At 37.0% G+C, this 42802-nt stretch carries 30 protein-coding genes and 2 pseudogenes; 14 read left to right on the forward strand and 18 right to left on the reverse strand.

The window, feature by feature from the left end; genetic code table 11:
- Positions 1-64 precede the first annotated feature (64 nt).
- Positions 65-715: an ISAs1 family transposase gene (locus NEOC95_RS00025; protein WP_166157488.1), complete on the reverse strand. Its 651-nt coding sequence runs from the start codon at positions 713-715 to the stop codon at positions 65-67.
- 1061 nt (positions 716-1776) lie between these two features.
- Positions 1777-2391, reverse strand: a complete 615-nt coding sequence (locus NEOC95_RS00030) for a DedA family protein (RefSeq protein ID WP_166157485.1) — start codon at positions 2389-2391, stop codon at positions 1777-1779.
- 331 nt (positions 2392-2722) lie between these two features.
- On the opposite strand from NEOC95_RS00030, the gene NEOC95_RS00035 reads away from it, so the two are divergent.
- Both NEOC95_RS00035 and NEOC95_RS00040 read left to right on the forward strand, forming a co-directional pair.
- On the forward strand, positions 2723-3322 hold the full coding sequence (locus tag NEOC95_RS00035; RefSeq protein ID WP_166157482.1) for a LemA family protein: 600 nt from the start codon (positions 2723-2725) through the stop codon (positions 3320-3322).
- Positions 3323-3396: 74 nt separating this feature from the next.
- Positions 3397-4386, forward strand: coding sequence for a M48 family metallopeptidase (locus tag NEOC95_RS00040; RefSeq protein WP_207391828.1), 990 nt, complete (start codon positions 3397-3399; stop codon positions 4384-4386).
- 175 nt (positions 4387-4561) lie between these two features.
- On the opposite strand, the gene NEOC95_RS00045 is transcribed toward NEOC95_RS00040, so the two are convergent.
- Positions 4562-5059 (reverse strand): DoxX family protein, encoded by a 498-nt coding sequence (locus NEOC95_RS00045; protein ID WP_166157479.1) that lies wholly within the window; start codon positions 5057-5059, stop codon positions 4562-4564.
- Positions 5060-5519: 460 nt separating this feature from the next.
- On the opposite strand from NEOC95_RS00045, the gene NEOC95_RS00050 reads away from it, so the two are divergent.
- From NEOC95_RS00050 to NEOC95_RS00060, 3 genes are all read left to right on the forward strand, one after another.
- Entirely contained in the window at positions 5520-5711 is a 192-nt protein-coding gene (locus tag NEOC95_RS00050; RefSeq protein WP_166157476.1) for a hypothetical protein, read from the forward strand.
- Between the two features lie 9 nt (positions 5712-5720).
- A complete protein-coding gene (locus NEOC95_RS00055) occupies positions 5721-8255 on the forward strand; it encodes a hypothetical protein (RefSeq protein ID WP_213150884.1) in 2535 nt (844 codons plus the stop codon).
- Positions 8256-8467: 212 nt separating this feature from the next.
- On the forward strand, positions 8468-9412 hold the full coding sequence (locus NEOC95_RS00060) for a hypothetical protein (RefSeq protein ID WP_213150886.1): 945 nt from the start codon (positions 8468-8470) through the stop codon (positions 9410-9412).
- 91 nt (positions 9413-9503) lie between these two features.
- Here the strand turns inward: NEOC95_RS00060 and NEOC95_RS00065 are convergent, their stop codons facing one another.
- Together NEOC95_RS00065 and NEOC95_RS00070 are read right to left on the reverse strand one after the other, a co-directional pair.
- Entirely contained in the window at positions 9504-10028 is a 525-nt protein-coding gene (locus NEOC95_RS00065) for a DUF2937 family protein (RefSeq protein ID WP_166157467.1), read from the reverse strand.
- Positions 10028-10972 (reverse strand): cation diffusion facilitator family transporter, encoded by a 945-nt coding sequence (locus NEOC95_RS00070; RefSeq protein ID WP_166157464.1) that lies wholly within the window; start codon positions 10970-10972, stop codon positions 10028-10030. The genes NEOC95_RS00065 and NEOC95_RS00070 overlap by 1 nt, the downstream gene beginning before the upstream one ends.
- A 481-nt stretch (positions 10973-11453) precedes the next feature.
- On the opposite strand from NEOC95_RS00070, the gene NEOC95_RS00075 reads away from it, so the two are divergent.
- Positions 11454-15515 (forward strand): hypothetical protein, encoded by a 4062-nt coding sequence (locus tag NEOC95_RS00075; protein WP_213150888.1) that lies wholly within the window; start codon positions 11454-11456, stop codon positions 15513-15515.
- Between the two features lie 498 nt (positions 15516-16013).
- Here NEOC95_RS00075 and NEOC95_RS00080 read toward each other — a convergent pair whose 3' ends face one another.
- The 6 genes from NEOC95_RS00080 to NEOC95_RS00105 all read right to left on the reverse strand — a co-directional run bounded on the left by NEOC95_RS00080 (position 16014) and on the right by NEOC95_RS00105 (position 26302).
- Positions 16014-20363 carry a HEAT repeat domain-containing protein gene (locus tag NEOC95_RS00080; RefSeq protein WP_166157458.1) on the reverse strand — a complete coding sequence of 1450 codons (4350 nt, stop codon included), beginning with the start codon at positions 20361-20363 and terminating at the stop codon, positions 16014-16016.
- A gap of 62 nt (positions 20364-20425) precedes the next feature.
- The gene (locus NEOC95_RS00085) at positions 20426-22699 is read right to left on the reverse strand and encodes a hypothetical protein (protein WP_166157455.1); all 2274 of its coding nucleotides are present in this window, start codon (positions 22697-22699) and stop codon (positions 20426-20428) included.
- A 754-nt stretch (positions 22700-23453) separates the two neighbouring features.
- On the reverse strand, positions 23454-23804 hold the full coding sequence (locus NEOC95_RS00090) for an RNA recognition motif domain-containing protein (protein WP_166157452.1): 351 nt from the start codon (positions 23802-23804) through the stop codon (positions 23454-23456).
- A gap of 405 nt (positions 23805-24209) precedes the next feature.
- Complete coding sequence (locus NEOC95_RS00095; RefSeq protein WP_166157449.1) at positions 24210-24566, reverse strand: RNA recognition motif domain-containing protein; 357 nt, start codon at positions 24564-24566, stop codon at positions 24210-24212.
- A 386-nt stretch (positions 24567-24952) separates the two neighbouring features.
- Entirely contained in the window at positions 24953-25642 is a 690-nt protein-coding gene (locus tag NEOC95_RS00100; protein WP_166157446.1) for a hypothetical protein, read from the reverse strand.
- 15 nt (positions 25643-25657) lie between these two features.
- Entirely contained in the window at positions 25658-26302 is a 645-nt protein-coding gene (locus NEOC95_RS00105) for a DEAD/DEAH box helicase family protein (protein ID WP_213150890.1), read from the reverse strand.
- 306 nt (positions 26303-26608) lie between these two features.
- On the opposite strand from NEOC95_RS00105, the gene NEOC95_RS00110 reads away from it, so the two are divergent.
- Entirely contained in the window at positions 26609-28198 is a 1590-nt protein-coding gene (locus NEOC95_RS00110) for a peptide ABC transporter substrate-binding protein (RefSeq protein WP_213150892.1), read from the forward strand.
- A 140-nt stretch (positions 28199-28338) separates the two neighbouring features.
- Here NEOC95_RS00110 and NEOC95_RS00115 read toward each other — a convergent pair whose 3' ends face one another.
- From NEOC95_RS00115 to NEOC95_RS00135, 5 genes are all read right to left on the reverse strand, one after another.
- Positions 28339-29985, reverse strand: a complete 1647-nt coding sequence (locus tag NEOC95_RS00115) for a diphosphate--fructose-6-phosphate 1-phosphotransferase (RefSeq protein ID WP_166157437.1) — start codon at positions 29983-29985, stop codon at positions 28339-28341.
- A gap of 35 nt (positions 29986-30020) precedes the next feature.
- A complete protein-coding gene (locus tag NEOC95_RS00120) occupies positions 30021-30815 on the reverse strand; it encodes an alpha/beta hydrolase family protein (protein ID WP_166157433.1) in 795 nt (264 codons plus the stop codon).
- Positions 30816-31703: 888 nt separating this feature from the next.
- Entirely contained in the window at positions 31704-31880 is a 177-nt protein-coding gene (locus NEOC95_RS00125) for a hypothetical protein (RefSeq protein ID WP_166157430.1), read from the reverse strand.
- A 16-nt stretch (positions 31881-31896) separates the two neighbouring features.
- Positions 31897-33318, reverse strand: coding sequence for a lipase maturation factor family protein (locus tag NEOC95_RS00130; protein ID WP_213150894.1), 1422 nt, complete (start codon positions 33316-33318; stop codon positions 31897-31899).
- Between the two features lie 1385 nt (positions 33319-34703).
- On the reverse strand, positions 34704-34988 hold the full coding sequence (locus NEOC95_RS00135) for a DUF167 domain-containing protein (RefSeq protein WP_166157424.1): 285 nt from the start codon (positions 34986-34988) through the stop codon (positions 34704-34706).
- Between the two features lie 95 nt (positions 34989-35083).
- Here NEOC95_RS00135 and NEOC95_RS00140 point away from each other — a divergent pair, with 95 nt between their 5' ends.
- The 7 genes and pseudogenes from NEOC95_RS00140 to NEOC95_RS00170 form a co-directional block, all read left to right on the forward strand.
- On the forward strand, positions 35084-35611 hold the full coding sequence (locus NEOC95_RS00140; RefSeq protein WP_213150896.1) for an HdeD family acid-resistance protein: 528 nt from the start codon (positions 35084-35086) through the stop codon (positions 35609-35611).
- A 486-nt stretch (positions 35612-36097) separates the two neighbouring features.
- Entirely contained in the window at positions 36098-36952 is an 855-nt protein-coding gene (gene mutM, locus NEOC95_RS00145) for a DNA-formamidopyrimidine glycosylase (RefSeq protein WP_166157418.1), read from the forward strand.
- Positions 36933-37541 carry an HAD family hydrolase gene (locus NEOC95_RS00150; protein WP_213150897.1) on the forward strand — a complete coding sequence of 203 codons (609 nt, stop codon included), beginning with the start codon at positions 36933-36935 and terminating at the stop codon, positions 37539-37541. The genes mutM and NEOC95_RS00150 overlap by 20 nt, the downstream gene beginning before the upstream one ends.
- 201 nt (positions 37542-37742) lie before the next feature.
- Positions 37743-38282, forward strand: coding sequence for a carboxymuconolactone decarboxylase family protein (locus NEOC95_RS00155; RefSeq protein WP_166157412.1), 540 nt, complete (start codon positions 37743-37745; stop codon positions 38280-38282).
- A 631-nt stretch (positions 38283-38913) separates the two neighbouring features.
- Positions 38914-40101 (forward strand): glycine C-acetyltransferase, encoded by a 1188-nt coding sequence (locus NEOC95_RS00160; protein ID WP_213150899.1) that lies wholly within the window; start codon positions 38914-38916, stop codon positions 40099-40101.
- Positions 40102-40138: 37 nt separating this feature from the next.
- On the forward strand, positions 40139-41161 hold the full coding sequence (tdh, locus tag NEOC95_RS00165) for an L-threonine 3-dehydrogenase (protein ID WP_166157406.1): 1023 nt from the start codon (positions 40139-40141) through the stop codon (positions 41159-41161).
- Between the two features lie 444 nt (positions 41162-41605).
- Positions 41606-41956 (forward strand): annotated as a pseudogene (locus tag NEOC95_RS00170) (IS630 transposase-related protein); the annotation flags it as partial.
- 281 nt (positions 41957-42237) lie between these two features.
- Here NEOC95_RS00170 and NEOC95_RS00175 read toward each other — a convergent pair.
- Both NEOC95_RS00175 and NEOC95_RS00180 read right to left on the reverse strand, forming a co-directional pair.
- Positions 42238-42495: pseudogene (locus NEOC95_RS00175) on the reverse strand (IS630 transposase-related protein); the annotation flags it as partial.
- Positions 42496-42622: 127 nt separating this feature from the next.
- On the reverse strand, positions 42623-42802 hold a 180-nt coding region (locus tag NEOC95_RS00180; protein ID WP_213150903.1), incomplete at its 5' end, for a leucine-rich repeat domain-containing protein.

A 42802-nucleotide genomic window follows, 5' to 3' on the forward strand; every position in this document is an offset into this window, starting at 1 on the left:
TAGCTTACCATTAAAAGGAAATTTACATTTTTTCTTTTTAAAATTGATGCAATGATGGAGTTTTTTAGGGTAAATCATGTTGGACTATATAGTCAGCTCCTTTGTTCAAAACCTCATCAATAATATCCATATGGGCATACAATGCATCCATTGATACAATTGCTCCACTGACATCCATAGCCTCCAGCAAGGCGGGCACTGCTTGGGTTTCACTAGCTTTTTCAGCTACCTTCTCTTGAGCAATTACTAAGCGTCCTTCGGCAGCAAATATCTCGACAATATGCGCAATATTCTTATTATCTGAAACGCCTTTTAGCCGCTTTCCATCTATCACCAAGAGCTGATCTTTCATTTCTTGCGGTAAGCCTTGCAGCCAGCGATTAATCAATTCCTTAAATGCTTGTGGATGGACCCTAGCAAGAAACCACCAGAGGGTATCATAAGAGGGTGCAGCTACCTTTAATCCTATTAGATCAGCAAACCAGCTGGCTCTTATTTCTGCAAAATGAGCAATCTCAGCCACGGTATTACATCCTGCTAGATACCCAGAAAGTGTAATCAAAAACAAATACCATATAGGATAAATACATCGCTTGCTTATACGAGGATCTGGAAAATCTGCAAAGTTAGATCTTACGCTTTCTCTAAATCTCTCTAAATCAATCTCTTCTTGCAAATCAGCAAAATTTTTATCAGTGGTTTTTCTTCTGGCCATTGTTACCTCCTTCTTTTAAAAAGAAGATGATTCTAGATTTATATAGCATTTGTCAAATCTTTCTCATCAAAACGCCCTGAATAAGCAAACTGATTGTCCAGTGAGAGTATTCCATAAATGAGAGAAAAAATAATGAACTATATAAATATGAATTAAGGCAAGTTTTCAAAAAATGAAGCTTGCCCAGTTATAATTATGATCCTTAAATTTTTGTATCATTTACCTTTTTCTCACAATTATCTTGAGTTTTTACTGTATTACTTTTAGCTTTTTTCTTAGTATCCTTAATTTTATTTTTTACTTTTGCTTCATCCCATTTTTCTCTCCCCTTTTCTATAGCATCATTATATTTATCTTTAACCGCATTTTTAAATTTTTTATATTAGTATTTCCTTTGTTTAAAGCATTATTTAACTCCTTTCAAGGAATAGCACACAAACCGCTTGCTGATAGGCATGTAAAGCAAATAACACCTAAAGCTATAAGAATTAAATTTAGTTTTTTCATAAGGCCTCCCTTAATGCCTTTATTTCGAGATTGCATCCATAACTTTAAAATTATACGCTTTTAAAGCACTTCTTATACATCCGCGTACTTTATAAAATCCCTCGTACTAAGTAGAGAAGCATATTACAGAGGGTTGGCTATGCAGACTAAGTATTATAAAGGTATATTATTTACTGTTTGCCTGTAATTTAAGCCTGCAATCGAGCCCTTAAATATAACAAACTTTCAAAAACAGATCCAAACCATCTTAAAAGCACGCAGTTATTGTCAATGAAGGCATATCTTTTTAAAGGAGTCTAAATTTTAACAGCTATGGGGATGTTAATATAAACAGGCGAGAACAGCTGACAATAAGATATGAGCAGAAATTTAAAAGAGATTCTATACAAATAATTATTTAAAAAAATAGCCACACACTTTTTCTTGCCCCGTTACTTCCCAAATGTCGCTTCCAAAAGAAATTAAATTCTAAATAACAACAGCTTTTCAAAAAAAGTATGACAATTACTTTTAAGCAAAAGTTTGTATTCTACTGTAAATACAGAGCTAAAAAATCATTGGGTCACTGTTTTGCTCTTATCGTAACGCTTACTTAGCCATATAATTAGTAGAATAGATATTCCAGCTATAATCAATTCTAAGGGATGTTCATCTAAGAAGCAGAGAATACAAGACCAGTAGGGGCCGAAAAAATAACCAATCGCAAGAAAAACTGTAGCCCATAAAAAAGCCCCGCTATACGCAAAAAGAGCAAAGCTTGTATAAGTGAGTTCTGTCATCCCCGCGAGAACGCCAGTAAGATGCCTCACTCCCGGGATAAAATATCCAAATGTAAGAGTCCATTTCCCAAGATATTCATACCAATCATGTGCTTTCTTTAAGCGCGCTTCATTGATACCAATCCACTTACCATACTTTTTAATAATAAAATGACCTGCTGTTTTTCCTAACATATAGCTTAAGGTAATGCCACACATAGAACCTAGATACGCTGCCATAAGAGTAGGAATTGTATACAAATGCCCTTGATGAATCATAACCCCTGAGATAACCATAAGCGTTTCATCAGGAATCGGAAGAGCAACAATTCCAAGTGCTAGCAAGAAGAAAAGAGCCATGCTTCCATATTGTAATAACCATAGAGAAAAGGTATCGTTTAAATATTCCATAAGCTTGCAATGGTGGTGTGTATTGTGTATGGGATATCAGCTTAGCTAAAATTAACTTTTTTACCAAAGTGTAATGCTAAATAGACCTATAAAAAGCAAAATTAAGGCCTCCTGGGGAGAAAAACAAATTTTTTTCCTCTCTTTTTTATATATAAGTAGAAGCTTTAAAACTTAACTTTTAAGCTATCTTAAAGAGTGAAGAGACAATTATCTTGCTTTCTTTATTATAAGTAGCTTATGAATGTAAGCTAGTTACTGCTCTCTAAAAGAAGAAACAATTGCTACACTATAACATTTATTTTAAATAAAAATATTATAAAGGAGTAAACCTATGCTGATAACTATTGGTATTATTATCACGGTTCTTGCTGTTGTAGCGCTCTCGTTAATAGGAATTTATAATAGACTCATAGAAACGCGCAATCAGGTGAAAAATGCCTGGAGCCAAATCGATGTCCAACTACAGCGTCGCTATGATTTAATACCCAATTTAGTAGAGACAGTAAAAGGCTATATGGAATATGAAAAGTCGACCTTAGAAGCTGTTATCGAAGCCAGGAGCCAGGCAGCTGCAATAAGAGAACAAATAAAAAAAACTGGATTACCGTCCCACCAAGCCATCAAAGAATTAATGAGCACTGAGGCCAGCCTTAAAGCAGGTCTAGGAAACATTTATGCTTTGGCAGAAAATTATCCTCAACTTAAAGCTAGCAACACCATGCATAACCTACAAGAAGAACTGAGTACAACAGAAAATAAAGTTGCTTTTGCTAGGCAAGCTTATAACGATCAGGTATTAGCTTATAATAATATTCAGCAAAAGTTTCCCGCAGCTCTTATCGCTAAATCTTTAGGTCACCAGCCTGCTGAGCTATATGAAGCAGAGTCTGAAGAATCTAAAAAAGCTGTAAAGGTTTCTTTTTCTTCGTAGACAAGAAAAATTAAATTTACTTTAAGTTTGCCAATCTATGCTAAAAGCAAATAAAGGATGAGGATGTAGTTTTTATGGCTATAAACTTTTGGGAAGCTCAGAAAAAAGCGCGTTCAAAAACAAGACTATATTTAGGTCTTTTTTTAGCGCTCACGCTTTTAATTTCCGTATTAGTTGAATATATGATGCGCAATTTAGCTAAAGATAGTTATCATCCTCCCCTCCCTTTACTCGGTTTGGCCTTCTTAATTATCACTTGTGGTATCGCCTTGTTAGAATATAGCCATTATAAGTCACAGGGAGGCGCCTACGTAGCTCGCTCCTTAGGGGCTCGGCTTATAGATGGCCCCGCAAGTAATCTGAAAGAACAACAGCTGTTAAATATTGTGCAAGAAATAGCTCTAGCTTCTTCGTTGCCTGTCCCCCCTGTATACCTAGTGCCCACAGACGCTATCAATGCTTTTACAGCAGGCTTAACACCGGGAGATGCAGTCATCGCTGTTACCAAAGGATCACTAGATAAACTTAATCGAGAAGAACTACAAGGGGTCATTGCGCATGAATTTGGCCATATTTATAATGGTGATATAAAGATTAGCATGCGCCTTGCTGCTATGATAATGGGCTTCTTTTATGCTTTATATATTGGAATGCGAATCCTTCAATTTGCTTCTCACTCTAAAGAAAGAAGAAAAAAAAAAGAAAATAGTCCGGTAATTATTGCAGCCCTTATTATATTTTTGGCAGGAGCTTTAACCTGGATTATGGGCTCTATTTTAAAAGCAGCGGTAAGCCGTGAGCGTGAATATTTAGCAGATGCTTGTGCTGTACAATTTGCAAGGAATTCCGCGGGTATTATTCAAGCCCTTATAAAAATTGAAAAAGCAGCGGATGAAGATATGCCTTTAAAAGGAATGGCTTATTCTCACCTATATTTTAATGATAGAATCAGCTTGACCAATCTATTCTCTACTCATCCCCCTATAAGAAAAAGAATAGTGGCCCTTGAAGGAGGAGAATATATGCCTATAGAATGGCGCCAAGATAAAATTCTACAGCATTAAAATTTATAGAAGATAAACTTTATTAAAATGGCTTTTTTTAGAAGCTCCCCCGCTTATTAAGTAAATTCTTGCTTCTCTTGTTACTTGCGGGGCATCATTTAAAGCAGCCAAATGTTCCCTTAAACGTAGGGAAATTGGTATTCTTTAAATTTATCCCCTTTTTTCTAAACTTTCTCTACTTACAATTTTTTTCTATCAAATAATCTACTGAAGCTCTACCCGGGCCAAAAGCAAAAACAACCAGACTCGCACACAAATAAATAAATGCAAGCTGGGTAAGAAGCTGCTCAGGTGCACTATAAGCATTTAACAAAGCATCATAATGAGCAGTGTAAAGAGCAACAAGCATTACTATAGACAGAGCAAAAGCTGCTAATCTTGCTCCTAACCCTAATAATAGGCAAGCTCCTCCCACTAATTCAATTAGACTAGCAGCGTAAGCATTGAAGAGAGGATAAAAGATACCTAAGCTAGCAAAAGCCTCAGCAGTACCATAGATGTTTTGAAGTTTCCCTAGCCCAGACCAAAAAAATGACCAGCCAAAATATATACGTAGGGCTAGCAAAAATAACGACTGCGAAGTAGCCGCAGCTTTATTAAATTTTAAATAAAAATCTTTTAAAAATAAATTTTTCATCATTAACTCGCGGTAAAAGGTTATTTGTTTTGCCATGCATGGCGTCTTACTGTTTGCTCAAAATAGCTAACAAAATCTGTTGCTTATAACTACTCCAAAAAAATAATGATTTTACCGAATATCGAGATAAATTAAAGAAGATAATAGCATTTTTATTAACTTTTGTGCCCAGCCCTTAATTTCTTCTCACTTTAATCCTACTCCCCTATAGAAAAAGGAAGCCTACAAATTAAGAGGAGACTTTTATTTCTAAGGCTAGAAAAAATTTCTTTTTCATGCTTTTCTTCCCAAAGAAACTTTAAGTTGTATCTTCCCTCGCCTATAAGACTACTACATGCAACACCATTTTGCACTCTCTATCCTAGGAACTTTTGTCTATAACAGGGCGCATTTCTTAAGGGGAACTCCCTCTAAAATAATCTTTTTAGAAAAAAATTGAAGTAAATTTAAAAGCCTGCTTTATTAAGACAAATTAACAGTTAAAGGCAAAATTTTTATGCGTCCCTCCAAAATTATAGATCGAATCAGCCTTGCTATAGCGATAGCAGCGCTATTTTTTAGTTTTATTCTTTTCTATCGCGAGACATTCGAGGCAAAGCAAAGTTTTGCAGCAGCTATTATGTTAGCAGCGCTTGTTTGGTTATCCTATATCATGCTACGTTGTCTATTATTAGCCTTAAAAAAGTAGGTCTAAAAAATGTTAAAGTCATTCATTAGCTGCACTTTCCTCTTGTGCAATTCTTTATCCCTATTGGCAATAGAAACTTCATGCACCTTTGACATAGCGTCGAAAACATACTTAAACATTGAGCCCACTCAGCCTCAGCAACACTTAATAGTGCATAATTATAGCTTGAAAAACATTTCTTCGGAAGTTATCTCCGATCTATTTTTGTCCGTTAATATGGATAGAGAAGAACAAAAACAGATAGGAATACAACAGCTTGAAAAAAAAGAAAGTTTGTGGGGATGGTGGCAAAAGCACCAGTTAAAGATAGCAGAAAATGAAGCTTACTCTTCTTTATTGGGGTGCAGTATAAACTTGCCGTCTAGAAAGGTGCCCTCTAATACGCGTCATTTACAAGAATTTTACTTTGATAATCAATGGCATCTTATAGACCAAGAGCGCCAATTAGGCTATCTTGCCTTAGACAATCATACGCTTGCAGGTTATGAAGAGGTGGCAGATGACCCTTTTTTAGTACTAAGAACAAAAGCTTCGGATCTTGAAAGCTCGTTTGATTTCTCAACATCAAGTAGGAATTTTGCTCATTTAGATATCTTTCCTAAAGAATTTGATGGCTTTGAACCGCAAGATGTTAAGCCGAGCATGCAATGGACAAACAAGTCATCTACTTTATATCCCCAAGAAACGCTTACTTTTTATCCTAATGACTTTGTAGAACAAACTGTAATTTTAGCAGAACGTACTTTATCTTCTTCTATCGTGTATCTTACCTCTGCTTATCCTATCGTCCAGCTTATCAATCATACTCCTGAAGAGATTATACTTGAAAACCAGAAGAAAATTATAGCTCCTCAAAGTACATATGATTTTGAAGTCCCTATATGGACTGTAGAGATAAGAGCCAAGGACCCTACCGGAACCCTTACGCTTGTGGGGCAAAATTGCGAAAAACATCTATGGACTCTTGGATCAAATGTAGTGGACATAGGAACAAAGAAAGATGTGGGCACCACCTTGCTAACCGTCCGTTATGATTTAGAATTGAAGAAAAGTCCCAATGTTTGCATTGTCAACTCTAGCGCGCACTTTGATCATACCTCTCCTTACTTTGATTTATCTTCGCTTAGTAGCCCCACGGAAAAAATATGGTGGCAAATATCTACGGATGCCAATTTTGATTATCTTATTCCTAACTTTCAAGGCATAGAGGATTTTAAAAATAGAGTGATTGTTGATAAGCTAACTGAGACTTTTTTTAACTCCCACACAAACTACTATTTTCGTGTTAAAACTTTACAAGATAGCTGTTGGAGCGAATGGTCGACACCCTTTAAATTTACTGTGGATAAGCCTAAACCTATTGCTCATCCCCTGTTTAAAAAGACAGGTGAAAAAGAATATGAGATTAGTTGGGAACCCTCCGAATTTTCAGATACGCAATATCATATTTTTGCCTCCAATGCATTAGATTTCATCCCCTCTCTCTACACGCACCAGCAGTTTAATTGGCTGGATCATGATCAACAGTTATTTGATGAAGTCAATAATTGGATAATCTCTACATCCAAGTGTTCCATAAAAATTGGGTCCGATTATGCCTTTTATCGCATTATCGCCGAAAGAGAAGGACAATACTCTACACCTTCACCTCTTATTCGGGTGTATGATTATGAATTAACTATTCCCCGTACCGTACTTCAAATCCCAAGCTATTCATTACAAGAAGAAGCTAGAAGAATAGAGTTTCCGCCCCCCTATGTCCATCTAGCAGTGCCTTTTCATCCGCCTATTTTCAAAAGTGCAAATGCTCCTTCCCTCTATCCTAACTATTATGTCCAACCTTCTCATATAGAGCCAAGCATTTGGCTACATTTACAACCTTTTTTCTTACCTGAGAATCACCCAATTAAGCCTCGACTAGATCGTCTCTTTAGTAAGCGGGTGACTCAAAATAAAGAGACCTTGCAAAAGGCAGGATTCATGCAGCCCACTCCTATGCGTTTTAGTAAAACCATTGTAACAAGAAATAAGAATATTCCTGGTTTCATCTTTAAATTTTTTGGAGATGATCAAATGGAAATTAATGATTGGCAGCGTTGTTATGCCCGTGTCACAGGCGCTATTTCTATCCAAGAGGCGTTGAATCGGCACCATATTAATCACCTCTTTGTAGTTCCAACTAAATGGATATACCCTTTACCGGAGGCTCCCTATCCTTCAAAACAAACTAATCTACAAAGAAAAAATTTTATCGTTATAGAAAACGAAATTGATATTTACTCTGGAAAAGAAAATAATAAAATGTGGAAAAGTCCTATAATTAATCAACATACTCTTTCTTGGATTTATATCCTCCTTCAGGAGCTAGGACTTAATGACTCCCCTTATAATTTTAACATGCCTATCACTAAAGATAATAGAATTGCTTTTGTGGATACTGAACATCATCATAAATGGCCTGTACCTTTAAAAAAGCTTTGGCAGTTTTTGTCTCCCCCGAGGAGAGATTTTTGGAATCACTTATGTGAGGAAAAAAACTTATAAAAAGCTTTTTCTTCTGTATTTGCCTAAAAAATTTATGTTTTTAAAATTGTTAATTCTCTCAACTCCTCCTCAAATATCTATCTGTCTATCCTTCTGTCTTTTATGAAATAACGCGCAAAAATTACTTTCTCTTAAAAATATTTATCTGTAATAAATAAATTTATAGTCGCTATAAGAAATTTGTTTACATATTTTTTTACAAGGTTGATTTTATGAATCCTTTATCATCTCCGTGTTCAACGAGCTCATCTATCCAGCCTTCCACGCCAGAAGCTCATTCCTCCAATCTCTCACCTATTTCTTCTATTTCGGCCAGTGGACGCGATGCTATTAATCAAAAAATAATCAATTTGGTTAGAGAATTTAACGAATTAAATATGGAAAATAAAAGGTTAAATAAAAAATATTGTGATTTAGAACAGGAAAAAGAAAATTATAGATCAAAAAATGAAAAATTAGAGAATAAATATAAAACCCTTAAAATAGTAAATGATAAATATAAGACACAAAACGCCCAGTTAAGCCAAGAATGTACCACTATTAATACACTTTATCATTTGCTTTTATCCTCACCCGTTACAAATAGATTTAAAAAAGAGCATGAGACCTCCGGCGGAGACTTATTATTGCATTTTAGTAACAAAATTAGTACCTTATGCAATAGAATTGAACTAGAAGAAATTGGAAATAAAGAATTAAGCTTATCTAGCCAACAAGAAAAATTGAATATTTATATCAACACTTTCAACGAAATTAAAAAAGAGATCATCGAAAGCCTTCTTATGGACACCTTGATAGACATGAATACTAGAAACGAAAAAGAACCTATCCGCGATATAGATAGAAATGTATACATTGATAAATTTAACTTTATGTTAAAGAATTTTCGTAAAATGGGCAAACTTCTTCAAAGCTTAACGGTAAAGTTATATCCCCATGACCCCAGATTGCAAGCTTTAACGCGTTTTTATTATTGGGGCTCTGCTGAGCCTCAGGTCATCTACCTAGCTCCAGGCGATACTGAAAAAGAAATATTTGAAGCTTCAAGCTCTATTACTGAAAGGCCTATCCGTTGGAGCTTCCAAGAAGTTGATACGCCGGAAAATCTTATAAAAAAGAAAGAAAATAGCAACCACTCCTTTTCACAGCCTTTATAAGACAAAGACTTAAGTAAAAATACTTCTAGCAAATGCTTCCAAAAATAAAACCTGAATTGTTTTCGTTATCATCTAGCTTAGTAAATTACTTTTACACTGCTTTTTCCTCAGCTTTATAGTAATATCCCCATACGCCTTTGATAAGCTTGCTTAAAAGCCCATAAATAGCCACGCCCACAATCACTCCTATTCCTGCGTAGATAGCTCCTTCAGAGGTAAAGGAAATGCCTATTTTATAAGATTGCCATGTTAATTTGGCAATTTTCCAATCACCATACTCTATAAATAAAAAAGGCTTAAAATAGATAGAAGCTTGCTGCAATGCTTGAAAGCTGTCATTGAGTGTATAGTAACGTTCAAGCATATTATTCATTAAAGTACCTTGCAGCTGGAAATCCGCATCTGTGCTATTCAAGAATTTAGCAATATACTGCTGTAAAGATTTTCCTGTAACCGAAGCGGCGCTTTGCATTGCCTGCAGCTGAATTTTCAATTCTTCAACATGCCCTAATAAATTCTGTTGGTATTGTTGGATAAATAAAGGAAATTGAGAAAAAGCTAAAGCACCCATGACAGCAAACAATCGATCGATTAGACCTACTAAGCCCTTAAGCACTAATGATCCCCTGGATAATAAGGCTCTACATGGACGGTGACATCCCTGACCGCCGGCCAAGCTTTTTGAATCTCAGCACGCACATTTTGAGTAATTTGATGAGCTAACGTTACAGACATATGAGGATCGACTTCAATATCAATATTAATATGAGCATCCGGCCCATACTGTTGAATGCGTATTTTTTCTGTTTCTTTCACTCCTTTCACGCTTAAGGCAGCAAACCTTACCTTATCAAAATATTCTTTAGCAGGAATTTTATCAATGAGCTGATAAAGATTATTTTTTGCTGCATATACTCCTATACCTATCATAAAGCCTGCGATAGCTTGAGCTCCTAAATGATCAGTTAAAGCACTTAAAGCAGGATAATAACTTCCTAAAATTAAGGCCAGGGCTGCTATAGCACTCGTGATGCCATCCAAACGATAATGCAAGGCATCAGCGGCTAAAGCAGGACTGTTTTGCTTTTTAGCTGTATTTATCACCAATCGATAGCAAATTTCCAATAAAACAACAGCCAGGGCAGGAATTATCCATGCATGAGCTGTTACAGCCTGTAACTCGTTGTTATCTACAAAAAGGTGAAAAAACTGTTGAAAGAAGGCCAACAAGCCAATAAAGACTATGACTATGCCAATTTGCATTCCTACCAAAGGCTCGAAGCGCCCATGTCCAAAGGGATGGTTCTTATCTGGAGGTCGCTCAGCAAATTTTATAAAATAAATTAAAGAAATACTAAAAAAAACATCTACAAAACTTGAGATAGCATCAAGTGTTAAAGCAGAACTGCCAAAAGCCCATGCTCCCATGCTTTCAGCCCAGATAATAAGTAAACGTATATAAACCCCTCTTTTAGCAGAAAGGATAAGCTGACGATTACGCTCGCGACGAGCTATGGATACATAGGAAGGAAGTTTAACAGGATCAGGATAATGGCTCATAAACTTAAAATATAAAGAATGGAGGATAAACGATAAAGAATTATATTCCTTCTCTCTGCAATGGGATTATCAAAAGTACTTCTCGCCCCTAAAGGCGGATAAATTAGCTTACTAACGCTGATTATCGGATGAGATAATAGGCTAAAGCCTTTCAAATCATCTCCTAAGCTGTAAGCTAACTCATTAACTTTTGTTTTTCCGCGCAAGTCAATTGCATGGCAGGGCTTACTAGATTTGTAAGCATAGATTGCTCTTGGGCTGATTAGATTGTCAAGATAAAGCTTTTTATATTTACTTATTTAAGACTACTTCATCTGCTAACATGCCAGATAAATGAAGAGAGGGTATGCTGTTTATTTTTTATTTAGCCTAATTTCTGAAATGCTTTATTACAATTTACTCCCTTTACAGAAATAGTTTTAAGCGCTACTATAATATAAAGTAATATTTAATCGTAAGCCTTTAAAATGGAGCCATTTAAATGGTTAATCATGATTCCTCTCCCCCCTCTTTACTCCGAAAGAGCTTTACTATCATTTGGCGGACTTTAATCACGACTCTCTTAGCCGTTTTAATGGGTATAATTTTTTTACCCTCTATTCTTTCCACCAAGTGGGGGAATAAAGAGCTAGAAAGACTAATCAATTCCCAGATTGCAGGAAAAATAACTTTCCAACATTTAACGCTTAGCTGGTTTGGGGAGCAAACATTAACACATACTTTCCTTTTCAATAAGGAAGAGCAAAAAATTGGGTCATTAGATAGAGCTGTTGCAAAAACTCCTCTTTGGAAGCTACTTTATAATCAGGGAAAAAATGGAAATTTCGAGTTTAGTGGGCTTAATGCAGAAATTATTCAATATCCTGAAGGCCATACAAACATTCATTATGCCCTGCAAGCTAAGAATTCCCCTAACATATCCTTCAAGAAACAATCATCAGCAATTTCATTGAAAGACATGTCCCTATCTACTTCACTTGAAAAAGATAAAGATAATTATATTTATATAAGGGGACATACTGTTAGAGACCAGCAAGAGGGTTTTTTTAATCTCCAAACTTCAATAAATCATCAGAAAAACAGCTCTAAATTTGCTATTTCCCAGCCTTTCAATTCTCAGCCTATAGAAGCTATTCAATTGCACCTCGAGGCAAGAGACTTCCCCGTGGGTGTATTGGATGAAACAATAACCCTTTTAGATCCTCGCTATCGTGGCCTATTAACGGCCTTGTTAGGAGAAACATTAAACTTGCAACTTCACCAATCTAGCAATCCAGAGGGAATTGCTTTGAAGTTAGATATTAAATCACCTTGGGTGCAAGGCATGATAAGTGGCTTATTAAAAGATGATCGCATCCTTGTAAAAGAATCGGATTCTATTGAAATTAATTTACAGCCTCATTTTGTAAATCTTATTAACCAGTTCGTTTCTGAGCATCATAAATTTCAGCTCAAACACGCTACTAAAGGACATTTTAATCTAAATGCCATGGAATTGGTGGTTGCTTCTGGAAAAAAAAGTAAGAACTACATTGATGTTATCAATTCCTATATGCAAGCAAAGTTAGTAATCGATCAAGCTGATCTGTCGTTCTCACAACCAATAGGAAATATTTCTTTGAAAAAATTTAATCTGATGCTTGATGCATTAGATAAAAGCAGTAAAATCATCCTTAACATTAATAGCCAAATTCTAAGAAATCATTCTCTTACTCAGATGAATTTCAAGGGTCAGCTAAATAAGATTTTTAAGCCTAAAATTGCTAGCTTGTTAAAAAATGCAGAAATGTCATTGGATCTTAAAGGGCTTCCGCTTTTACTTGTGGAAGAGATGAGTAGTCATCGTCATTTACTTGTAGACACTTTAGGTCAGACTTTTGATGCGCAAATTAATTTTTCTTATAAAGACTTCCCTCTTCTTGCTCTTAAATTTACTTCTGACACCCTTGACATGGATACTATCTACTTAAACTTCTCACCTCATCTAACCTTAATGGAGCCTACCAGGATTAATTATCAACTTTCCTCTTCATTATTAAATAAATGGGGCCTTCATAAGTATTCTATAAAATCTCAAGGCTTGGTACCCATAGAAGTTATCCTAAAAAAAATAGAAATACCTACGCTTGATATTGAAGGATTGAGAAAAGCAACTCTTGCTGCTCAGATCAGTATCCCGCAAATTAATCTTATTAGCTTTAACAATGAAGGGCTGCTTGAAGTTACCCACGTTCAGGGAGAACTGGAAGGAAAGCTGTTAGGGAGAAGTAGAACAACTTTTACAGCTAAATTGGCTCCTGCCCCTAATAATCTGTCTTTAAAGCATTTGCTGGGTACGGAGGCTGATCTGCAATTAATTGCTGACATAGAAAATAAGCCTGCAGGAGTAATGATAGAAGAACTTAAAGCAGAAATTAACAGTTCTTTAGGGCAAGCCCAATTTAGCGGACGCTTAGAAAATTTTGAAAAACTTTTTCTTACTTCCCCTGCTACGATTAGCTACACCTTGACACCTAAGGCTCTAAAGGCTTTAAGCCTTAACACTACCTCCCTAAAGGAGCCTTCAAAAATTTATATAAGCATGGAGGTAGACAAAAAGGGCATCAACTTCCTGGACTTAACATCTTCAAATTTTAAAGGTTTTATCAAAATTGATCAGCTCAAACTGTCCGAAAATGCAGGCGCTCTTCACCATTTGTCCCTACCGTGGGAAGTTAAGGAGGTTGATAATAGCATTCACCTGCAAATCGAAGGTCTAACTAACTTATATGGTGCCCACGAGGAGGGCTCGATAAATGGCTTAATCCGCCTAAGTAACTGGGGAGAGGGAGGCCAATTAAATTTTTCTAAAATGCAGCTACAAAGCAAGCTTAAACTTGTTAACTTTCCTGTCATTCTTCTAGAAAAAATTAGTGGATATCAGGATTTGAGCATCCTTATAGGAAAATCGTTTAATATGGATGCTTTGATTGATCTCTCCAAATTTAATCAGCCAGAAGGCCATATGCAGTTAGCATGGAGTGGCAAAGGAACTAAAGGACAAGGAGATTTCAAAATTCAAGAGGGAATGATTATAGCTGAGAGCAGCTCCCCATGTACCGCTCAATTTACCTTAACTCCCGAGCGCTTTCAGATCATTCGGCAACGCATGCTAAATCCAAATAAAAGATCACCACACGTTATTTTAACCGATTCCTCCACAATTTTATTGGATATAAATTCCCTTGCCTTTCCCTTGCAGGCTAACGATCATCCTCATTGGTTAAACGCAAGTATCAATTCTCACATCTACGTGGATCATCTAAATATTGACGATAAAAGCACTCCTAGCCATGTCTGGATTAAAAACATTCAAGGAAAAGTTAAAAGCCAGCAGCTAGCCCAAAGCATTGCTTTTTCTTTGAAAGGAGAACATGGCGTGGTATCCGATCATTCCTCTCTTCCCTTTTCAGTCATGGGTCAAATGACTCATTTATTTACCCCCTCTGGTAAGTTAAACACGGATAATTTAACCATGTCGCTTAAGGCTCAATGTAAGCAGTTTCCTGTCAAAGCTTTAACTCAATTTGCAAGTGTAGGAAATCTTTTACCTCAACGCATTTCGGCCATTTTAGGCGATGAGGTAAACGCTGATGTACGTATCGAGATTGATCGTTTACATGGGCCCATCATTGCTAATTTAAATGGAAAAAGAGGAAGCATTGCTTTAGATGCAACCTTAAAAAAGGGTATTTTAACCCTTAACCAAGATTTTCACACCCAGGTAGCTCTCACCCCCGAATTAGGTAAATATATATTAGAAGATATTTTTCCTTTAACTAAAGGATTAATTGGGTCGGATAATCCTCTTAATATTAATATTAAGGCAGCAGGATTTAGCTTACCCATCAAAAACTTCGATATTAAAGCGGTTAAAGTAGGCTCTGCCTCTTTAGAACTTGGAAAAGTACGTTTTAAGAAAGAGGGGCAATTAGGTTCTATTCTAAGTCTGTTTAACACGACTAAAAGCGATAATATCTGCGTGTGGTTTACACCTTTATACATAAATATGCAGGCAGGGAAGATGCTGTTCCAGCGTATGGATATGTTAATTATGAATACATACCCTATCGCTACCTGGGGAAGTGTAAATCTGGATAAGCACCGCGTGGATATGACAATTGGCCTGACGGCTCAATCTTTAATTAACGGCTTTAACATCACCGGTTTGAAAGAAGATTACATGTTACACATCCCTTTTAAAGGCAAAATTAACCATGCTTCTATCGATACAAAAAGAGCAACAGCAAAGATTGCGGCTTTAGTAGCTGCTAATCGAGGACCTGAAGGAAGGTTAATTGGCACTGCGCTGCATATTGCTGCAGGTGGCTTAAAAGAGGAAAAAGCTCCTGCTCCTACGACTCATCCTCTTCCATGGACTACAGCAAATGGAACGCTGAGTTCGGACGAGACATTACCCCCTAATTCCAGTTCTTCTAGCCATCCTTTGCATAAGGTAGAAGAAAAAGCTTCGTCTTTGTTGCGTAATTTATTGCCCTTTTAGGTTAAAGTACCTTTAAAAAAATGTACGCAAAAATATTTATAATTTCTTTTCTCTCCCAAACCGTAATTCTTGACCACCTTTTAGAATAATAGAATTTTTGGTAAGGGGGCGCTAAGCATCTAAGAATGATTGTATGGCGTTCTCTCAAATTTATAAGGGGATATTTTAAAATTCCTCTTTTACTTTCTCAACGCCATCAATCTAATCATCGATAGATGTAATAGCTCAGACGTATAGATCTTACAAAAAGAGTCATCAATAAAATATTAAGTCCTTTTGGCATGCTAGATTTGCTATTGTAAAGCCATGAATGCAGATAACCCACATGCCCTACCATCTATTTCCGGTAAAGAGTTTAGTTCTTTTCCAGCTTCCATTCACATTTGACCTATCCAAAAACCTGTTAAACTAAACGTAAAAAATCCTGGCCATTATCCTTTCAAGGGCACTATATCCTCTAAAGTCTTTCTTGCCTGGCTTCAGCAGCCCTGTTTGATATTAGATTTGATTGGTAAGTCCTGAAGAGCCCTCAATTTGGCTGAGGCTATCTAATCGCCTCCGCCATATAGCAACTTCTGTGGGTAGCTTTTCTTTTAATTCTTCGTAGTTAAGCTTTATTGTTTGTTCGGAGGAATAAATTGTTCTTTTATCAGAAATTTGAAATTGCTGGCTCTTAACTGAAAAACTGCTCTCAGTAAAAAAACAAATTTTAGCAATTAAAGGAAATGCTTGAATGTTCATTTTCAATAAAGCATTTTTATCGATTTCTTTCAAAGCAGCGGCAGCAGACATTTTGGCATCTCGGTCGCCCTTCTCTAGAATTTGGATGAGATCATCTAGCACTCCTTTGGAGAGCTCGCCTCCCTGCTGTACCACTGTGCCTAGGGCACTGATAGCAAAACTTTTGGCACTGTAGTCGCCCTCTAGGAGAATTTGGAAGAGAGCATCTACAACCCTCTTAGTAAGCTTACATTCATACTTTGTCCCTGCTCCTAAGGTCCTGGCAATAAACATTTGCGCCTCAAAATCAACCTCCTGCTCTTGGAAAATTTGGATAAAAGAGTCTAGTGCTTTTTTAGGGAGCTTTCCTCTTCGCTGTGCCACTATTCCTAGGACGTGGGCAGCAGAACTTATGGCAGCAGAATCGCCTTTTTTAAGGATCAGGATGAGAGCATTTATCGCTTTTTTAGGAAGCTTGCTTCCTTGCCATGCCACTGCTCCTAAAACGTGGGCAGCAGAATTTATGGCGACAGAATCGTCCTCGTTGAGGATTCGGCTGAGAGCATCTAGTACTTCTTTCGGAAGCTCGCCTCCTTGATGTACCACTTTTTCTAGAACGTGGGCAGCAGAATTTATAGCGGCAGAATCGCCTTCTTTGAGAATTCGGCTGAGAGCATCTAGTGTTTCTTCAGCAAGCTCGCCTCCTTGGTGTGTCACTTTTCTTAGAGCTTCAACAGCAGACGTTTTAGTATATAAATCGCCTTTTGTGAGAATTTGGATGAGAGCATCTATCGCTTTTTTAGGAAGCTTGCCTCTTTGCTCTGCCACTACTCCTAGAACATAGGCAGCAGAACTTATGGCAGCAGAATCGCCTTGGTGAAAAATCAGGATAAGAGCATCTATAGCTTCTGCAGAAAGCTCGCCTCCATGCTCTACTACTTTTCTTAGTGCATCACTAGCCAACGTTTTAGCATATGAATCGCCTTTATGAAGAATTTGGATGAGAGCATCTATAGCTTCTGCAGAAAGCTCACCTTCATGCTTTACCACTTCTTTTAGAGCCCAGCAAGCAGACCTTTTGGCATCAGTATCGCCTTCTTTGAGGATTTGGCTGAGAGCACTCAGTAACTCCTTAGCAAGCTCGCCTTCTTGCTGCGCGACTTTTCTTAGAGCCCAACAAGCAGACATCTTGACAGCAGAGTCACCTTTTCTGAAAAGTTGAATGAGAGCACTTATCGCTTCTGTAGGAAGCTCGCCTCCATGCTCCACCACTTCCCTTAAAGCATTACTAGCAGACATTTTGGCATCACGCTCGCCATGCTTGAGAAGTTGGGTGAAAGCATTTATTGCTTCTCCAGGAAGCTCGCCTCCATGCTGTGCAATTTCTATTAGAGCCATATCAGCAAACAATTTATGATGTAAATCGCCTTCCTGGAGAATTTGGATGAGGGCATCTAGTGCTTTCTTGAGAAGCCCGCCTCCAAATTTTACATCTTTTCCTAGTCCTTCGATAGCAGACATTTTGGTATCACAATCGCCTTCTTTGAGAATTCGGCTGAGAGCATCTAGCGCTTTTTTAGAAAGCTCACCTTCATGCTGTGAAACTGCTCCTAGGACACCTGCAGCAGACCTTATGGCATCACGATCGTCTCCATGGAGAAGTTGGATGAAAACATTTATTGCTTCTTCATTAAGCTCACCTTTATGATTTACCGCTGCGCATAGAACATAGGTAGCGTAAACTTTGGCATCACGATCGTCTTCCTGGAGAAGTTGGGTGAGAGCTTTTACCGCTTCTCTAGGAAGCTTGCCTCCTTGCTCTACCTCATCTCTTAGAGTCTTAATAGCAGACATTTTTACATCATAATCGCGTTCTTGTAGAAGTTGGGTGAGAGCATCTAGTGCTTCTTCTGGAAGCCTATCTCCTTGCTGTGCCCCTGCTCTTAGAACATAGATAGCGGTATCTTTGGTATCACGATCGCCTTCTTGGAGATCTATGATGAGAGCATTTAGCGATCCCTTAGCAAGCTTGGCTCCTTCTTGTATCACTTCTCTTAAAGCCCTACTAGCAGATACTTTGGCAGCACGATCGCCCTCCTTAATAATTTGAATGAGAGCCTCTACTGCTTTCTTAGCAACCTCGCCTCCTTGTCCTGCCACTTTTTTTAAAAGATAGATAGCGTCTTTAGCACCATAATATTTAACGTGGTCCTTAACAACCCCAGCAATAAATCTCACTATTTCTGGAACTAACCTTTGTCCTGCCCTAATGAGGTTTTCCACGTTCGCTAGCGTATTTTCCGTGGCCTGTGGGTCGGATAATAATCTTTCGATAGTATAAGTTATTTTAGGATGAGTAAGAAGATTTTTATTTCTAAGCAACATTTCAAAGTTTAAGCCTGATAAGGAGAAATGTGTAATATAGTCTTTCACAAGCTCAACGAAGCCTTCGTATTGCCTTACCTGAGCAGGATTTTGGCACTCTTCAAAACAATTTGCAATTAAATTGAGCTCACTTCTGGCAGCTAGATCGCGAGGATCAGCAAAAAGATCATCAAAAAAAGATTGTAGCGGGTTTGAATCTAAATAACGTCGATTACGTGAAGTAGACAAAGAAAGATAGCCGGCAATCATGCGCATAACTAAATTATAACGAGGCTCAAACTTATAATTATGCACAAAATCCTGGCATGCTTGTCGATTTTCTCCTCGTAGATATTGATTGGCAACTTTTGAAGCGGTTAAAAATTCTTGAAAAGTTAAGTGAATAAAGTACCCTTTTTCTTCTGGAATGCGAAGCAGCCCACAATCTATAAGCTCGTTGGCTGTGATTTCTTTACCTCTAAAGTGATCAATTTCTTCCTCCTCCAAATAAAGGGTATTTGTTTTCATGGCAAAATTAGCCATTTCTTCAAAAGCTATGGCTATTTTGGCTACTTCTTGATTATAACGCAGGTTTTTCTCTGCAAGAATTTTCTCCTTGGTTTGATTGGATTTGCCTTGATCAATTCTCCTCAAAAGAAACCATTTATACATCCAATTAACAATCCGTTCGTAAATAGCCGTCATCGTAATGGATTGAGTAGAATCAAAAACCTCTGGATCTTCGTTAAAGAGGCAGCAAAGAAGAGTCAAGTTGATGGGAATTTGCGCAAGACTTAAGACCTGGGGAGAGCTTTGAAATAAGTGGTAAAGTTTTTGTTTTTTATCTTCTGATTGAACTTGTTTGAAAAATCTATCGATATAACGTTCGACCCCTTCTTTATCAAAGCCTAAAAGCTCTAGCTCACAAGAACGGTTAAAAGAGCAGCTTCCAGGTCTTGAGGTAATTAGAATATGGGGAAATAACTCTTTTAGCTCCTTAAAGGCTGTAGCCAGGCTTGTATTTCCTTGAGCTTCTGCAGAAAGCTCGTCATAACCATCTAAAACAAGAAGAGTTTTTTCTCGCAAAGTGGCATCGTTTATACAAGCCTCAATTGCTTTTGAATCAATTTTGCCTGCATATTCCCTAGCAATAAGATCAGCGGGAGTATACTCTTTATCAGCAGGATATTTCTTTAAAGTAAGGTTTCTTAAAGGAATCCAAAAAAGATAAGAAAAAACGCCTTGCCAAAGCTCTTCTTTTGCCCAGCGATAGGCAATATAGTGGCATAAAGTGCTCTTACCAATTCCTGCCGCGCCTTGAATGTAAATTCTTTTAGCGTTTTCTTTTTCAAGGCTTTTGTGCTCGAAAAGCTTTTCAATTTCAATATTCTCTTTAGACTCATAGATAGTTTCAGAAGTTGGGAGGCGTTCATCTTGTATTTGCTCGGAATGTTTATCAAGTGCTTGATCACGCACTCTTCTTTCTTTGCTTTCAATGATCCCTAAGCGCACATAAATTTCTTCTAAAGGAACTTTAAATTCCCACTCTTGCTCTGCTTTGATCCTAAAAATAGAAAGGGTCTTCTGAGAAAGGTAAAGGCTTTGAAGAGAGTTAATGAAAGTTTGTGGATTTAGGGGTACTTGAGACAAAGGCTGCAATGCATGGTATTGAATAGTAGAGCTAATAAGCAGCCTTGCATTCTGCTCTAAGTGGATTTGACTAGCGTTAGCCTGGACATTAAAATGTCCAGGCGTGGCTTGCAAAGCGTTAAGACTGTGCTCACAACCATCTAACCCATCAGCGGAGCGTGGTTCTGATGGGCTGCTTACTTTGGGTGGCTTCCAAACACCCCCTCGGCTAGCACTTGAGCCGTTTTGTCAGAAGGATTTGCCACCACTGCTGAGTAAGAACGAGCTTCTTGATTCACCTGGCTCACCCTTGCTTTTCCTCCTTCTGCACCCATTACTAAGCTTTTTGCATCTTCGCCTATCTGATGATGTTCATCTATAGCGCTCCCTTCCCGGGTTGTTTCCAAAGGTTCAGGAGGCTGCAGAGGGGCTGGAGCGGAAATAACGGAAACTGAACCTTCTAGCTGTTCTTCCTCATCGGCATCTCGCAACGGGCTCAGCAGATTTTGTCCCCATAAATACCCCTTTTGCTCTAATCTAGAAGCGCAAACCAGGCCGATTAATTTAGCACTAATCGATAAATAAAGCTCTTTCTCCTGTTCAAAATAACGCGTTTTTTCTTCTTCGGTAGAAAGAGCACGTAATTGTTGTATTAATTCAAGTGTTTTTCTAGGTTTTTCAGCATCTAAAATCGTAGGGTTTGATTTAATACGCTGGATAATTTTTGCTTGATCATTTAGAAGAGCTAACTCTTTCCGTTTAAAAGTGCTATAAGCATTGTCTCTTACCTGTTTAGCTTTAAGATAGGTAAATTTGGGCAAATCCTTTCCTTTTTTACCTTGGGCTAAACGTTTTATGATCCCATCATCTAATTCTGCATTGCGTCCACTAAAAATAAGGTTAAAAAGTCGCTGTCCATACTTGGCTGTATAATAAGCGATCTCTTCAGGCAAATAATTTTTATGAGTTAATTCTTTACTATGTAAAAGTTTAAAGCCTACTTGCTGGAGAGCCGAGCCTAATAAAGTTTGTTGCGAGATAGGAAGGTCTGCGGCACCGCTTTGCCCATTAACGACATGATACACAGCGGACCGACACACATAAGCTTCATTAGCAAATGTGCTAGCTAGAATTTGACGAAATTGATGCTCTGTTTGCAGCTGAGCTGTTTTTATAATGTTTTGGCGTAGTGAATCTTTTAACTTACGACAACTTTCTTCCAACATAGCGCAGTTCTTTTGCTTTTTTTCAATGATCTCTTGGATATCTGGATCATCACTGCTATCACCTAATCTTTTTAAGGCGGCCAACTCTTTATCTAATGCTTGCTTTTTTGCCTCTAATTCATCCATTAAAGGCTTTCTTTTACTCTTTAAAGCTAGGATTTGTTCATAGCAATCTGTACATTGTTCTAAATGTTCGACATAGAGTCTGTTAAGGGCCGCAATGATAATATCTTGTGCTCGTACTGGTAAAGGATCTAATTGGCTTAGCTGTTGTATTTTAGCATTAAGGGCTTTTAAATGATGGCCGCGTATGTTTTCTACCCCTTGAAAAATGGTATCATAATCCTGCTGGCAAAGTGAGATGTGAGTTCCTTGGGCCTCATTAGGCAATTCTGCCTCAAGAATTTTACCTAACCTTTTTTTAACAAGATCTTTAAATACTTGCCATTCCTCTTGCTCCAAGCTAGCATGCAGGGAGAATAAACTTGCCGCCATTTCTTGAACATGTTTTTGATATTTATATTCTTTAAATATTTTGGTAAATTCTTCTTCAGAAAAAAGCCTCTCCCCTTGAATTAAGGGATTATTTTCTTCATCGTGAAGAAATTTGGGATAGATTTCTTTATCTTTGGCTATGGTATCTGTATAAGCATTAGAATCTCGTTGGGAAGCAGAGGTCATCTTAAATAGCTCTTCCGAGATGCTATAAAAACCATTAATAATAGCGTTGGTAATGTGTCCTTCATAATCGAGCCCTTCCCTTTTAATCCTTGCTTTTGCATGCTCAAAAAAAGAGTTTTCTCCTATAAACGTGGTCAGAATAGAAGTATCAATATCGGAGGTTAATTTGCGACTGCCAGGAGCTTTAATAGCAATCTTGCACTTTTGCGACTTCTCTAATCCTGTAGGCACATGAGCTGTTTTTTGCGTGACTATAAATTCGTACCATTTCGCTGTAAAGGTATACCCATCAGTAGCTGTTCCCGCTATCCTACCTTCTATTCCTGCTGCTAGATTAAAATAAGAAGAAGGAAATATTCTTAAAATGGCTTCTCGGTAGCTGGCATAGTCGACTATATCGCGGTCTTCTATGTGGGCTTGCATCATTTGAGCAGCTTGCTCCTGAGCGCCCGCCTCTAAGCGTAAAGTTGTAACGTAGTGTTTTTTAAGGGTTTCCCAATCGGTGTCTCCTAGTTGTTGAAACCGTTGGATTGCAGAAAAATCTTGTTGAATAGACATAGACATAGTGACCTCTTTGGTTAATTTAATACTATGTTATGAAAAAAATGAGCCTCCTAATAAACTGAGAAGGGGTAATTAATTTCTTCCCATCCTTTGATTTATCCATATTCAAGGGTAGTTAAGAGTTTTAGTTTCATGCAAGTTTTTTTTAATTTGAGCATAGGTCGTAAGTATTAAAAATATTTTTATCGAAGACTTTGATGATCTAGCCACCATCCGGCAAGTTAATTTCATGGAGTATATAATTTTTGAAAAAGGGTCCTCCAACTTGTAACATATGTTTTAAATCAGAATTTAAATTAAGGATTAACCTTTCATACCTTCAGGGGTACATTTTATCAAAAGATAAACAACTCCAAGAACTCGGAAGAGCCGGCACAGGGTAGGCATCTTGGGAGGCTGCCCTAATTGATTAACAATAAAGGTAGATAATCTTTGTAATTGTTGACGCAAGTGACGGTGAGTAAAGATATAGGCCAGCAAGCAAAGACATATAATTACGGCTAAAGCTATAATCCTTTGCTCATTTTTAAATAATGCCCAATAGATTTAGTGACGAGCAGATGCCCTTGCTGCCATCTACAAACACGCCTTGAACTTAAAAAAATGAGCCATTCTTGCTCGGCGGCCCTAGACTGGAAGGTTTTATTAATCTGCTGATGGGCCAATTTTTCTTTTAACTAGGTTTAAAAAATTAAAAACCATGATTTAAACAATCATGGTTTATAAAATTTCTAGTTAGAAATAAGGGCGTCTATTAATCGTAATTTCTATCACGATTAGAACGCTGTCCTCCTCTAGAATAGGAATCTCCACCGTTGCCACGAGGGCTTCTATTATCACGGCCACCACCTGCACCTGGCTGGCGCTCTTGGGCGGGACTTAAATGAAGGTTACGCTCTAAGAAAGGCTTTTCATTAAGCTCGTGAATGCATTTTGCAGCTTCATCATCAGCTTCCATTTCTACAAATCCAAAACCTTTAGATTTGCCTGTATACTGATCTTTAATAATTTTAATGGAGACAACAGTTCCAAAAGCTTCGAAAAGAGGCTTTAAAGTCTCTTCACTTGCTTTCCAGGATAAATTGCCTACAAAAATTTTCTTCATATGGACTCCGTTTTGAAATATTATATTAGTTTTTTACTGTAATTTTTTATTTTTTAAAAGCAAGTATTTAATAAGAAGAGTTAGCATTAGGGTGGTAAGTAACCGCTCTCCTTTGCTAACTTTTACTTAAATGCTTAATTTATAAATTTTTAGATCCTTGTGGCTTACAATCGTAAGGATGTGAAAGAATATTAAAAAAATTTAGCATGAATTCTAGTAATTTAATAAAGTAAGATTATTTTATGTAATTGATAATGCTTTTATTTACCTGTATTTCTAGCTTCTATACTTTATTTAGTAACTAAATCTGCCTACATCATTTTATTCAAGCTGCGAAGTTAAAAAATTGGAAAACCATGGCTTAAAACCATGGTTTTTAGAAATCGTTTAAGATCGATAATCTTATTACTCAGATGCAAAAGATCTATCTCGATTAGAACGTTGACCACCCCGGTGATAGGAGTCCCCACCGTTGCCACGATGACTTCTACCGCCCTGAGGGCTGCCTGCGCCAGCTTGACGTTCTTGGGCGGGGCTCAAGCGCAAATTACGTTCTAAGAAAGGCTTTTCATTAAGCTCATGAATGCATTTTGCAGCTTCATCATCAGTTTCCATCTCAACAAATCCAAAACCTTTAGATTTGCCTGTATACTGATCTTTAATAATTTTGATGGAGACAACAGTTCCAAAAGCTTCGAAAAGAGGCTTTAAAGTCTCTTCACTTGCTTTCCAGGATAAGTTGCCTACAAAAATTTTCTTCATATGGACTCCATTTTGGGTTGGTTAACAACTGCAATATTTAAGTAGAAAAAGAGAGATCTAAAAGAAGTTCTTAAGCGCTAGGAAAGAATGATTTATAAGATAAAGGCTAATTGAAACGAGCCTTTAGACCTTATAAGTAAACTCTGTTGGGAAATCTTGAAAATTTGACATCTAATGAAGCCCAAACATAGTCCCAGAGAAAATTAAAAGATTTAAAATTCTCTAGTTTCATAATTTTTCTTACGACTTTAAATACTTATTAGATACTAGCTCGCCTCATTAAATTGCAGATACTCAAATTATCAGCTTTCTTTAGATTAATGTCTACTGATTTGTAAAATTATAATTTTTAGCCAAGCTGATTTTTTTATAAAAGTTTTATCAGCCTACTGAATTTTATACTTTAATTTTTGAAAATAAAGAAATCTATTCACAAAAGCTTCTGTTAAACCATTAAGGGTTTTAGTTAATAAATCGGAAAAATCTTTTTTTGGTGAAGTAATCAGCTCTTGCTTTTCCCAGGTAATTGCTTGATAAATAATTCCTTTTTCCAAAGAGACACGCTTTAGAATAACAGGTTCAAATAAGCGACATGAACAGCTAGCAGTATAGAACTGGTCGATAGAATCAACTAAAACTAGGACATGAAAGAGAGGTAAGAAAGGCTCGTTAGCTTCAGGCAGGAGTGTTGAGCTAATCCCAATTTTGGCAAGTTTTTCTTGAATATGCGCTTTAACTTCTTCTTCATTAATGTCAAAATTCTTATTTTCACCCTTCACTAGCTCTAAAATTATGTGAATATTAGGTTTTAAGTTATATAAATTATCGCTTCCCACCCACTGATTGTCTTTCCAGCTTACGATCCCTGGCAAGGTAAAAGGGAAGCCCTGACTTAAAATAGGATTTAAAGGCTTTTTAAAAGAAAGAAGAGAAGTTCTTAATGATTCAGAGGCTTGAGCAGTAGAAATAGCCGAAGGAGGATGATTGACTTCAGAAGAAAGGCTTGGTAGATCTGCATAGACCATACTAGCTTTCAACAACACCGCTAAAATAAAAGCATAAGCTATCTTTATCATAGACTTCCTTAAATATTAGTTTTTCATAGAAAAAGACAACAGATTAGAAGAGTTGTCATTATTTATTTTAAAGGATTTAAAGAAATATTCGAATTCTGCGCTAGGCTCCGCCACCGATTTAGACAATACTGATAAAACATACAGTTTATTTTTATCTAAAAAGGCATGTCCCTTAATAGTATAAGACTCATTAGTAATTAAAAATTCTACATTTTTAATGTCCTCTAGGCTTCCTTGCTGAAACTTCTCTAATCTGTTTCCTGGGTTTGATACCACCATATCATCGACAACCTTTTTCAAAACCTTTTCACCATCTCGTATTTTGTTAACGTCTAAAAAGGATATCACGCTAATCATAAAGACATGATCATTATTCTCTGAGACATACATCTCATATTGCTTAGATTCTTTAGTTTTACTATCTAAGGCTCGATCGGTAGCGTGCTGGGGTAAGGTGGGAAACTTTGAAATAAAGCTTTTAGAAGCTGGTATATAATCTATCCACCCTTCAAGGATAGGCTCGGAAACACTGCTATTTTCGTTATAGGAATTTTTCGAAGCTAAAAACATGTGGTCTACAGTATTTTTTCCATATCCATATAAAGTAAAAGCTCCTATTAAACTTATAATAATACTACCCACTAGAAAACTTTTGAACATAGACCATCCCATCCACTTGTTGTACAATTAAATTTTTTTTATAACGGATCCCTCATAATGCTACAACAAAAATTAAGAAAGGAAAAATTTTTGCTATTCTTATCAGCAAGAAATGCTCGCTAAATCTACTTTACGCCTTTAAAAATATTTCATTAGCTTTGAATGAGAAGCAGATAGATTTAAATAAATTAATTAATTGAAAAACAAGATTTTTACCTTTAATTTTAAGCTTGCTAGAAAGAATAGGCGCTTGGCTTGTATTTTAATAAATCTTACATACCGTCACGGAGGAAGAGGACGATCCATATGAAGGAAAATTTTTCTTTAATCACCCTCCTTATATTTTTACTTACAGCTTGCCAGAATGAAAAAGTGCCTATAAAACAAGAAGCTATCCTTAGATTAGCTTGCGAAGAGTCTGCTTCCAGCATGGATCCACGCTATCCAGCCAACCTGATCACTAGAAATCTTTTGCATATGCTTTATGAAGGTTTGATGAAGATAGATCATCAAGGCAAGGTTATCCCCGCGCTAGCTCTATCTGTAGAAGTATCTGCTGATTTAAAAACTTATACTTTTGCCCTCAAAGATACAAAATGGAGTGACGGTACTCCATTAACAGCAAAAGATTTTGAACAATCATGGATGAGTGTTTTACTCCCTTCTTTTCCAAGCAAAAACCTTGACTTACTCTATATAATTAAAGGGGCAAGAGCATTTAAAGAAGGAAATGGCTCTGCAGAAGCAGTAGGCATTCAAGCATTAGATGCTAAGCATCTAAGGATACAGCTAGAAAATCCTACTCCTTATTTTTTAAAGGTAGTAACCACCCATTTATATTTTCCCGTTCACTCTTCTATAAGATGCATGCAGAAAAAGGAAAATTATCCCCTAGTAACTAATGGCCCTTTTAAAGTTAAAGAATGGAAATCTTCAGCAGAAATTATTCTCGCAAAAAATTCCTGTTATTGGGATGCAAAAGTAGTTGCCCTTGACGCGGTTATCCTTTCGAGGATGAATGCAAACCATGCTTACAAAATGTTTGAAAGAGGAAAGGTAGATTACGTAGGCTCTCCTTTAAGCCATTTACCCTCACAGGCTATGCCAGCCTTAAAACACCAAGAATTATTAAAGATTAAGCCTGCAACAATTATGCATGGGCTGCAATTCAATGCCAAAAATACCTTTCTGAGCAATATCAAAATACGTAAAGCTTTTAACATGGCCCTCAATAGAAAAGTTATTGCTGCGCTAGCTACCCAAGGAGCTAACTCACCTGCCACTGGGATACTTCCACCCCTAGCAGATTGGGAAGCTATAAACTACTATCAAGACAATGATCTTCCAGCAGCTTGGCAATTATTCCAAGAAGCTTTGCAAGAAATGAAAATGGATAAAGATTCTCTTCCCCAGCTTACCTTAACTTATGCTAATACGGACACCCAACGCGCAATTGCTCAAGCTGTGCAGCAGCAGTGGAATCATGCATTTGGTTTTACCATTCAACTACAAAAGCAAGAACCTGAAGTTTTCGCCCGAACTACTGATAAAGGAGATTACCAAATTGCTCTAAATTCATGGTATGCAAGGTTTAGTGATCCTCTAAGCTTTTTAGAAAGCTTTAAAGTTTATAATCCCGCTTTTAGCCAGGAAGAACATACCAAATATTTGGGTTTATTAACTTTTTCTTCCATTGAGAATGATAAGGATCAACGTAGAAAATATTTAGAAAAAGCTGAAAGACTTCTTATGAACGCCATGCCTATCGCTCCTTTGCTTTTTGGGTCTTATACTTATGCAGAAAGCGAGAATTTAGGAGGAATAGGCCTATCAGACCTAGGAATTTTAGACATTAAATATGCCTTTTTGAAAGATATAAATGAAGGTCCCCCTTAATTTTTAAGCCCATTTATTAATTGCGTGAACAAAAGGAAAAGACTTTTCCGTCCACTCCCCCTCCATTAAAAGGAGTGGCTTCAAGATGCTTACACAAGCGATTGTTTAAAAACATAAGAGCAATGAAGCTTGCCTATCTGTTATTTTTGGTTCATTAGAGTAAAAGGCTTGCTAGGGGTTATTTCCTCAGGGCCAAAAAACTGCATAGGGCCAGGACTAATATAATCATCATTTAAGCGCCATTTGACTCTCTCTTGCTTAAAATAATTAAATATAGGGCTTGTTAACTCAACTAATGCTTTTTTAATCACCGGCTTAGCTTTGCCATGGCGTTCTTCTAAGTGAATCATAGAAACAAGAGGCACACCAGAAAGTTCCCAATTTTCTATAGGCTCATTCAATTTTTGTATGCATGCCATATAGCCAGTTGCCCCCGCCTGAATCAATAATGTGGCTAGATGACCTAAAGTATAACAATATTGGCTATCAAAATTAGAAGGTAAGCAAGCGCGACCTTCATAACCACAAAAGAGAGGCTGAGGATTAAATTTTACCACGAAAGAATCTTGGGCTAAGCGTTTAGTTAGCTCTTGGCGGACAGTTTCAATAAGAAGACGTTCGGTATCAATTTTAGTTACTTGTACATTGCCATGAGGGTCACGATCCAACAATAGCTGCATTTGAATATCTTCGGGTAAAGTTTGTAAGCTTTGCTGGGCTTTTAAAGAAAGAAAAGATTTAATATAATTAATTTTTTCTTGATTAGGTATTAAAGCTTCAATTTTTTTAGCATATGTTTGCTCTGCGCTTAAAAGTGCATTCAATTCTTTGATTAGGATCTTGCATTCGGGGATAAATTCAATAAGCCCTTCAGGAATCAATATGGCGCCATAGTTTTTACCTATTCTAGCCCGTTCCATTATTAAGTTCGCTATTAGGTGAGTAATATCTTGAAGAGTCCATCCTTGCGCTTCAACTTCTTCTCCAATAAGAGCCAAATTGGGGTGGGTGTTCAGGGCCACTTCCAGCACAATATGGGAAGCTGTTCGCCCCATAAGCTTGATAAAAAATGTATATTTTTCTGCCGATAAAGCATCGATAAGAATATTTCCTACAAATTCAGAATATGTTTTAGTGGCCGAATCAAATCCAAAAGAAAGTTCAATAAATTCATTCTTTAGATCTCCATCAATTGTCTTGGGTACCCCAATTACTTTAGTAGCCATTCCCTGGCTTAAAAAATACTCTGCAAGCAAAGCTGCATTGGTATTAGAGTCATCACCACCCACGATAACCAAACCATCAAGCTTTAACTCTTTTACAGTTTGGGCAGCCGCTAAAAATTGCTCGGAAGTTTCTATCTTTGTTCTACCTGCTCCAATTAAATTAAAGCCTCCTTGATTACGATAAGAAGCTAACATTTCTGCATTAATTTCTATATATTTATTTTTAATAATACCTGCTGGTCCCCCTAAAAAACCAAAGAGCTGGCTATCGACATGTAATTTTTTTAAAGAATCGAATAACCCAGAGGCAATATTATGCCCCCCGGCTGCTTGCCCTCCAGAAAACACAAAGCCTATACGCATAGGAAATTGTTTTTGAATTTGGCTCTTTACGACTTTTAAGGGAGGTTGCTGGTAAGTATGAGGAAAGAGATTAACTAGGGCTGAATCTTTCCCCACTAAATTGCCTGTAGAAACAAGAGCAAGCGAATGGAGGTCATCTAATAAAGGGGGTAACAAAGGTTGATATTCCATGCGGACTTTCTGTAAGGTGCTAGGCATAAAATCTCCTGCTCTATAGATTGCTATTTGTTTCTTCACAAGGTGGCTTTAAACCAATTGACTGTCTCAGCAATAACTGACTCTTGATCATTTTTACGGGTAAAATGATGGTCCCCTTCTGGTATTTTTATAAATTTAGAGGTTGCTCGCGCAGTTGAACGTTTATTTTCGTATAGGCTTGCATGATCTATTTTAACCACGCTATCTTTTAGTCCATGGATATGCAGCAAAGGCACATCGGCTAAGGCCTCTAAGGTAGATGCTAGATTAACATTGAAAAACTCCTCAAAAAATATGGGGCTACCTTGCTGCCCCTCAATGCTTAGCAATTGCTCACGCACCTTTGCAGGTGTATGAACATCATGGAAAATGCGCCAGGCCTCTTGCCACTGTTCGGTGTTATATAGAGGAGCCCATAAAGCAAGGCTTTTAATGTTTTTATGCGAGTGCGCTGCCATGAGAGCTATAGCCGCGCCGAAAGAGCGGCCCAGAACACCTAGACGATAAGGATCAATACGAACATGCTTTTGTAAATAGCTTAAACTTGTGCATGCATCTTTCAACAATCCTTTCACGCTCGCTTCGCAAAAATCTCCATCGCTATCCCCACAACCCCGAAAGTCTATACGAAGGGATGCTATTCCCCTCTTTGCTAATTCTTTAGCTAAAGTGACAGCGGTCCGAAAACGTCCTATCTTATTCCCTGCTAAGCCATGACACATTAAAACACCAGGAACTTTCTCTTCCTGTAAAGGAAGGTGTAAAACACCAAAGAGCTTGTATCCTTCCACTTCAAGAACGATAGCTTCTTTCTCCTCAACTCTTTCCATCGAAATCTTTCCTTTACACTTAAGTCTGTTAAAAGCTAAGCTCCAAAAGCTATGGCTTATATTTCAATTAACTAATTACAGTGCATAGCCCCTATAATAATTTCCTAGCGATATTGGCAGGCAAGATGCAGATGCATAGCCTACCTGTCTATTAGATAGCTTTAGTAAGGCCCCTAACATATTGCCTTTAATGCGTACCAAAGTAATGAAAGGTAGATATGCTTTAGAAGCTAAACCTCTTGCTTCTTCTTAAGCAATCTGATTTAATTTTAATTGCGCGCCTCAACAGCTAGTTCTTTTTCTTTTCTATTCACTTTGGCAATTAAATTGTCTTCAAATGTTTTATATATTACGTCTATAAACCGTGCTGTCAACAAAAAGTTGCAATTATGATCTCTAGCGGATCAAATGGAGAGCTAGAAGCTCTATAAATAAGCATGATAAAAAACTTTGCTGTAACTAGATTTCTTCATTTTAACTATAGATGAGGCCTTAAATCTAGCGAGCTAGAAATAGAAATTGCTTTATTATACGCTTTGAAAAAACTTAGTCTGCATAATCACCCTCTGAAGCATGCCTCTCTACTTAGTTCGAGGGGTTTTTATAAAGTACAGGGCTGCATAAGGAGTATCTCAAAAGCGTATTATTTTTTGTTGTCAATAGAGCACGCTCATCTATAGATATCAGCAAAATCCTATTTGTTCTCCGCCTTGGAAAAAATGGTGCATTAAGGGAGGATTATTCGTTAATTAATCGATTTAGTAAATCTCTGTTTAAAGGACCCGTTAAGCATATTCTTTGGGAGGCTTGTTAACGCTGTTAATACTTTTTACAGCTTAATCTACATCCAGCATGGCTTTGTAAGCCACATCTTCTTTTTTAAAATATTCAAAGCATTTTATGAGTAGTAGAAGAGGCATTTAAGAGCCGATCAAACAATTTTTTTTCAACGGCATAAATTTTTTCCACATTAGTTAGTCTATCTAATCTATTTTTTACGCATGTATCGTGGCTAAAAGTTCTTTTGTTAGTACTACCTATGCTATTTTCTTTTGTATATTCCACGCAGCCTTCCTATATTTTAACTTTTACTCACAGGAGGCAAATAAATGCCTACATACTTACGCTTCCACCAATTGCCTGACTCTTTTTTCTCTTGAGAGGTTGTAAAATGGTATTCATAGAGATTAGCCCGCATATATGTAGGAGGCTTATCAGGAAAAGGATTATTTTTCATCAATTTTACAACTTCTGGTGAATTCTCCATTAACCGATAGATAAAACGTGTAAACCAGGGATTGTGTTTAACTTCTCCATGAGCAGCAAACCAAAGCTGCCAGTCTAATCGCGGCTGATAAGGCGCTGCCTGGCGAGGAGGAATTTTAAGATCCCCAGGCTTCCATTTAAATTCATATGTTTTCCATATCCTACCATCCTCACTTCCTTCCACTTCAATTTCATAACGCTGAGTAGCTATACGTGAAAACAGGCCATATTTATTGACAAGATAAAATGGACTTATTATTGCAAAAACCCGCTCTACGGAAGGTAAAGAGCGAAAAAGCTGGACGAGTTGGAAAAAATTTAGCACGATTAAAGAGATGGCCAAGATAGAGACTAAAAGAGAAGTAGATAGTTCTCTTGGAGAATTAGAAAGCGGAAGGAACGGTTGCAACCAGGGCAAATAATTATCTTCCAAAAGTACAAAACTAAGAGCAATAGTAAGCCCATTAAAAAAAGTAAAATTACCTGTTAAGGTGAGAATCGATTGGAACAACATAAGGATAAGAAAAGTATAAGCCCTTAAGTCTGGATGAGTAAAAATAAAGAAAGGTAAAATAATTTCAAATAAAAAGACAGCAAGCGTGGATAGTTGTGCAAACCATTTGGGTTGATGATGAAAGAAATAAGCTATTTTATTAGGAAGCGGCTGTGTTTCATAATGATATTGCATGGCAGATAGATTTCTCCATTCCTGGCTCCCTAATAGAAATTTTGCTATCCCTGAAGAAAACATTATACGAAAAAGAATAATCCACAATAAGAATACAGCAATAGGTAAAGGAGGCGATTGTAAAGATAAGAGGAAACCGGCAAACCCTACTTCTATCAATAAAACATCCCATTGAAAAGACAAAAAATAAAGTGAAGGAGAGACATAAGATAAATATAATAAACAAAGAATAAAGAGCATCCAGCTAACAGCAACCCCACAAAGCACTAAGCTTGCTCCTATTATTCCTACTAAGGCCACCCCCTTTAACATTTTGTCCTCCGTATTTATCCAAAATATGGAAGGTGTTCTTAAGTAGTGCGTATACGTTTTGCTCCTTCGCATCCCGTTGAAAATCTCCTGCATAGGAAGTATGCCTTTAGCGCCATATAAACCTTTCACTTGAATAAACAAGGACCAGAAAGCAAGGAAATAGCATAAGCCTAACAATTTGATAAATACCCACTGCCCTGCTATAAAAGTAGCATTTGACTCTATAAAATTTTGCATATATCAGCTTAAGGTGTTAATTATAAATTATTTATTAGTAAACTTCCTAAATAATCTGCTCTAATAAACAAGTGAATTTTTTGTTAAGTCTTTTTTACATTCTTTAATTTCTTTAAAATTTTATCTTCCTTGCAGGCTATAGCTCTGCTATCATTCATGAAAGGAGATAATAATTTTAACTTTTCCTTCCCTAGCTAGGTCATTATCCTTATAGAATTTAGGTCTCCTCACAAAGCAGCTTGTTACAACATTTCTAGCTAGCTTTAGCGGCTGTAAATTTGTTGATGCTATTAGCTAATTTTTAAGCAATCATGCCGAATTTCGTCTTTAACCTTCACTCTTACATCCTTTAAAGAATTAAACCTTAATCCTCGTTTTTATAAAGCACAAGCATCCTCCCTCTCATCTCCAAGAGATGCTCTTTTTTTTGTGCAAGCGCTTAATTCAATAAGCTTAAGAAACATCTTTACTATAAAGAGAAAAGCAGCGTTTTTTTCCAGGCAAAAGAAAGTATACTTGAATTTTCTTTAAAAATTCTTATAACACACCCTACGCTTATGTGCCGAGAGAGTCTAAGAATCTACGCTCGAAGTTCTCGTTAAAAACCATGTTCTTTCTGGCTCAGTTTATGGATGGAGCTGGCCCGCTACTTTTAATCCCCAAGTTTGCTCTTCTTGGATTATTAATCTATAAGAAATACTCTAAGCTTAAATGATTTTCATGTTTACATAGCCTCAAGGGATTAAAAGAGGATGAAAGCATAAAAAGCTAGCAAAACTTAACGCCTATAAATAGCTTTAACAAATCCATAGTTCTAGCAAATTACAGGAGAAGAGAGCTGAGAATCTCATAAGTGCTTTCTTTACTAAGCTCTCCTCTCCACCTATCCATTCTCGCGTAAAGCTCCCTATATAGAAGGCAAACATTTCAGTTTCCTGCTAAAAATTGATAAGGGGCTGTATAAGTATTACGCCTCCATTGAGCCCAACCTATCATCTTTAATTCATTTGCCATGATATAAGCATGCTTTCTTATCCGTACTGGCTTAAGAAAAATTCTGTAAGCAAGCATAGCTCCACGTTTAGTTCTCTATACACTATATGGCTTAATTGATTGAGTATAATTTTTTATTCTTTATCCAATTTGCATGTAGAGAAAACAAATTACACCTTAAGTGCTTTATCATGAGCATAATCTAACTAATAAAAAAGCTATAAGTCCTGCGAGAAGCAAGCTGCGCTGAAACAAAAGAAATCAAGCTAATATTAGAATTTAGAAATATTCCTCCATTCTTACCCATTTTATAGATGAAAGTAACATAAGTGCTGATAAGGAAAAATGGTGAAAAATTACCAAGTAAATGCATATCTTGCTAGAGCAAAATATTATTTAAACATTAAAATATGATGAAGCATTTGAGAGGAAAGCCCTTCAATACGAACGATTTTTAGGCGCGCGGTTTTTCCTTGCACAATTTGCAATGAAGTTTTAGGGATGCCTAAAGTTATGGAAAGAAGCCTAAGCAGCTCATCGTTCGCTAGCCCTTTTTCAGGGATAGCGGAAAGACGTATTCTGAGGCGATCATTTTCCCAGCCTGTAATCTCGCTCTTTTTGGCTTTTAAAACGACTTTAATAGGCAGATAGATGTGACTTGAATTATTTTTAAACATATTGAATATATTTTACTTATTATCCGTTTATATATTAATCTTAAAAGATAACCATAATGTTTCTATCATGTTGATAGATAAGGAGGTTTTTTCCCATGAATATTTTACAAAAGTATCGCATAGCTTTTATTGTGGAAAGCATTTGGTTAATTATTTTAGGAACAATAGCTATTGCGGCCCCTTTCATAGCAACCTTAAGCATTGAATTGATGGTAGGGGGAATTATCTTTTTAGGAGGGAGTGCTCAGCTTTATAAATCTTTTAAAACTATACATGAACCGGGGGGAGCTTTATCGTTAGCCAGCGCAATTATCTCGATGTTAGTGGGTGCTTTCATGCTTATCTATCCTATGGCAGGTATACAAACCCTTACTCTATTAACTACCATCTTTTTTTTGGCTGAAGGCATCACTAAAATAAGGATTAGCCTTGAAATAAAAGGCACACCCAATTGGGGGTGGTTACTTTCTAGCGGAATTATTGCCCTTTTGATGGCAGGCATTATTCTCTCAGGTTGGCCTGAGACTTCTCTATGGATAATTGGGCCATTGGTAGGAATTAATATGACTTTGTTTGGATTTTCACTCTTAGCCCTTGCTATTCACATTCCTACCAATGAGTGATAAAGCCGTGCTGCTTCTATATTGAGCCGCATTAAAGCAATAAAAATTATAAAGGTGGATTTTAAAAAGAATTTAAAGAATTTTGCCTTCATGCTAGCCCCATGTGCTAGGTCAGCCTAAAATATAAATAAAAAAACTTTGTCCAGTTTTATTAAACTATCTTTAAAAAATAATTTACCCCAGCCGAGTTAAAAAAGTTTAAGAAAACGCCTTTGTTTTTTACCTTTCCATTTGCTTATCTGGCAAAAAGTAATATGATTGCTGATCGAGTAACCCTTAAAAATTTGATTTTATGCCTATTCTTCCTTTATAAATGCTAAAAGCTTCCTTCCTCTTCTAGAGCTTTTAAAAATTCTTAAACCTAATCCTGCTATTTAGCTTGCTTGCCCGTAAATACTCAGCTGCAATAAAAAAAGATTTGCCAGACTATTTAGCCATCTAATATACTCAATTTTTATCCATATCATTCTAGCTTATAGCTTAAATATGCCTGAGCTTCCAGAAGTAGAAACTATCGTACGAGAACTTATCGCGACTGGCTTAGTCGGTAAACAAATTGCAACTGTCTATGTGCAGTGGCCTAAAATAATTGATACCTCGGATGATAAGGTATTTATACATCAAATCCAAGGGCAGTCTATTAATCATTTAGAGAGACGTGGAAAGTATTTGGTATTTACTTTGTCGCAAAGTACTTTGTTCGTACACCTGCGCATGACTGGTAAATTCGAATGGCTCGCCAGCCCGCTACCTATTAAAAAGCATGAACATATACGTATAGTCTTTACGGATGGAACCATCCTACGTTATGAAGACCCCAGAAAATTTGGTCGGTGGTCTCTGTATATTGATCCCCTGGAAAAATTAAGCAGGCTTGGGTTAGAACCTCTCTCCTCTAACTTTACCTGCTCAGCATTAACTTCTATGCTGCAAAAGTATGCTTCTCAAATTAAACCCTTTCTTCTTAATCAAAAGCATATTGTAGGGCTAGGAAATATATATGTTGACGAAGCTTTATGGGAAGCTAAAATAAATCCCCAACGATTGACTAATTCTTTAACTAAAAAGGAGATAAAAGCGTTACACCGAGCCATTCAAAATGTGCTAAACAAAGGGATTAAAAACAAAGGGACAAGTTTAGGTGTAGGAATAGGTAACTACTATAGTGTTAGTGGAAAAAGAGGCGGCCATCAGCATCATTTAAATGTTTTTCGTCAGCAGGGATTAGGCTGCTCAAGATGTGGCACACTTATCATTAAAATGGTGGTAGCTCAACGAGGAACTCATCTTTGCCCCACTTGCCAAAAGAGGGAGATTTTTAATGAAATCCAGCCTTTATAAACAAGTTATTTTTGATTTAGGAGGAGTGCTTTTTTATTGGAATCCTAAAGAAGTTTCACGCCTTCTTAAAGAAAAAGATCCTGATTTTCCTCTTCATATTGAGAAAATTGTTTACACCTCAACGTGGAGTGATTTAGACGCAGGAACCCTTTCTTTAGAGGAAGCTATGCAACAGCTTAGCACTTGCTACCCCCGTCACTATATTGAGCGTTTCGTTAGCCTTTCTTTAGAAAAGCTAGTGCCTCTAGAAAAAGGAATTAGCCTTTTAAAACAAGTTCAAGCCCAAAAAAAGCAAACTTTCATTCTATCTAACATTTCAGGGGAGTTTTTTAAGAAGATATCTATATACAAAAGCCTTTTAGATAGCTTTAATGGCGCCGTCTTCTCTTACGAAATCCATACCCTTAAGCCACAAAAAAAAATTTATCAAACTCTCCTAGATAAATATTTTTTAAAGCCAGAGGAGTGCCTATTTATTGATGATTCTTTAGCAAATGTTGCAGCTGCTCAGAAGATGGGTATGGATGCAATCATCTGTCAAGAGCACCAGTATGTGCATGACGAGCTCCTAAGACTAAAAGTTATTTAAATAGAAGCTCTACCGGTTAATTGTTACCCATGTTTTGTTAAAAGCAAACTTATAATAGCCATTTTACTAGCCAAAAGTAACAAAAGTTTCTAGCGTCTAGCTGCTAATGTCTCATTAGCATTATAAGGAGTAAAAAAATCTTGTGTTAAACCTTGAGTTTCGTTAATTCTTTATTTTAACAGTTACCTAGGAGTAAAAGCTATGTTACGCGTCACCCCTGTTCTTCCTGAAAAAGCTGGACCTGAGCTTAAACCATTATATGAAGCCCTACAAAAAAAGATGGGTAGAGTGATTAATATTTTCCAGAATATGGGCAACTCCCCTTTAACCTTAAAAGCTTTTCTAGCTTTAAGCGAAGCTGCAGCCCAGACTCATTTATCTGCAAAAGTTAGAGAAGAGATAGCTTTAACTATTGGCCAAGCTAATCAATGTGAGTATTGCGTATCTGCACATACTCTTTCTGCTAAAGCGCACGGTCTTGCTGAGCAAGAGATATTGCTAGCGCGCAAGGGAGAGGCTCAAGAACCTAAAACAAAAGCCATCCTTAAATTTGTTAAAATAGTAGTAGAAAAAAGAGGTAAGGTTTCCGAAGAAGATGTTGTCGCCTTAAAAAATGAAGGTATTTCCGATCAGGAACTTATAGAAATTGTGCTTAATATTGCTGTTAACATGTTTACCAATTACTTTAATAATATTATCGGCACTCAAGTCGACTTCCCACAAGCTCCGCCTCTAAACTAGATATTCAAGGGCTTTCTAATGCAGAGAAATTATATGCCTTGGAAAGCCAACTTTTATCTAGCTAAACCCTTTAAGGCTCCAAAGCATAAGTATCTTGAGTTCTGCTGATAGGCTTTGATAGGAGTAATTTGAAATTTTTTTTATCTATGGCTAATTTTGCTTATTTTAAAAATATTATATTTAAAAGTACCCATGAGGCGAATTAAAAGCTTTGATATGAAAAAGTTTTTTAAGAAGAAGAGCTATAAATGATAAGCGCTCAAGGGAAGTAGAACTGCTTACTCTCTTGATAATCAGAATTTAATGGAAATTATAAAGTACAGCAAATAGAAAAAACAGCTATTTGCAAGCATTTTTAGCTTTGCAGATATCCGCAGAATTACCTCTAAAGCTGGGCCCACCCCGTGACCGTTTACTATAAAGGTAAGCATCAAAAAATTAGCTTATTAATAAAACGATCTTTTCCACAAGAGTTAAGGAAAGTAAATTTTTAAGCTTTTGACTCAAGTTAAGTATATTCCTGCCAGCCTCGCCTCTTTTTAATCTACCAACCCTCTTTATATTTCCACTTCTACGATCTGCTTGTCAGTAGATATATAGAAATGTTATTCTGTTAAAAACGGAGTACTTTATGAATAAATCTTTTCTAAAAAATCTCAAACAGCAAATTGAACAACTTAAAAACACGGGTCTCTACAAAAAAGAATCTGAAATTATTTCTCCTCAGCAAGCTACCATTACCCTAGCTGATGGGAATAAAGTGCTAAATCTTTGTGCCAATAACTACCTTGGCCTAGCTAATAATCAACAAATCATTAAGGCCGCTCAAGAAAGCTATGATAAATATGGATATGGTTTGTCTTCGGTACGTTTTATTTGTGGCACGCAAAGCGTACATCGTGCGCTGGAAAATAAAATTTCCCATTTTTTGAAAACCGAAGACACCATTCTTTATTCTTCATGTTTTGATGCCAATGGAGGCCTTTTTGAAACTCTTTTAGGTAGTGAAGATGCTGTTATTAGCGATGCTTTAAATCATGCTAGCATTATCGATGGAATAAGGCTTTGTAAAGCCAAACGTTTACGCTATCAAAACAATGATATAGAAGATCTAGAAAGACAATTAATAGAGGCTAAAGAGTGTCGATTTAAAATGATTGCTACCGATGGTGTATTTTCTATGGATGGCAGCATTGCTAACTTAAAAGCAATTTGCGATCTAGCAGACCAATATAATGCTATTGTTATGGTAGATGATTCGCATGCTGTAGGTTTCTTAGGGGAGAAAGGAGGCGGCACACCAGAACATTGCGAAGTTATCGGACGGGTAGATATTATTACCGGTACTTTGGGAAAAGCTTTAGGGGGTGCTTCGGGAGGCTACACTTCAGGACGCAAAGAAATTATTGAATGGTTAAGGCAGCGGTCACGACCTTATCTTTTTTCTAATACCCTAGCACCTGCAATTGCTTATGCTTCTATAAAATGCCTAGAAATCGTAGAAAATGGCCAAAACTTAAGGAGAAAATTAAAAGAGAATAGCCTCTATTTCCGCGAAAAAATGACAAAGTTAGGATTTAAGCTCTTACCTGGTGAACATCCTATTATTCCTGTCATGATAGGCGATGCAGTTTTAGCTCAGCAAATGGCTGCTCGTATGTTAGAGCAGGGCGTATATGTTATAGGGTTTTGCTATCCCGTGGTCCCGCAAGGCCAAGCACGTATACGTACGCAAATGTCAGCAGCTCACCATAAAGAAGAATTAGATATGGCCATACAAGCATTTGAAAATGTTGGCAAAGAATTTAAAATCATCTAACATCTCTGTCTTTTAAATTCATATATGTAAGGTCATCATGAAAGCTTTAGTTAAGAGTTACCGTAAAGAAGGTCTATGGATGGAAGATGTGCCCATCCCGACCATTAAAGAGGATGAGGTATTAATTAAAACACATAAAACTTCCATTTGCGGTACGGATATTCATATTTATAAATGGGACGCCTGGGCGCAGAAGACAATTCCTGTACCTATGGTAGTCGGACATGAGTACATGGGAGAAATCGCAGCGATAGGTAAGAATGTTAAAGGCCTTAAAGTAGGTGATCGGGTGAGCGGAGAGGGACACATTACCTGTAGCAGCTGCATTTCCTGCCTTAAAGGTCAAAAGCATTTATGTATAAACACTTTAGGGGTAGGCGTTCATCGCCATGGCTGTTTTGCTGAATACTTTAATATTCCCGCCGAGAATGTTTTTCCCCTTCCTTCTTCTATTAAAGATAATGTAGCCTCAATTTTCGATCCTTATGGAAATGCAGTCCATACTGCACTTACTTTTGATCTTACCGGCGAAGATGTTCTTATTACTGGTGCCGGGCCTATAGGTATTATGGCAGCTGCCATCGCCGCGAAAGCTGGAGCTCACCAAGTAGTCATTACGGATGTGAATGAATATCGTTTAAAGCTCGCCAAAAAGCTAGGTGCGCAAACAACAGTCAATGTGGCTAATACTTCTTTAAAAGAGATGATGGAAAAGCTAGGTATTCAGAATGGCTTTACGGTGGGTATGGAAATGTCCGGGCACCCTGATGGTTTAAAAACACTTTTGGAAAATGCTCATCATGGTGGAAAGATTGCTTTGCTAGGTATTTTACCTGCCGAATGCTTGATTGACTGGGACCTTGTTATCTTTAAAATGCTGACCATCAAAGGCATTTATGGAAGAGAAATTTTTTCTAGCTGGTTTAAAATGGTTAATTTATTGGAGAGCGGCCTTGAAATAGAACCGCTCATTACTCACCACTACCCTATTGACGAATTTGAAAAGGGTTTTGAGGTGATGATGTCAGGCCAATCCGGAAAAGTTATTTTAGATTGGTGAGATGCTACCTGAAAAAATAAGCTCCCATAACATCTAGGCAAAAAGGGTTCAGATAGATATAGCTTTTAACAATAGTAATTTAGAGCAACCCTTTTTTAAAGCTAGGAAAATTTTTAACAATAATTTTTAAAAGCTTCTGGATAAATAAGATAGCTTTATAAATGACCACGATTCTCCAAGGACCGTTCCAGGGATCTTTCAACAAGGCTTCTAAATGTATGGTGTTAGCTTTTTTAAAAGGCATAGATAGAAAGCTTTTTTAGTGTTAATTGAATAAAAAGGTGAGGGTATGTAAGCCCTTACCTTTTGCCTCTCCTCATCCTAATTAAAGCATAAAATTTTATTTCATAGCTTCTTAGTACTATAGTGGTAAATATAATCATTTAAATTTTATTTTTTTTAAGGATATGTGTATAATTAAATGACAGGGTATATTCACACGATTTAAGAAAAAAAGCTTTGAATTATATAGAGAATGGCGGCCCAATAGCCACAGCTAGTGAAGTGTTTGATGTAACAGCTCGCATGTTAACAAATTGGAGTAAGCGGAAAAAACCAGGTTGTTTAGCTTCTAAAAAAAGACGGCAGAGCCCCAGTAAAATTGATAGTGAAAAGCTAAAATTGTATATAAAGCAAACTCCTGATGCATCCCTTAGAGAAATAACTGAGGCATTCGGAGTGACGATAACTGCAGTTTTTTATGTCTGTAAAAGAGTGAAAATCACTTTAAAAAGAAGACACCCTTCTACAAGGAAAGAGATCAGAATAAACGAGAGGAGTTTAGACAAAAGCTAGAAAATATTCCGGAAGAAAATAGAATTTACATAGATGAAAGCGAGATAAATGCCTATGTACAGCACCAACATGCAAGATTACTTATAGGAGAAAAGATTTATGGCGCTCTAGCAGGCCGTTCATTTGCTAGAGAAAGCTTTATAGCAGCTAGATTGTAATAGATAGGACTTAATCTGATACGGGTGATAAAAATAAAGGCAACAGGATTTATAAGTCGCGAAGCTTGAAGCCCCGTCGCTCATTAAAAGTGATAGGACGAAAGTTGAAGTGAGCGGCTTAAATCAATAAAAAGTGTCAAAATGCCAAAGTTCCTCAGCTATTTCTCTAAGGGATGCATCAGGAGTTTGCTTTATATACAATTTTAGCTTTTCACTATCAATTTTACTGGGGCTCTGCCGTCTTTTTTTAGGAGCTAAACAACCTGGTTTTTTCCGCTTACTCCAATTTGTTAACATGCGAGCTGTTACATCAAACACTTCACTAGCTGTGGCTATTGGGCCGCCATTCTCTATATAATTCAAAGCTTTTTTTCTTAAATCGTGTGAATATACCGTGTCATTTAATTATACGCATCTCCTAGAAAGATAAAATTTGAGCAACTATAAGATAGAATGATTTTCAGCGTATTTCTCATCACCTCAAGAGTTAATTGATCAGTTAATAAGTCTATCTCTGCACGAAAGGGGTGAGCTGGTTGCCGGCTAGGTCAAGCTGTTGCAGCTGAGAAAGCTGCCTTATCTCTGCTGGAATAGAGGTGAGTTGGTTGTGATCTAAGTTAAGTATTTCTAGCTGAGAAAGCCGCCCTATCTCTACTGGAATAGAGGTGAGTTGGTTGTGCTCTAAGTT

The organism is Neochlamydia sp. AcF95 (assembly GCF_018342455.1).
GTDB lineage: Bacteria > Chlamydiota > Chlamydiia > Chlamydiales > Parachlamydiaceae > Neochlamydia.

Coding starts and splice junctions, on each gene's coding strand:
- NEOC95_RS00025 (WP_166157488.1), bottom strand. CDS start 715: ATGGCCAGAAGAAAAACCACTGATAAAAATTTTGCTGATTTGCAAGAA.
- NEOC95_RS00030 (WP_166157485.1), bottom strand. CDS start 2,391: ATGGAATATTTAAACGATACCTTTTCTCTATGGTTATTACAATATGGA.
- NEOC95_RS00035 (WP_166157482.1), top strand. CDS start 2,723: ATGCTGATAACTATTGGTATTATTATCACGGTTCTTGCTGTTGTAGCG.
- NEOC95_RS00040 (WP_207391828.1), top strand. CDS start 3,397: ATGGCTATAAACTTTTGGGAAGCTCAGAAAAAAGCGCGTTCAAAAACA.
- NEOC95_RS00045 (WP_166157479.1), bottom strand. CDS start 5,059: ATGGCAAAACAAATAACCTTTTACCGCGAGTTAATGATGAAAAATTTA.
- NEOC95_RS00050 (WP_166157476.1), top strand. CDS start 5,520: ATGCGTCCCTCCAAAATTATAGATCGAATCAGCCTTGCTATAGCGATA.
- NEOC95_RS00055 (WP_213150884.1), top strand. CDS start 5,721: ATGTTAAAGTCATTCATTAGCTGCACTTTCCTCTTGTGCAATTCTTTA.
- NEOC95_RS00060 (WP_213150886.1), top strand. CDS start 8,468: ATGAATCCTTTATCATCTCCGTGTTCAACGAGCTCATCTATCCAGCCT.
- NEOC95_RS00070 (WP_166157464.1), bottom strand. CDS start 10,972: ATGAGCCATTATCCTGATCCTGTTAAACTTCCTTCCTATGTATCCATA.
- NEOC95_RS00075 (WP_213150888.1), top strand. CDS start 11,454: ATGGTTAATCATGATTCCTCTCCCCCCTCTTTACTCCGAAAGAGCTTT.
- NEOC95_RS00085 (WP_166157455.1), bottom strand. CDS start 22,699: ATGTCTATGTCTATTCAACAAGATTTTTCTGCAATCCAACGGTTTCAA.
- NEOC95_RS00090 (WP_166157452.1), bottom strand. CDS start 23,804: ATGAAGAAAATTTTTGTAGGCAATTTATCCTGGAAAGCAAGTGAAGAG.
- NEOC95_RS00095 (WP_166157449.1), bottom strand. CDS start 24,566: ATGAAGAAAATTTTTGTAGGCAACTTATCCTGGAAAGCAAGTGAAGAG.
- NEOC95_RS00100 (WP_166157446.1), bottom strand. CDS start 25,642: ATGATAAAGATAGCTTATGCTTTTATTTTAGCGGTGTTGTTGAAAGCT.
- NEOC95_RS00105 (WP_213150890.1), bottom strand. CDS start 26,302: ATGTTCAAAAGTTTTCTAGTGGGTAGTATTATTATAAGTTTAATAGGA.
- NEOC95_RS00110 (WP_213150892.1), top strand. CDS start 26,609: ATGAAGGAAAATTTTTCTTTAATCACCCTCCTTATATTTTTACTTACA.
- NEOC95_RS00115 (WP_166157437.1), bottom strand. CDS start 29,985: ATGCCTAGCACCTTACAGAAAGTCCGCATGGAATATCAACCTTTGTTA.
- NEOC95_RS00120 (WP_166157433.1), bottom strand. CDS start 30,815: ATGGAAAGAGTTGAGGAGAAAGAAGCTATCGTTCTTGAAGTGGAAGGA.
- NEOC95_RS00130 (WP_213150894.1), bottom strand. CDS start 33,318: ATGCAAAATTTTATAGAGTCAAATGCTACTTTTATAGCAGGGCAGTGG.
- NEOC95_RS00135 (WP_166157424.1), bottom strand. CDS start 34,988: ATGTTTAAAAATAATTCAAGTCACATCTATCTGCCTATTAAAGTCGTT.
- NEOC95_RS00140 (WP_213150896.1), top strand. CDS start 35,084: ATGAATATTTTACAAAAGTATCGCATAGCTTTTATTGTGGAAAGCATT.
- mutM (WP_166157418.1), top strand. CDS start 36,098: ATGCCTGAGCTTCCAGAAGTAGAAACTATCGTACGAGAACTTATCGCG.
- NEOC95_RS00150 (WP_213150897.1), top strand. CDS start 36,933: ATGAAATCCAGCCTTTATAAACAAGTTATTTTTGATTTAGGAGGAGTG.
- NEOC95_RS00155 (WP_166157412.1), top strand. CDS start 37,743: ATGTTACGCGTCACCCCTGTTCTTCCTGAAAAAGCTGGACCTGAGCTT.
- NEOC95_RS00160 (WP_213150899.1), top strand. CDS start 38,914: ATGAATAAATCTTTTCTAAAAAATCTCAAACAGCAAATTGAACAACTT.
- tdh (WP_166157406.1), top strand. CDS start 40,139: ATGAAAGCTTTAGTTAAGAGTTACCGTAAAGAAGGTCTATGGATGGAA.